Source organism: Corynebacterium sp. MSK012, from assembly GCF_030232435.1.
Lineage (GTDB): Bacteria > Actinomycetota > Actinomycetes > Mycobacteriales > Mycobacteriaceae > Corynebacterium > Corynebacterium jeikeium_D.
Genome location: NZ_JASPJU010000002.1, coordinates 173,015 through 230,391, shown reverse-complemented (window position 1 = coordinate 230,391; position 57,377 = coordinate 173,015). Strand labels below are relative to the sequence as shown.

The following is a 57,377-nucleotide window of genomic DNA, read 5'->3' as shown; positions in this document are numbered from 1 at the left end:
ACTTCATAGTTAATTCCTTCCCGAGTCGGGGTTATGACGCAGTTATGGGGATGCCGAAGTGCGCACTGTCGGCTGCTGTTGCTGTGGGCTAGACTGAGCCTTCTTTTTCAATGACAAGCATGCGCGCCTCGCCCTGCGGGTGCGCGACATGCTCGTCGCCGGCTTCTGCAAAACAGATAGTGCCAGGCGTTAATGTGCGTACGCATTCCTGTCCCGCATCGCGGTAGTGCATGTCGACGGCTCCGTCGACAACCACAAAGACCTCTTCGCCATCATTGATGTGCCACTTGTATGGCTGATCGCTCCAGTGGAGCCGGACGCTTGTGGCGCCAGTCATAGTGACAACATTCAGTGCACCCCACGGGCGATCAGCGGTGAAGTCTGCGGCTTCGATGAATTTCATGAGCCAATTCTAAGCGGTTTTCGTCCCGAGTGGAAAGGCCTGGATGAACGGCTGCCGTCCGGTGTCTAGCGCTACCTACCGCCACTCGGCACTTGCCGGGTCAATACCTTCCTTACGGGCCTGAGCTTCAATCAACTCCAGCAGGTAGCCAGCATTGCCGCGGTAATACCGGTCAAACCGGGAATCAGCGACGTACATGCGAGCCAGCAGAATCTGCTTTTCTCGACCGGCCTCGTAGAAGCGGGTAATAGAGGCCAAGTGACGGTCAACTAGCTCGGCCGCCTCAGCGGAACCGGGCTCGACGTGGCGCTCGGCGGCGTCGGCAAGCGCATCGGCAAAATCCTTAGCCTCTGCTTCAAGCTCGGCCCAGTCGCTGTCCTTCATCTTTTCCTGAGCCTGCTGAGACTGCTCCCACTCAGTGGTGTCGCCCCAGCGCTCCTCAGCTTCGGCTTCTAGATTCTGCCAGTCGCGGCCCAAGAGCTCCGCTTTCGTCTTTGCTTTCATGGTATTTCCTTCCTCAATCAGTTTGTCCAAGGACTGCACCATGTGGTGCAGGTCAGCGATCTTCTCGGTGAGAACAGTTCGCTGTGCGAGTAAACGATCTTTCCGACTTCTCGGGGAGGAATCGCCGTGGATGAACTCCTCGATAGTCTTCAACGGCACACCGGCGGCGCGGTAGACCAGAATCTCCAGCGCGGTGTCGATGTCCTCATCGGTGTAGAGGCGGTAATCGGACCACGTGCGATACTGCGGGCTGAGTAGTCCGATGGCATCCCAATGCCTCAGCGTGCGTGTGGTAACGCCCAGGAGCTCGGCTGCCTCGCCGATGGTGTACTCGTTGTCGTTGTTGCTCACGGGAATCATCTTTCTGTTTGACGCCGCGTCAAGGTCAAGACCTGACGCCGAAATCCGTCGAAGAAGTTAGTTGCGGCAGCCGTAGGTGTGCCGTTCCCGCGACTGTCAATCTGCGGGGCCCGACCGCAAGAGCCGAAGCCTGTTGATTGCCGCCACAACCTCCTGGAAACGAGGCTCCGCCAGATGACCAGAATTGGTAGACGCAGCTGCCGCGTCGAAGAGCGAATGACAAAAGTTGTAGTACTCACGCTGAATTAGCTCGGTGAGGTCAGTACGTCCATCGAGCTGCTTTACAACGGCGCCCAGAATCCGGGCAATGGCTTCTGTTTGGGAGGAATCCATCAATTGGCCGACAGCGCGCAGGTCAAGATTGTCCTTGCCCACCTGAATCAGTTCGAGGCAACGAGCACGCGGTGGCTTAGGCGGTTTCGCGCCGCTACCGCGCCCGCCGCGACTGCCACGACCACCGCGCCCACCGCGACTGCCATGCCCATGACCACCACGACCACCATGTCCACCACGGCTCTCACCGGCAGGGAAGTCAGCCTGCAGAAAACGCTCACCGATCTGCGCAAAAGCTGGCGAAGGTGCAGCCGGAGTGGCAGATTCTCGGAGCTCACGGGCGCGCTCGGTGACGTCGTAAGGCGTGTACGCATCCATAGCAATCACGGTGTCCGCGACATCGATGAACGCACCAGAACCACCAGCGACGATGACCGTGGAGATCCCGTGGTCCTCCCAGAGCTCGCGGACCCGTGCGACCAGTGGAGTAATCGGCTCCCGGTCATCGGGGATGAGTCGGCGCATGCGCTCATCACGAATCATGAAGTTAGTTGCGGAGGTGTCCTCATCGATGAGCAACACGCGCGCACCGGAACCCAGCGCCTCCATCAGACCCGCAGCTTGGGAGGTCGACCCCGACGCGTTCGCCGTGGAAAACCGGGTCGTGTCATCACCGGAGGGAAGACCGTTGATAAACGGCGAGATATCCACACCAGTGATGGCCCGGCCGTCCTCGGCACGCAGCGCAACCGCAGTCTCGTCAGCGACCACAAACTCGCGGCCGTCGCCAGCGACATGGTCATACACGCCAGTGACCAGGGAGGACAGTAGCGTGGACTTGCCGTGGTAGCCACCGCCGACAATCAACGTCACGCCCCGCGGAATGCCCATGCCGTGCACCATTTTACCCGACGGCAACTGAAAACTGTGCTGCAACGATTCCGGCGAGGTAAACGCAGTCGCGCCGGGCTTCGGCAGCTGGCTATTGCCCGCCTGACGGGGCAACACCGACCCGTCTGTCACAAACCCAATCAGGTCCGCGTCCGCTACCGCACGGCGCAAAAAGAGCTGGTCATACTCCAATTCCGCGGCTGCCTCGAGCGCATCGATGGGTGCGTTTACAATGGCGTCGTCAAGCGCGTCCAACAAATCCTCACAGATCAAGCGCGCCGCCTCACGCCCGAGAATGCGCCGGCCGCGGGCGGGCAGCTGGATTTCCAGGCAGATCTGGAGGGCATCATCATGCTTATCGACGTCGTGCGCATCCCCACGGAGCTCAGCGACAGCTGTTCGGCGCAAGACCTGCTGCCCCGGAGAATCGATAAACAGCCCGCGGCCATACTTCTTAAAAGCTCGCACGAGGCTGCGGTTCAACAAATCGAGCTCTGCCGTGCTGAACCTGCCGGGTTGTGAGCGGGAGGCTCCGCGATAGTCCAGCACTGACAGCGGAATGTGGACGCGTGCCCGTGATGCTGGAGCGTAAGGGTCGGATTGGACCTTGTCGACAAACAGCGTCGCGTCCAGATCCGGCAGGTCGTGGGAGCCACGAAGAGATTTGTATGCGCCGTAGCTCTTGCCATCGAGGTTGGAGAGACGTCGATAAAGGTCAGCGGGCATATTTCTACTTTCGTTGAGAAGTTGGGTGCTCTTCCCGCGAGTGTAGCGGCAGATGAGACAGCGCGATTCGCTCCTGGAACGGCCTGGGGCAAATGACCGTGTGCGGTAGCGCCGTTGCTGCAGGAAGGTAGCGTGAGAGGCATGACTGATAGCTCGGAAGCTGACAAACCCACGGACGCAGGGAACAACCCAGAGTCGGTGCAAAAACACGCCCGCGCGAATGCCAAGCGCTACGTCTGGGCGAACGGACTACAGAATATCGGCGACCAGATTGTTGCGGCCAAGACGCTGCTGCCATGGCTGCTGCATTCGGCTGGCGCGCCGGGCTTCTTCATCGCCATGCTTGTGCCGGTGCGCGAGTCCGGTTCGATGCTTCCGCAGGCCGCCCTCACACCTTGGGTGAAATCTCGCCCGCGCCGCACAACCGTCTGGATCGCTGGTGCTTTGGGGCAAGCCATCGCAGCAGCGCTGATTGGTCTGGCTGCGTTGTTCCTAGAAGGCACCGCGCTCGGCGTCGCTGTCATCGTCGCGCTTGCAGGCTTTGCGACGGCCCGAGCCCTGTGCTCGATGGCCTCAAAGGATGTCCAGGGCCGCACGATTCCGAAGGGGCAGCGCGGGCAGATTAGTGGCCGAGCTGCGATGTTGGGCGGTGTCGCCGCAATTATTGTTGGTGCAGTGTTGTGGATTATCCGCGACAACGTCACCAAACCAATCGTGGCGGGGCTCATCTTTGTTGCGGCACTGTCGTGGGTAGCAGCAGTTTTGATTTTCCGTGGGATTGTTGAGCCCACCAACGAGGGGGACAAGGAAGAACCGAATAAAACCTGGTGGCAGGACACCTGGCGGCTCTTTAAAGAGGATAAGAACTTCCGCGACTTTGTGATCGTCCGTAGTTTGTTGCTGGTCACAGCATTATCCACGTCGTTCATCGTAACCCTAAGTGCACAGGTGGGAGCTGATCTGGAAGCCTCTGACGGTAGCGGCGGGGGAGTAAGCGCCAATGTCGGTATCTTCATGCTCGCCGCAGGCTTCGCCTCTTTGGTTGGTGGAAAAGTCGCCGGAATCTGGTCGGATAAATCCTCGAAGAAGGTGTTGACCTACTCTTCGCTGGTCGGTTCTATTGTTCTCTTTTTGTTGGTCGCAAGTGCTCACTGGCTTTCCGCCGGTGCGAACGCTTGGATTTTCCCGCTCGGCTTCTTCGCGATGTCCGTCGTCCACGCCGGTGTTCGCGTGGCTCGTTCGACCTATGTTGTGGACATGGCAGAAGGCGACAAGCGCACCGAGTATGTCGGAGCAGCCAACACCATCATGGGCGTTGTCCTGCTCATCGTCGGTGCGCTTTCGGGTGTTATCGCCAGCTTCGGCCCTGCGGCAGCTTTAATCTTCCTGGCACTAATGGGACTGGTTGGTGTCGCTATGTCCAGCAGGCTGAAGGAAGTCTCGGCGCCGCACAAGGTGACGCCTTAGCAGGGCAGTTCTTTAACAAGGCGGAAGCACTAGCTCACACTAACCGCTACAGCCTCATCGTTCTTGCGCCTGACAATGTCAATAACCAGCGCAGTACCGATCACCGCAGCCCGCGTTTCCTCGTTCAAGTTCGGCTCCAAATGCAGAGCGTACGTGTCCTTGCCGGTAATAGCGCCTTTGAGACCACGGTACTTCCGGTCAATCTTCGCAATCGGGCGTCCCTTGCTGGTCAGTGCGTAATTTTTACCGCGGAAGCCGCCGTCAACATCGACGTCGGAAAGCCCTTTGACGGACAAAGTTAGCCGTGATTTTAGGCTGAATCGTTTGGTCTTGGCTGTGGCGATCTTAGCGCCGTTGGGTGTGAGAACCTTGTATGTGTCGCCGAAAACGTTCGCGGGGTCGGTGATGGTGAGGAGCTTGTCGCCCTCTTTGCCATCCTCGTCCACATCGAAGATGTCGTACTTGACACCGATGCCCAACATGCGGCGACCCAGTGATCCCGCTTGGGCAATTTGGGCAATCTGGGTGCCGTTGTCATCGAAAATGGAGTATTCACTGCGCATAACGTTGCGTGTTTCTTGAATCAGCAGTGTGTCGGTCGTAAGCAGTCGAGGTTTCTGTGTGTTCACGAATTAGCTCCAAACTCGATGACAGTTATTTAGAACTCTACGACCATCTTGCCGGTATTGCCTCCGCTAAACAGTTCGAGGAATGCAGCTGGCATGTTCTCGATACCGTGGCGAGTGGTGACATCGTAGGCGACCTTACCGCTGACGACCAGCGGAGCCATTCGCTCCTGGAATTCACCTGCCAGGTGCAGGTACTTGCCCAAGACGAAGCCGCGCAGCGTAATGCACTTGCCAATCGCCAGAGCCAAGTTACGTGGTCCGGTCGGCGCTCCAGTGTTGTTGTACTGGGAGATTGCGCCACACATAGCAACGCGGCCAAAGGTGCGCATCGCGCCGATGGCTGCCTCGAGATGGTCGCCACCGACGTTGTCGAAGTAGAAGTCGATGCCCTCCGGCGCTGCCTGTGCCAGCTGTTCTGCAACCGGGCCGTCGTTGTAGTTGAAGGCGGCATCAAAGCCGAGTTCGAGTAGGCGCTCAACCTTTTCGTCCGAGCCGGCGGAACCAATGACACGGGATGCGCCCATCTGCTTGGCAAACTGACCAGCAGCCGAGCCGACCGCACCAGCAGCGCCAGAGATAAAGACGACGTCGCCTTCCTTCATCTCTCCGACAGCAGTCAGGCCAACGTAAGCAGTAAGGCCAGTAAGACCAAGGATGCCCAGGTAGGCAGCAGCCGGTGCAACGTTCAGGTCAACCGGTGTTGCCTCGGAATCGGCAATAACAGCATTGGTCTGCCAGCCATAAGAGTGGCGGACAGCGTCGCCAACCTGGAACTTATCCGACTTGGACGCAAGGACAGTGCCCACAGCGCCGCCAGTCATTGGCTGGTCAAGCTGAAAAGGAGGAACGTACGACTTGGTGTCGTTCATACGGCCACGCATGTAGGGATCGACGGTAGCGACCGAGTTGGCTACCAAAATGTCGCCGTCGTTAAGCTCTGGCAAATCGACGGTCTCGAGGCGGAAATTCTCGTCAGTCGGCAGGCCGGTCGGTCGGGAAGCTAGAACCCACTGCTGAGTGGTGGTGGGCAGTTCGGTTGTGGACGATGCATCAGTGGAAGTCACTGTTTTTCTCCTGTTGCGTATTCCTGGATCTATTGTCAGATTGTTGTTGCGTGGCCTCTATATCGTGATAGATATCCGAGCCACGTAGGCTGCCACTGTACCGTTGCCGGAGTGGTTCAGGCTATGCCTAGACATGTTTTTATAACTTAAAGCGATTGGAAAAACGCAGGTTATGCCGCTTGTACCCAGGAATCGAGGCGCTCAATTAGAACGTCCAAATCGTCCAGCAGAGGCATGCCGGGCAGTCGTTCGGCGATCACGTTGCGGACGCTTGTGTACCACCACAGTTGCTGGCTCGGAGTTGAACGAAACCGTTCCCACAGGGCGTGGCCGTCGCGGTCTAAATCCTCCAGAGTCTGGCTGAGATTGTGGAACTTATCCGCGCCGGCCACGATGAGGGACTCCTCGCTGCCACGGGAAAGCTGCCCCAGATAGGCATCGGCGCGGTCCTGCCACGAGGGCAGGGAAGGGTCTTTGGTGACACCCGCGACGATTTCAACCACGCGAGACCCGAACTCATCTTCCATCTCGGCACGTGAGTAGTTTGCCGGCACGTCTTCCAAAATGTCGTGGAAGAGGGCTGCCAACAGCACGTCTTCGTCGTTAGTCACGCTCGCCGCAATCAGCATTACCGCCATTGGATGGCTGATATAGGGAACGCCAGAGCCCTTTCGGTAGTGCCCATCGTGCGCGCGGGAAGCAGTTGCGATGCCGCGCATGAGCCTGCCACTGGGACGTGTCGAAGCAAAGGTGTCAGCGTTTTCCATGGGTATCCCGACCTTTCGTTGATGCTTGAAAAATAGCAGCGTCTAAGCTTGAACATCATGAACGTCGCAGAAGTAGATCCGCTCATCGAGTCGATGTACCGGTGGTCCGATGTCAGTGGTGTCCTGCTCATGGGCATCATTGGTGGCACCATCGCCCGGCAACGAGGCTACGACATCATCGGGTTCTTCTTTATTGCGCTGTTCTCCGCACTGGGCGGCGGCATGATTCGCGATGTTCTGATTAACCAGGGCACCGTCGCCGCAATGAGCCAGCCGGAGTACCTAATCCTGGCGTTTACTGGTGCGCTCATTGCGCGATTTTTCTATTTCAAAGGAAAGACCTGGGAATACGTTCAGGTCCACGGTGACGCTGTGGTCTCGGGACTCTGGGCAGCTACGGGAACGGTCAAAGGCGTCACGTATGGTCTGCCCATTCTGCCGTGCATCATGATGGGCGTTTTCACCGCCACTGGTGGTTCCATGATCCGCGACATTGTGACCGGGCGAGTACCCGCTGTTTTCGGCGGCAACCAGCCCACGGTCATCCCGGCCGTGGCTTGCGCGGTCATTGTCATCGGAGGCCACCATTTGGGATTTATGGCCGTGTCCATGGTCATTGGTCCTATCGTCAGCATCCTGCTTTCGCTGCTGGGGTACTGGGGTAATTGGCGAGTGTCGGCACACTCGGAGTGGGCGCCACTGAACGACACCGCGGCGCAGATTGCGGTCCTCGCACGTCGAGCAGAGGGCAAGAGCCGCGAGGTTGGTCGACGTTTCGAGCCCGCACGCCTCCGCAGCTGGCGTCACCGACAGATGGAAAAAGCGCTGCAGCGTCGCATTCAGGCTGAGGTTGATAGGGGAGTGTCGCGTTCCGACGCCGAGGCCAACGCGGAGGAATTCCTGGAGGAGTTCAATGCGGACTTCCCAGCGGATCTGCACATGCCGACGGCGCAGCAGGAGACAGTGCAGGATGACAGCGACGAATCCGATTTCGGTGTGGACCTATCCGGTGATTCCTATGATGACTACGGAGAAGATACGGCACTGCGGCAGCGGGAATACCGGGAGATGTTGGATCAAATTCTTGCGGACGATGAGGCGACCGATTTACTCGTCGCAAAGCTGATGAAGAAATACGAGCAGCGGGATTAGAGGAGCGGCAGAGACATGGCATCGACGAGTACTGCAAGCAGGCATTTTGGGTACATTATTAAGGAACACACCGTTGAGGTGCCCTGGGATCCTTTTACCGAAGCTGCGAATGCCGCGACATTTGAGCTTTTCGCCAGGGAAATCTATGCGCCAGGAAATGAGGATGCGCCGGCAATTGTCTATTTGCAGGGCGGCCCGGGATTTCCGGCACCGCGTCCGGTAGGTGCCAGCGGAGTAATCGGTGAGGCGCTGAAGGAATTCCGCGTCATCCTGCTGGATCAGCGCGGCACTGGGCGCTCGCATCGAATTGATGCGGCCAATATTGCAGATGTTCCGGCCGAGCGGCTTGCCCAATTGCGTCAGGAATACATCGTCGAAGACGCGGAAGCATTGCGAAAGCATTTGGGCATTGCCAAATGGTCACTGTATGGCCAGTCCTTTGGCGGGTTTTGTATTACTTCGTATCTCAGCCGCTATCCGGAATCCGTGGAGCACGCTTATCTCACAGGCGGTTTACCTGTTCTGGACCGTGGTGCTGACGACCTTTATCGCACGACGTATGCGAAGCTGCGCACCCGTCACGAGCGTTTTTATCGCGAGTATCCGTGGGCCGAAAACCGAATTCGAGAAATCTGCGCGCACCTCGAGCAATCTGCAGAAACTCTCCCCACCGGTGAGCGACTGAGTTCTCGCCGATTCCGCACCATCGGAATTGAATTAGGCCGCGGAGATGGATTCCACAATCTGGCGTATTTGTTGGAAGAGCCATTCCACATTCGCAATGGCGAAAAGCAATTGCGCACCGATTTTCTGGCCGATGTAGGGACCCGCGTGAGTTTCGCCGACGGTCCGCTATACGCCGCGATTCATGAATCCATTTATGGTGGCGTCGGGAACCAGCCCACAACTAATTGGGCAGCTCACCGTATTCGCGAGGAAATCCCAGGTTTTGAAGAAAAAGCCAATCCTGCAGGAGACGAGCCGTTTTATCTCACCGGTGAGCACGTTTTCCCCTGGCAATTCGACGAGGACCCCGCGCTCGTTCCTTTCAAGGAAAAGGCGGAAGCATTTGCGCAGCACACCTGGGAAAGCTCGCCGTATGATTCCGCACGCTTGCTTGCCGACGCCCCGACCTCGGCAGCCGCGGTTTACCTCGACGATATTTTCGTGCCGTTCGAGTACTCCATGGAGACAGCCAACTGCTACCGGGACCTGCGGCCACATGTGACCAATGCATTCCAGCATGACGGCATTCGCCACGATGGTGCGGCAATCTTTGCCCGGCTCCGCGAGCTCGTCGAGGATCACTAGGATGCCAGTTTGCCGGTGGAGATTCTCTCCCCGTAGAACTTCAAACCTCCGCAGAACCTCATGTAGTCCAGCATTGCCTCTCGGTGCCGTCTATCCTGGTGAGCATGTCGACAGCAGAGTTCTGGGATGGGAAATTCACCGCAGATCGCGAGGCCGCAAGTGACGGTTCGCGCTCTTTCTTTGGCGGCGAACCGAATCCGACAATCGCGCAGCATGTTGAGGTAATCTGGAAAGGTTTCTCCGACCCCTCACGTGCGCTCGACCTAGGCTGTGGCCGTGGCCGTCACACGGTGTGGTTAGCCAGCCAGGGCTGGGATGTCACCGGCATGGATTTCTCCAGCGTCGGGCTCGAACATACTGGAGCCGCGTTGGCAGCTGAAGGGCTCTCTGCGAACCTGGTCCAGCAAGACTTAACAGACTGGCAGCCGGAAGCAGGAAGCTTTGAGCTGGTAGTCGCCGCATTTATTCACCTGCCGCGCAGGGACAGGGAGAACCTCTGGCGAGCCGTCGCTGAGGCTCTCACTCCGGGTGGCTACTTTGTCTCAGTCTCACACCATCCGGACAACGAAGTCCACGGCCCGGGAGACCCCGAGCTGCTCTACAGCGCGGATGAGGTCACTGATTTCTTTGCGCACGAGCCGCAGAGTCTCGAAGCGGTGGTGGCGCAGCGTGACGTCGTCAAGCAAATCGATGGCAAGAACGTTGTCGACACCGTGGTGGTGCTGCGGAAGACCTGCGCGGAGAGCTAGAAGGAGCCTAGACCTCGGCGCGCGCAAGTCGAGCAAATGCGCCGTCTGCGTTGAGGAGGTTGTCATACGTGCCGCGTTCGATGAGCTGGCCGTTTTCGATGACCAGGATGTCATCGGCCTCGGCCAGTGTCTGAAGTCGGTGCGCAATAAAGATGCAGGTCGCTCCACATGCGCGGGCATTGTCTACGATACGAGCCTGCGTCAGTGGATCCTGGTGGCTGGTGGCTTCGTCGAAAATAACAATCTTTCCGGCGAGGTGTGCAGCGAGGTCATTGGGCTTAGTGCCGTCGGCTAGTACCGCGCGTAAGTAGGTGCGGGCCAGCGCCAGACGTTGACGCTGACCACCGCTGAGCCGCTGCGCGCGGCGGCCAATGGGCCTGTCCAGCGGCATCTCAGCAGGGTTGATGGCGGCGAGTTCGAGCGCCCAGTGCATCAGTGATTCGGGAACCTCGCAGCCATCAGGCGCGCCGAGACATAGATTCTCAGCGATGGTGGCCTCCATGAGAAAGGGATTCTGATCTGCGACAACAACCGTTCGGCAGACATTGGTTGAGCCGAGGTCACGGGCATTGTGGCCATTGATGATGACCTCGCCGACATCCGGATCGACATGCCGCTGGATTAGCCGGGAGAGTGTGGACTTGCCCGAACCAGTTGGGCCGACCACACCGATGAACTGGCCTGAGGCAATGCGCAGATTGATCTTGGTCAGTGCAGGGTTATCGGCGCCAGGGTAGCGGTAGCTGACATCGCTCAGTTCGAGGGCAGGGACTGAGCTGGTGGATTCGGACAGGGACGTTTCCGCATCTGGTGTCTTCGGTTCTTCCACAGTCGGCGGCTGCGCGGCCAGCTCCCTGATCCGAGTGACTGCATTGAGTCCTGCTGGCAGAGAAGATGCTAGGCGCTCGATCGAATCCATTGATGAAGCAGTTCCCGCCACCAGGGACGTCGTCACCAAAACAGCAGGGAGCATACGGTAGTCGGCTGAAAGCGCCGGGATACCAGCACAAAAGACGGCAATGCTGCCACCCCAAATCCGAAGTCCCGTTGCACCAGAACGGAGGTCCGCCCGCTTGCCGCCTGTACGCATTTTCTGAGCAAGCTGTTCATCGAGCTCACGCAATCCCCGCAGCCGCTGCTCGGCTGCGCCGTAGATGAGGATTTCCTCCCGAAGGCGCAGCGTATCGGCAATGTACTGCGCAATGTCCGTGCGCGTGGAGTTCGTTGCGGAAGCCTCCGCAGTCGCCTTCTTAGAGCCTGCGAGTGCAATCACAAAACCAACCGCAAAGGTCAGCGTCAGAGCAATCGCAGGCAGGGCTCCGGCAGTCAATGCCGCTGTCACGACCGCCATCAGCGGAATCAGTACGGCCGTCACCGCGGGCGCAATTGTGTGCGCGAAGAAGACTTCCACTCGGTCAACATCACGAATCGCAATTGTGTGAATCCTGGCAGTACCCAGCCCATCGGTTACCGCGGGCGCCTGCGGGATAAGACGCTCGACGATCCACAGCCGCAGCTCGCCGAGCAGTCGAAATGCCGCCAAATGCCCGAGGTACTGCTCGACATACCGCAGAATCGCTTTCAACAGCGCCAGCCCTGCAACCACGCCAATGACCGCCCACGTCCACTGCATGCCCATGCTTTGCGACGAGTCGGTTGCGTCCCACTTCGACAGCGCAATTGTGGCAATTGCCCAGGCGGGCACAGCCAGCATCAATGCACCCAGAATGTGCCCAGCCACGCGTGCGAGGATAGATGCACTGAGCGCTCCGCGAGCCTGTGCGGAAAAGCGCAGCAACCAGATGATGTTGTTCATGTCAGCTCTCCTCGGTCAGCGCTCGTGCGTAATACTCATTGCTTGTGCTCAGTTGGTCGGGTTTGCCCGCAGCCACGATCCGGCCTTCGGCGACGACAATGACCAGATCAACGTCCGATAGCGCTTCCATGCGGTGAGCGACCATGATGCTCGTTCGTCCTTCAGCAAGGCGGGTCAAGGACTCCTTGATGAGACCTTCCGTCCGACGATCGATGTCCGCTGTCGGCTCGTCGAGAAGCACAATCGAAGCGGTGCCGAGCAGACCACGCGCCATGGCCAGGCGACGTCGTTGCCCGCCTGAGAGCCAATTGCCCTGATCCCCGACCTCCGAATCGAGACCGCCAGGGCGCTGCTCGATTTCGGTGAGTAAGTGCACGTCGCGAAGTGCTTCTCGCATATCGACGGCCGTTGCGTCCGGGCATGCGATGCGAAGATTATCCGCGACGGTGGTGCCGAAGATGGCTGGTTGCTGGGAGATGAGCAGCGAGTTGGCGAGCAACTCCGGGGTCGAAAGCGCGTCGCCGTCAAGGCAGACTTCCCCGGAATGCGGCTGCAGACCTGCGAGTACACGCAGGAGTGTGCTCTTTCCAGAACCGCTGGGGCCAACGATGCCGACTCTGCTGCCGGCTGGAATTGTCAGGTTGATATCGGAGAGAATGCGCTTTTCGCCGACGTCAACGCTCACATTGCGGAGAGCAACTTCCGGTGCCTGCGGTGCGGTGGCCTTGGTGGAATGCGCTGTTGCGGCTGTGGACGCTTCAGCTGCAGGCTCGCCGAATACCTCCACAATTCCATTTCGATGCGTGCGCCCACCGAGTCCGATGTAGAAAGTGCGGCCGACGCGATTGACGGGCTCGTAGAGCAGAACGGATAGGAAAACACCTGCGAGGGCTGTGCCAACGCTGATTGCATCTGCCTGCAAACGCAGCAGGACAAGGCCGATTGCTGTGGTCGACATTGCAATGCCAAAAACCGCGTCGTTGACAATGATCATCAGCTGATTGCGGGCGAGCAGGGCGGTGAGCTCAGACATCGCAGTGCGAGTTTGGCTGGCAAAACGTGCCATGACTCGATCAATTGCTCCAAGAACTTTGAATGTTCCCAGCCCTTCGAGCATCTCCAAGTAGGCATGCGTGGCCTTCGCTTGCTTTCGGCGATACGTCGCATTGGATTTCCGCAGAATCTTTCCCGCACCAATAATAATCAACGGCGTGGAAATGAAAAATAGTGCCAACCACAAGGCGGTTTTCGTATCCACCCACAAAGCCCACACCGCCAAAATGATCAGTGGAGCACTAAACGAGGCCAACGTGGGAGCGAGAAATGTCGCTCGATAATTCGCGGTCTGTTCGACGCTTGTGGTCGCGGCATCGAAGAGTAGGCCCTCGCCAGTGTTGGAGGCGCTTCGGTGTGCGTGACCAGCTTTCCCGGAGCCGTGCCCTCTTCCATGCGCCTGCTTTGGGGCCTGTTCAGGAGCAGAAAACTCCGGCTTCAGCACACTGCCAACCACATGTGAGCGCCACAGCTTTTCCTGCTCACCAGCAAGCCGTGGTGGCAATGCCTCCGTGACAAAAGCACAGAGGCTTCCCAGAATGACCGCCACAATTGCAGCGGACAGGGATTCATGAAGTCCCCACTGCCCAAACCAGTTGCCGCCACTGGTGTCTGCGACACCGCCGTACAAACTGCTTAGAGCATCGAGCGCGTGTCCAAGAGACACGGCACTGAGAGCGAAGAAAAAGCTGCGCCCCCAGCTGGATAACAAAACCCAGTGCATTCGGCGGGGTGGGGAAGTCAGTGCTTCATGAATCCACATAGCGACGTGAAAACCTATTTTCTATTTAGCCAGCGCGTCAGCGATCTCACGCAGTCCATCGGGCATGTGCATTCCGGCGGTGCCAGAGGTCGTCTTCGCATCAATCAGTTGCACTCGATCATTCTTGACCGCAGCGACGTCGGCAAGCGCCGGATTATCCAGCAATTCCTGGAATGGAGCCTTGCCCTGGCCGTGGAAATCCTGGATCAAAATGACATCCGGATTGAGCTGCACAATTGTTTCCGGATCAGCGGGAACGGCACCCGGGCGCTTGCCCTTTGGCGAAATCGGCTCGCCACCGGCCAGCTCAACGAGATTCGTCGTCGCCGACTGCATGCCCATAATCATCTTCTGACCACCGCGGGCAAACAGGACCAGCGTCTTTGGCTTAGTTGTGGAATCAATTTCCGAGAGAATCTCTTCGGTTTCCGATTCAATCTTGGCAACCATCTCGGCCGCCTTGTCTTCGGCTCCGAGCAACTTGCCGAGCTTGGTCACCGACTCCGCCAGCGCCTTCGGCGAGGCGAAATCACTGCTGGCAAACGCCGCGGTCGGGACATCGCTGGCACCCAGCAGCTCACTTGCCGACTGCTCCTGATCATGGCGGCTGGTCATCAACACCATGTCCGGCTCATAGGACAGAATCTGCTCCGGATCCGGCTTCGTGGAGTTGGCAATCGCGTTAGGCACCTGACGCGCCAGCTCAACCTGATTACCCGAGCTCTCATCGAGCGCATTCTTCGTCACGGCTACGACACGCTCTGGCCCAACCAGTTCCAACGCCAGATCCGCAACCTCGGTCGACAGTGCAACGATGCGCTTCGGCTGGCTCTGCACCGTAACGTCGTGGTCACCGACGGTCACAGTACGCGGCCACTGCGCCTGCTGGTTTGTCGAAGTTTCGCTTGACGACGGCTGCTGCGCCGTCTCCTCCGAAGTGGAACAAGCGACCACCGCTGCGAGGGGGAGTGCTGCAATCAACGGCAGAGTGACGGCCTTTTTAGAGTTTCGCTTCAAGGCAGAGATAGGAGAAGTTGGTGAAAACACGAAAGTACTTCCTTGAGTGTTGAGTTTTGATTGTTGGGGAGTTTTCGGTTGCGTTGGTGCTAGCTGGAATCAGACAGTGTGAGTCAGACAGTCTGAAACAGCCAACTGCAATCAGTCAGCCGGGCGAGCCCGAGCCAACGCCGTCACTCGCACCGAACCGGTATGTGGATCGGTATCGACAGCGCTGGAGATGCGATAAATCGCATCTATTCGGGGAGGCGTCAGCACTTCTTCGGCGGAACCAGTGACTTCCAATCCGCCGTTGTGAATCACACTGAGCCGGTGGCAGCTGCGGGCCGCGAGGTTGAGGTCATGAAGGACGACTCCGATACCGTGGCCCTCGTCGGCAAGCTCGCCGAGGAGCTCGAGGATTTCCAGCTGAAACCCGATGTCCAAGGCCGCAGTGGGTTCGTCGAAAAGCATGACCTTGGCCTGTTGTGCCAATAGCTTTGCGATGAACACCAATTGCCGCTGCCCGCCGGACAGAGCCGTGATGGGACGGTCGGCGAGTGCGGTGACACCAACGCGGTCGAGGGCATAGGCGACGATGTCGTGGTCCGTGGAGTTCAGTGAACTGCGGAAACGGTCACGCCGACGGTGGTGCGCGTACCTGCCGAGTGCCACGACAGTTCGAACGTCAATAGCGGCATCGGCCGGTGTGTGCTGCGGCAGGTACGCCAACCGGGTGGCGCGTTCGTGGGCACGAAGCTTCGTCAGCGGCGCACCGAGGAGCTCAACCTGCCCCGAACTCGGTGTCACAATGCCCGCCATAGCACGGAGCAAGGAGGATTTTCCGGTGCCATTGGAACCGATGATGCCGTGGACCTCGCCAGGTCGAATAGCGAGGTTCACGCCACTTACGACGGTCCGATTGCGGTAACCGACACTGAGGTCGGTAGCCCGCAGCAGCGCGGTGTTGTCGGCGTCTGGCTTAGTGACGTGGTCGCTGAGGTTTTGTGTCTGCTTGCTCATGACTGGCGGCCACCTTGCCGAAGAATCAACGCGAGTAGCGCAGGTGCACCAAGGAACGCGGTGACTGTGCCAGTTTGCAGTGCAACTGGGGAAAAGAGACTGCGGGCGACGAGGTCGGCGAGAATGAGAAACACTGCGCCGAGGCACATAGAAATGGGCAGCAGGCTGCGGTGATCGGGGCCGATGGCAAGGCGAATCAGGTGCGGGACGACCAATCCGACAAAGGAAATAACGCCAGTGACAGCGACGCCCGCTGCCGTGACTAACGCAGCCAGGGCGAGCAGCAGTTGCCGGATCCACACTGTGCGCATACCAGTGGCAGCGGCCTGTTCTTCGCCGAGGAGGAACAGGTTGAGTTCGGGAATGAGCATCATCAAGATAACCGTGCCGACGGTAATGGGGCCGACTGCCAGTGCAATGTCCTGCCAATTCGAAGCAGTTAAATCGCCGTTGAGCCAGAACATGGCCTGTTGAGCGTCATCGCTGTGTGGCGCGTTCGCGATGGTGGCGGAGATGACTGCGCCGAGGAACGCGTTGAGTGCAATACCGACGAGCAACAGGGTTGCTCCACTGCCGCCATTGAGACCGGCGACGATTTGGACAAATATGACAGCCAGCAACGCGCCTATGAATGCGCCAGCCGAAAGAACCCACGGTGCTTTCGCGGCCACGCCAGTGACGATGAGAATGACGGCTACCACTGCTGCACCGGAGGAGACACCGGTAACACCGGGTTCGGCCAGCGGATTGCGAAAAACTGCCTGCATGGTTGCACCTGCGACAGCGAGCGAGGCACCGACCAGTCCAGCAAGGAGGACACGGGGCAGCCGGATGCTCCAGACAAGTGATTGCGTGGCAGGGGATATCTCTGGCAGAAGGTGGTTGAGAGCCGGGAGGTCGTCGGAAAGCGTCTTGATGAGCGGGGTGAGCAGCGCGACGATGCCGTTGCTGAAACCTGTTCCCGCGGGGCCTATGGAGATCGCCAAGAGGATTGTGGCGGGGACGGCCAGGAAAAGTAGAAAGCCGAAGAGCCGGGCTCGAAGTTTTTGTTTTCGAGTGCGCGGAAGAGAAGCTCTATCGACAATAGTTTTCACTTGGTTAATGATGGACAATTTGAAAATAATTGTCAATAAAGGCGTGTCGGTGGGGCTGTGGGGTCCCCTAAGAACAGCAAAACCCCGCACCAGCTCCCTTGTGAAAACAGGGTGCTAATGCGGGGTGAAGAAGCTCTGTAGCTTACTTCTTGTCGCCCAGGCGCTCGTCTGCCATGTCGCGAACCTTCTTGATCTGGTCGGCCTTGTCCTCGCCGAGCTTGTCCTTGCCCAGCTGCTCAGCCTTGTCCAGAACCTTGTCGGTGTTCTCTTCGTTGCTCAGTGCTTCCTTGGCCTTGTCCATAAGTCCCATGGTGAAGACTCCTTCCATTTTTAATGTCTATTCGCGTTTTTTCGTTTGCGGCATAGAGTGTACCGATGAATTGGCGACGTTGCGACCGTTTTGGACTCACGGAGCGAATCCGGGATTCGACTGGCAACACCGTGACTGACGGCTATTGAGTGGCTATTGAGCTGTCTTGGTGCGGGCTTCATCTGCCTTGTGCATGACTTCGCGCTCGTACTTGCCGACGAAGATCATGAGGACAAACGCAATAGCGACAACTCCAATGAGGGTTGCGAATGTGACATTCCAGCCTGCGAAGTCGATCAAGAGACCGACACCAGTGGAGGCGAGTGTTGCGCCGAGAAGGTATCCGAACAATCCAGTGAAACCAGCTGCGGTTCCCGCAACATACTTAGGCGAGAGGTCGATGGCCTGCAGTCCGATGAGCATGATTGGGCCGTAAATGAGTGCGCCGATCAGGGAGATGAGCACATAGAACATCCACAATGGTGCCGTAGCGGGTAGCTGCCAGTATGCGAAAATGGTGATGCCGGTGCCGATCAGGAAGAGCATGCCGGCGCCTGAGCGCCAACCCTTGAAGACCTTGTCGGAGACCCATCCGCACAGCAGGGTGCCCACAATTGCTGCGCCCTCGTAGAGCATGAATCCGATGATTCCGCCCGTGACGTTGGTCTTGTGCAATTCGTTTGTCAGGTAAATCGGAATCCAGTTGAGAACGCCGTAACGAAGTGCGTAGACGAACACATTGGCCAGCGCCAACATGACGATAACCGGATTGGTAAGAACATGGTTCTTGACGATTGCGAACCAGGGTTCTTGTGCCTCGTCATTAGTTCCTTCGACCTTGTCTGGGTCGTTACGGTATTCCTCTACCGGAGGCAGTCCCATGGATTGCGGGTTGTCTCGAATCAGCAGGAATGCGATGGCAGCAATCACGAGCGCGACAATTGCCGGTAGCCAGAATGCGGGAGTCCAGTCGGCGTCGGAAGTGGCGAACGAATGCAAGCCCCAGGCTGCCAGAGCACCGCCGACGGCGGCGCCGACATTGTGGGCAGTGTTCCAGATCGACATCAAAGTGCCACGCTCGGATGTCGAGAACCAGTGGACGACAACTCGTCCAGAGGGCGGCCAGCCCATGCCTTGGAACCAACCATTGATGAACATGACTGTCGCGAATATTGCAACAGAGGCGCTGATGGCTGGGACGAACGCAACAAAGAGGTTTACGACCGCGGACAGTGCTAGGCCAAGCGGGAGGAAGTACCTGGCATTGGCTCTGTCGGAGAGCATGGCCATGAAGAATTTGGATAGGCCGTAGGAGAACAGAACTGCATTGGCTACGATGCCGATTCCGGCTGCGCCAAGTAGGTCGTGCTTTTCCAGTACGGCGGACACCAGGGGGATGTTATTTCTGATGAGGTAGAAGCCCGCGTAGCCGATGAAGATGCCCATGAACACGTTGAATCGCCAGGTTCGGTAGGTCGGGGCAATTTTTTCCTCGGGGAGGGGAGCTGCTGGGCCGGGTGCGCTGAGCCAGCCGAGCCTCTGACTGCTCATAATGACAGTCCTTTCGCTGAAGGCCGCCGTTGCCTCTAATGCGACCTGTGCGGGTGGTTAGGGCAGCAGGCGGGGAGCTTTATCGTTTCAGCGTTGAGTTTACAGAGACTTCAGTCTCTATTAACGGGGCATTAACCTCCCGGCCTTGGAGGTCTTTGAGAGGGGTTGGCGTAAAAGCAATTAATGCTTGCCACTGCCTAGAGAATGTCATTAATGGCCTCGGTGGGGCGAGCCATCCTTACCCCCTTATTGGTGACGACAAACGGGCGCTCAATCAGGCGTGGGTGTGTGACCATTGCGTCCAGCAGTTCCTCGTCGCTGGAGTCCTTGGAGAGTCCCAGTTCCTTGAACTCTGCTTCCTTGGTGCGCACGGCATCGATGACGCTCAGGCCGGCCGCCTCGATTAGCGAGCGCAGCTCGGTCTTGGTTGGAGGAGTGTCTAGGTACTTGATGATCTCTGGCTCGATTCCGGCCTCGCGTAGTACGGCGAGAGCTTGGCGGGACTTTGAGCAGCGGGGGTTGTGGTAAATCTTCGCTTCCATGTCTCCATCATGGCTGATGTTGTGGTGTGGCGGTAGATGGAGCGGTGTAACTGTATGGGGTGAGGCCTTGTTCATTATTTATCCTGAAAGGCTGTAAAGCCAACAACACTTAAGTTCAATAGGTTGAAAATAGTTGTCGTTAGGTTTACTCTCACACGTGATAGATGAACGGCGAAGTGCGCCCCAACCGCCCCTAAGGTGACCAGATTTACTGAAGCGGCCGGTCAGCGTAGCCGTCGTAAAGCAATAACAAACAATCAAGAGCGGACACCAACATGACAATTTCCGGAAAACTTTCGCGATCAGCTAAGTCCATGTGTGCGGGCCTTTCGATCTTGCTAGCGGGCGCTGGCCTTGCAGCGTGTGGCGATGGCAGTGAGGGAGCCAGCGGCGAGAACCCAATCAACGTCGTGGCTTCCACGACGCAGATTTGTGATTACGTGAAGCAGCTGGACATCGATGAAGTTGATTTGACCTGCCTGTTGGCGCCGAATGCAACAGCACATGAGCTGGAAATGACCCATGAGCAGCTGACCAAGACTGGTAACGCCGATCTCTTGTTCGTCAACGGAGTCGATTTGGAGCACTTCCTGGACCAGGCGATTGAGTCCTCGGGCTTTTCCGGAACGATGGCAGTAACCAGTGGCGTTCTCACTGCAGGTGACGTAGATGCCATGAAGGCAGCCAAGGACACGGACAAAACCAAGCCGCTGCCACCAGAGAAGGCGAAGAATGGTAACTACACCATCGACCGAGGGGTGGAAAAGATTGATGTCGCCCCATGGCCATTCCCGCCGGAAGAACCCGGTGAGGAGGCGGAATTCCGCTTCGATCCGCATGTATGGACCTCACCGAAGAACGCCAAGATCCAGGTTGCCAATATCGGCTATGCCCTGGAACAGGTCGCTGAGGAACGTGGCGACAATGAGCTGAAGTCCACCATCGCCGACCACGTTGCGGCCTACCAGGAGAAGCTGAATCAGCTGGATGAGTGGGCAAATAGGTCCATCGCCACCGTGTCGGACCCTGTGCTGTTTACCAGCCACGATGCCTTTGGATACTTCTCCCACGAGTTCAATATCAACTTCATCGGCGCAGCGCTGTCTGATTTCAACGAGCAGCAGGATGCCACGGCCGCGCATATCGCCGAGGCGGCAAAGACCGTGAAGGACGCGGGTGCAACCGCGCTGTTTGCGGAGAACTCGAACAACTCGAAATCAATTGAGGCGATCGCCAAGGCCGCAGGTGTCAAGGCCATCGTTGGTGAGGACGCACTCTACGGCGACTCCCTTGGTCCGGCTGGCAGTGATGGCGAGACCTACATCGGTTCCATCATCCACAACGTCACTCAGGTTGTGACGGCATGGGACGGAACTGTCGCGCCGCTGCCAGAGGGCATCAAGTGAGCGGTAACCACTTAGCCAACCCCATGTCTGCCGAGCCCATAGTCACGCTCCGCGATGCCTCATTCGGCTACACGGCGGTACCCATCGTCAATCACATCACCGCCAATGTCGCGCCGGGTACCGGGCTTGCACTCATCGGCGCCAATGGCTCTGGAAAAACGACCGTGCTGCGCGGAATCCTGGGTGGGACTCGTCTTCTCTCTGGTGAGATGCACAACAACGCGAAGATTGTGTCCTACGTCCCGCAGTCGGCAGACCTCGATCGCACTTTTCCTGTCACGGCGTTCGATGTCGTCGCCATGGGGGTGCTGCACGAACTGCGCCCCTTCCAACCGCTTGGACACCGCAAAGAACGCATCCACGCAGCGCTAGCCAAAGTCGGGCTTGCCGACCGCACCAGTGAACGTTTCGGCAACCTCTCCGGTGGTCAGCAGCAACGCGTCCTGTTGGCGCGCGCCATCGTCGCACGTCCGCAACTCGTGCTTCTCGACGAGCCGTTCAACGGCCTCGACACTGAAAATCGGGCGATGCTGCTGAATCTCCTCAACGAACTGAAGGAAAATGGCACGGCAATTATCGCGGCCACCCATGATCTCGTGCTTGCTGAGGACACCTGCGAAAACACATTAATCGTGGCAGAGCAGCCAGCTTTTGGTGCGACCTCGAAGTTGGTGCCAGCCTATGTGGACTGAGCTTGCGAATGAGCTTGGGGTAGCGCCTTTCATGTTCAGGCCACTAGTGCTGCTGATTGCCCTCGGGGCGGTCTCTGGCCTGGTCGGTGTCATCGTGAACCTGCGTGGCCTCGAGTTCAATGCCGAGGCCATGGTGCATTCGATTTTTCCCGGAATTGTGGCCGGTGCCGTATTCGGTGGCATCGACATGATTATCCCGGTGGCTGCAGCATGTGCGGTGGTAGTGGCAGTAGCACTGACCTTAGTATCGCGCTCGCACATGTCGGAAGCTGGAGTTGCAGTTGTACTGACCAGCTTCTTTTCCATCGGTGTGATTCTCTCGCTGAAGAAAGGTGACCAGTCAGGACAGCTGGAAGCGCTCATGTTCGGGCGACTGCTGGAAGTCACTGACTCCCGTCTCACCAGCGCCCTGATTGTCTGTGCCATCGCCTTGGTTCTTATCGCAGTGACCTGGCGCCGGCAGGTGTTTGTTGCCTTTGATCGCATCGGTGCCAAAGCCGCAGGCGTCAATGTGTGGGGCATCGACCTCACCATTAACGCGGCGATTGCTGCGGTCGTGGTGTCGTCGGCAAGCGCTGTGGGCGTGCTGCTGGTAGTCGGATATCTGGTCGTGCCGGGAGCGGCGGCGAGACTGCTGACTCGCCGAGTTCATGTGATGGTGCCGATTGCGATTGCAGTGGGCTGCCTCAGCGGAATCGTTGGTTTGGCACTGGTGCCTTTGGGGCCGGTGTCGCCTCAGGCAGTCGTCGCGCTGACCTCGGTGGGACTGTATTTCATGGCACTGGGGCTGCGCGTCGTGCTGGGAGGAGACCGTGTCTAGCATCCTGATTTTGCCAATTATCGAACTGATACTGGTAGGAGCCCTGGCTGGAGTAGTTGGGGTGCTCGCGGTGCTGGGAAAACAAGTGTTCTTCGCAGAAGCGATTACACATGCGACTTTTCCCGGCGCGGTTGTGGGCGTTGTTATTGCGGCAGCGCTCGGCCTGAGCCACTCGTGGATTTCGGTGTTCCTCTTTATCGGAGCATTTCTGATGTGTATTCCGATTGGGGCACTGTTTGGTCTGTCAAAGGTGGGAACAACGTCCTCGGCGGCGGGAATTGTGCTGACATTTGGGTTCGCACTGGGCTACTTCCTGAACAAGTGGTTCGCCCCGTTGCCGGTGAAGGTTGAGAGTTTCCTGGTCGGCAGCGTACTCAACGTGAACAAGATTGATATTGCGCTGTCGGGTGGCCTCTTGCTGCTGGTGGCGTTGGTGCTGCTTGCTCGGTGGCGTCAGCTGATTTACTTCACCTTCGACCCGGAGTCTTTCGGAGTCGCGCATTCGAGGAGAAAAGCACAGCTGGTCATCAGCGGGCTAATCGTTCTGACTCTGGTGGCGCTGATTCCGGCTGTCGGCACGATTCTATCCATCGCGCTGCTAGCTGCCCCGGCAGCTGCGCTCGTTGGGGTAGTGAACGATACCCGTTTGCTATTCGTGTTGGCGCCATTGATGGGTATCGCGATTGGCCTGGTGGGGCTATTCATTGCGGTGGCGGCGAATCTGTCAGTTGGCGGCTGCATTGGCGTGTGCGCCGGCTGTTTCTATGTCCCCCTCAAGATTGCGGCAACACGCAATAACGCTAAAGTCTAAAGAATGCACGTGGAGGATTTACCAGCAAAGACCCAGGACTACCTCAAGGTCATTTGGGATTTGCACGAGCGCACCGGTGAAAAAGTGGCACTTGGCGATGTCGCTGAGCGGATGGGTGAAAAGAAGCCCACCGCCAGCGAGGCTGTAAAGAAGCTAGCTGCACGTGGCCTTGTCAACCACGAGCCGTATCGGGGCATTAGCCTGTCGGACCGTGGGCGGGATATTGCGCTAATCATGGTGCGGCGCCACCGGCTGATTGAAAGCTTCTTGGTCTCGACTCTCGGATACACCTGGGATGAGGTTCACGAGGAAGCCGAAAAGCTTGAACATGCGGTCTCGGATGATTTCATTAGTCGCATTGATGCAATGCTGGGATTCCCTGAGCGCGATCCGCATGGTGATCCAATTCCCAGCGCAAGCGGTACCATCGCCAGCGCAGTGCGCACCGACCTGACGGATATCGAAGCCGGCGCGATGGTGGTAGTCGATCGCATTAACGACTCCGACCCTGAACTACTGCGCTATTTGGCGACATCAGGGGTAGGCCCGGGAACCGTGCTCCGAGCCGAAGCCGCACCATATGCAGGCATGCATGTCTTTGCTATCCTCGATGAGGTGGACGATACCGAGCCAAAGAAAATTCATGTGGCAGACTCGGCACTATGGGCAATCAAGGCGACTCCAACAACGAACTGACGAGGGCCGCAGCGCGCTCTTACTATAAGGTGTCGCGGAATCTCACTGGGCCAACTAAAGTGCCACCCGCACCGTCAGTTTCGTTCGACAGCGTGAAGAGTGCTCGTCGGCAGGCATATGCCAGTGTCGAGACCGTTGATGTGCCACTCAATGCCATCGCTATCTCGCCTGCTGAGCAGCAGGAACACATGGCTAATCTCGAACGCCGCTTGAATGCCTCGACCAAAGATATGCGGGCACTGCTGGACTACGAAGAGCAGCGCATTGCGGTCACTAGCACCGTCAAAGAGGCAATCGTCTATACGTTGCTGGCAATACTCCTTTTGGCAGCAGCCATCGGACTTGGCTACGCCAGCCACCTGGGGGCCGATGCGATTTTGAATGCTGCGGCGGAGGTGACGCCGCGATGAGTAAACGCTCAGGCTCCGACAACGGGTGCGCGACGGTCATTGTCGTATTTTTCTTCTTCGGCCTGATTGTTCAGCTCTTCGGTGTCACGCTGTGGATTCTGCAATATGCATTGCCAGTTGCGGGCTTGGTGCTTGCGATTCTCATTGCATACCAGGCGTGGGTCGGTGTGCGCCGCAGCGCTGAGGCGCACGAGCTCGCCGAGCGTAATCACGCTGAGCTGCAACAGATTGCCATGGACACCGAGTACCAGCTCACCGCAATCCTCTCTGCCTGGGACAACGTGAACACCACAATGGGTGTCGGCACCATCTACAAAGATGTATTTGCCTCCGGAGAGGCTACGCCGGAGCTCATCGAACTACGCGGTGAGCTCTCTCGTGCTCGAAAGCTAAACAACCGACTGCGCGAGCAGCGCGAAACTATGACTAACCGGGAGCTAGTGGAAGCCATCTCTGATGCCGACGAGCTCTGGTGCTCGCTGACGAGGACATATCAGAACGCTCGTCGCGAGCTGTAGTAACGCACTTGAATTAGTCGACGGTCATCACAATCTTGCCGTCAGCGTGTCCGTCTTCCAATACTCGGTGGACCTCCGCGACCTCGGTGAGATTCTTAGTCAGGCCGATAGGAAGTGAAATCTCACCGGCAACCACGCGGTCGGCCAGGTCAGCATAAATAGTCGTGTCATTCGAAATAGCCGGAATGTGTGCTTCAATGCCACGTTCCCTCGCCGGTGTCAGGTCGGCCAGTGAAGGCAGCGCCACAATCCGACCATCCGATGCCAACACATCCAGCGAGGGGAGGAATGTGTCGAAGTACACGCCATCGAGCACAACATCTACGCCCTTGGGGAACTGTTGTCGCACAGCCTCGAATACATCTTCCGCTGTGTAATCAATGTGCTGTGCACCAAAGCCCACTAGTTTTTCATGATGGCGTGACGACGCACTGGCCAACACAGTTGCGCCACGGGCGACCGCCAGCTGCGTCATCAGCTGGCCAACACCGCCACCGGCACCATGGATGAGTACGGTGTCCCCGCTTTTTACCTTTGCAAGCTGCTCGACAGCCACGGTCGCCGTGATTCCCACTAGGGCAAGGCCCGCAGCGGTAACGTCGTCAAGCGAATCGGGCGTTCGGACCACACCGTCGGCGGGGAAGACGTTGTGCGTTGCGTAGGTGCCGCGGAAGTCGTCGAAGCTGCGCATACCGAAGACACGGTCGCCGTCGGCGAAGCTGTCCACACCTTCGCCGACGGCAACGACTTCGCCAGCAGCTTCGCGTCCGAGCACTGCGGGAGGGGCGAACTTTGCGCACAGACCGGAAGAGCCATCGCGCATCTTGTAGTCCAGCGGATTCGCGCCGATGGCTGTGGTCTTGACCAGGATTTCGCCGGGACCGGGCTCCGCAGGCTCGATAGGTGTCCTGGTGAAAATGTCAGCGGGGCCGAACTCCGTAATGGTCATTGCGTATGCGTTGCCTGAATTTGCTGCCATGTCCATCACTGTAGTCCTAGTAGCTAATTATCAACGGTCGGCAAGCGGGAGGGCAGCGGTGACGGCACCGAACGACTCGTTGAGGTAGGCGCTGAGGAGGTCGGCGGCGTGGTGTGGGGTGTCCTCGATGAGAACCTTGGCGATACTGATGTGGCGATCGGCGTATCGGGCATGGAGCTCGATGCTTTGGGGGTAGGAGAGAAAGCAAAGACGGAGTTGGGCCTGAATGGATTCGGCGGTTGCTAACAGGTCGGGAGACCCGGAAGCTCTGACGATGGCGAGGTGAAAGGCATTATTCCGTTCGGGAAGGTTCAATGATGACTGCGAACCACAAATAGAAAGAATCTCCTCGCCGAGGAGCTTTGCTTGGCTCTTGCTTAGCGACCGCAGTGTTCCGCATTCGGCGACATGGCGAAAAGCATACAGCTCGCGGATGCGTTCTTTGTCGAAGGAGGCGATAAAAACGCCGTGATGAGGGATATGAGTAAGAAGCCCCTCAGATTCCAGCTTCCGGTACGCCTGTCGGATGGTGTTGCGACTGACCTGCAGTCGAGCAGCAAGTTGGGTTTCACGGAGCTGCTCGCCGCTGTAGTGCTTTCCGGCGAGAATCTCTCGGCGCAGGACAGTTGCGGTGACATCCGCTACTGAAACGTCATGTTGTTTTTCCCCAGAGGACGTGTGGGTCTGATCGTCGAGGATGTTTCCGGGGGTAGTCATGTAATACAGACTACTAAATCACTTTTGTGTGGCGGCCATCACCAATTAACATACGAGACATTGTTCAACAACCTCGGTGCAGGCGATCTTCAACGTAGGAATCCTTCAACGTAGGAATCGTCTGACTTATAGGGAAAGGCCTTACGCTATGGACGCTGCAACATCTGCCCACAAGGCGCGTCGAACGGCACTCCTCGGCGCTATATTCCTGATGGCGACCAGCGCTATCGGGCCGGGCTTCCTCACCCAGACCGCAACCTTTACGGCCAAGCTTGGCGCGGCTTTCGCCTTTGCCATTTTGATCTCGGTGCTACTTGATATTGCGATTCAGCTCAACGTGTGGCGAGTGATCGCTGTCTCTGGACGCCGCGCGCAGGAGCTCGGCAACGCCGTGATTCCGGGGTTGGGCTGGCTTATGTCAATTCTCATTGTCATCGGTGGTGTGGTCTTCAATATTGGCAACGTCGGCGGAGCTGGACTTGGTGCGAACGCGATGTTGGGGGTGGACGCAAAGATCGGTGGCATTGTTACTGCAATCCTCGCCATTGGCTTCTTTCTCTCCCGGCGGGCGGGTATGGCGCTGGACAAGGCGCTCGTTGTGCTCGGTGTAGTGATGATTCTGGTCACTGGAATTGTGGCGTTCAGCTCTAATCCGCCAGTAGGGGAAGCGCTGAAAAACACGGTCATGCCCGACACGATTGACTTGCTGGCAATCATCACGCTGGTCGGAGGCACTGTTGGCGGTTATATTACATACGCTGGCGCTCACCGCATGCTTGACGCTGGTGCCGGCGGTGTAGAGAATCTCGCGCAGACCACTCGCTCATCTGTGACGAGCATCATCGTCACGGCCATCATGCGCTTTCTGCTTTTCCTAGCTGTTTTGGGAGTGGTCGCTGGTGGCGTGGTCCTCAATACGGATGGAAACCCCGCTGCGGAGGCATTCCAAGCTGCGGCAGGAGATTGGGGTATGCGCTTCTTTGGCGTTGTTCTGTGGGCTGCGGGAATCTCGTCGATTGTGGGCGCCAGCTACACCTCGGCAACGTTTTTGACTCGTTCCTCGGGTGCAGGAGCCAAAACTCAAAACACGATCACCATTGTCCTAATTGCAATCTCCACGCTGCTTTTCGGTGTCATCGGTACGGCTCCAGCGACGCTGTTGGTTTTTGCCGGAGCCTTCAACGGTTTGGTTCTACCAATTGGCGTCACTGTGTTGATTTACATCGCGCTGTTCCGTGCGGACCTCATGAATGGCTACAAGTACCCGAAGTGGTTGGCGGCTATCGGAATCTTGGGTGTTGCAGTCGCCTGGTTCTTGGCGTGGCGCTCGTTCGGCGGTGTGTTTGAAATGCTCGGCTAATCACCCGGTTGCTCGCACAGTGCAGATGAGAACCAACATAACAACGGTACAAAGACCAGCATTACTACCTGGAAGGAGCGGTGACGTTTATGGGAGCCACTATCGATCTCAACTCTGATCTTGGGGAAGCTTTCGGCTCGTGGAAGATGGGTGATGATATCGCTCTGCTGGACATTGTGACCAGTGCGAATATTGCCTGCGGGTATCACGCGGGTGACGCTCGCGTCATGATGGAGACCTGTGAGGCAGCTGGCGCACGCGGAATTCGCATCGGCGCGCACGTCGCCTACCGTGATCTCGCCGGGTTCGGACGACGTCGCATGGATTACTCACATCGAGAATTGCGAGCCGAAACCGTCTACCAGATTGGTGCCCTTTCGGCATGTGCACGGGCGGTGGGTACCGAAGTTTCCTACGTCAAGCCCCACGGTGCCCTCTACAACCGCATCGCAGTGGATGAAAAACAGGCCGCTGCAGTGGTGGAGGCGCTCCTGCTCGCTCGCTCCACCTGCGGAGATGGGCTTGCCATTATGGCGCAGCCGGGATCAGTCGTCGAACGGCTCAGCCTCGACGCGGACCTCCCTGTGATTCGGGAAGCTTTTGCAGACCGCACATACAACTCCGATGGAACTCTGGTGTCCCGAGCACTCGAGGGCTCGGTCATTGTAGACCCCGATGCCGTCGTCAAACGCGTCATTGCAATGGCTAGTGGGGAACCAATCGCCGCTTACGACGGTTCACCGTTGACCGTGCAGGCTGACTCTATTTGTTTGCACGGAGACACCCCTGGCGCGGTCGAACTCTCCCGTATGATTCGCCAAGGGCTCGTCGACGCCGGAGTCACCGTCGCTGCCCACGTATAGCACGGACTCGCACACCGGTCTTATTGACCGCAGTTTTTCAACCCCGCAAGAAAGAAAGGATCAGCACCGCCATGGCCGAGATTCGCCCGATGGGAACAAATGCGCTGCTTATCGACTATTCATCATCGGCCAATCCGTTGGCGAAGGTACTTCGTGCACACTCTGCTGCAGCCGAGATCGAGGGACTCGTTGACAGGGTACCTGCAGCCCAAACGCTCCTACTTCGCTTTCGCGGACCGGCTCGTCGTTACCTTGGCGCAGTCGAAACCGCGCTGCGGGGCAACAATACGCAGAAGCAGACCGTCGACAAGCGAAAGACAGTGACGATTCCCGTTCACTATGACGGCGCGGACCTTGAGTCCTTGGCACAAAGCCTTGGGATGAGCCCCCAAGCGTTAATTGATTGGCACTGCGAGCGCCCTTGGACGGCCGCGTTCGGTGGATTCGCGCCGGGCTTTTATTACATGGTGCGTGGGAGCGGTCAGGGGTGGCCAGAGCCGCTTGATATTCCCCGCCTTACGACGCCGCGCACCCGAGTTCCCAAGGGCTCTGTCGGACTTGCAGGCCAATTCGCAGGTGTGTATCCCATCGATTCGCCCGGTGGCTGGCAGCTGTTGGGGCATACAGATGTGGAGATGTGGGACTTAAATCGGCCTAATCCGGCGCTGCTTGAGCCCGGGGCTGAGGTGCAATTTGAGGCGACTTCTACGGTGAGTGCGGCGTAGAAAAAAGGTGCGGAAGAGATGAAGAATTCTATCGAGATTATTCGACCCGGGATTTTGACGACGATTCAGGATTTGGGCCGTGCAGGGCAAGGCAGCCTGGGCGTGAGTACTTCCGGTGCGTTCGACCGCGATTCCGCGGCAGCCGCTAACCGGATGGTTGTCAACGAAGAAAGCCTGGCGGTCCTTGAGTGCGTCGTCGGCGGGTTGGAGTTCCAAGTAGCGGAGGGAGCAATCATCTCCTTTGCAGGAGCCCACGGTGAGGTGACTGTCGAGCAGGATGGCAAGGTCATCAAGACCTCGATGAATAGCCGAATTGTGGTCGGGGCGAAGGCAATTGTGCGGCTTGGTACCTTCGATGCAGGTCTTCGCGGGTATGTCGCGATTCGAGGGGGCATCGATGTCGCGGAAGTGCTGGGGTCGCGGTCATACGATACGCTCGGCAAGCTCGGCCCAGCGCCTTTGCAGGCTGGTCAGGTTTTGCAGGTCGGCGACCCGGAGTATTCGACGGGGTCGTCAATCGCAATTTATCCCGCGCCTCATTGGTCGAGCGAGGCTGCGCGCCTAGATGTTGTTCCTGGCCCTCGGGCGGACTGGTTTACGTCGGAAAGCGTCAATGATTTCTTTCACGAGACATGGACCGTGACGCAAGAGGCCAACCGCGTCGGACTTCGGCTGAGTGGGACTACTCTTGAGCGCCAGGTCACCCATGAGTTGCCAAGCGAGGGAATGGTTCCCGGTGCGATACAAGTGCCCGCATCGGGGCAGCCGATTATTTTCGGTCCTGATCATCCGGCGACGGGGGGATATCCGGTCATTGGTGTGCTGACGGAGCCGTCATTGTCGAGAGCCGGGCAATTGGTGCCCGGCGGGAAGGTAAAATTCCGCCGGGTGCGGGCGGCATAGGTCTGCGGCGTCATCCTGCGCTATGGTGCGCCAAAACGTCTGCCAGCTGTCAGAGTCGCACAGCACTCCGCAGTAAAATCAGGCACCATGATTGAGCGAGCTTCTTTTTCCGACCTCAGCGCGACCGATGCGTATGCCATCTCGGCGCTGCGTACCGACGTGTTCTATCTTGAGCAGTCCTGTGAGGAGCCGGAAATGGATTGGCGCGACCTGGAAGATACCGCAGAGCACTATTTCATCCGCGACGACAATGACTCCCGCAAGATTATTGCGTACTTGCGTGTAATTGACACGCTCGATGAGTACTCTTCGAGCTACCCGCGCACCATCGGCCGAGTTGTCGTCGATGCTGCGAGCCGGGGTAGGGGGTTGTCCTCGAAACTGCTGCAGCAGGTCATCGCTGACCACCCGGATACGGGGCTAATTCTGCATGCCCAGACGCAGGCGAAAGGTGTGTACGAAAAAGCCGGCTTCCATGAGGTCGGGGAGACCTTCATGGAAGCCGGCATTGAGCACATCACCATGGTTCGTGATGCAGCCCGTGGCGAAGCCTAGGAATTAATCGCCTAGACTCCGGTTTGTACGGCGTTGCTTACTTTCGGGTTTAAGCGTTGACCTTCGAATCCGCCAGGATGCGATTCAGGGAGTCGATGCTGGCCTTCGCATCGCCGATAAGCATGTCGGTGTTTTCGTTGAAGAACAGCGGGTTCTGCACGCCCGAGTAGCCCGAACCCATCGACCGCTTGAGAACAATCACGCGCTCAGATTCCCACACCTTCAGCACCGGCATACCCGCAATCGGGGAGCCCGGCTGCTCTGCCATCGGGTTGACGGTGTCATTTGCACCGATGACCAGGGTGACATCCACATCAGCGAAATCATCGTTGACCTCGTCCAGCTCCAGCACGATGTCGTAGGGAACCTTGGCCTCAGCCAGCAGCACATTCATGTGACCCGGCAGGCGGCCAGCGACTGGGTGGATACCGAAGACCACTTCCTTACCGTCGGCACGCAAATTGCGTACCAGATCGGCGACGGCGTACTGAGCCTGTGCCACAGCCATACCGTAGCCCGGAGCGATGAGGATCTTGTCCGCGTTGCGCAGGATTTCTGCAGTGTCCTCGTGGTTGACCTCAGTGTGGGAGCCTTCCACAGCGCTTGCCGACGTAGCTTCGGAGCCAAAGCCACCCAGAATAACGTTGGCAAAGGAGCGGTTCATGGCCTCACACATGATGTATGACAGGTAGGCGCCGGAGGAACCAACCAGCGCACCGGTGATGATGAGCAGCGGGTTGCCAAGCATGAGACCGGTGAAAGCAGCGGCCCAACCGGAGTACGAGTTCATGATGGACACGACAACCGGCATGTCGCCGCCACCGATGGCGATGACCAGGTGCCAGCCCAAGAACAGGCCCAAAGCAGTGACTGCAACCATGCATGCCCATGCGATGGCGCCGCCCTCGGTGCCGGTTGCGATGAAGACAGCCAGGAGAACCAGAGTGACCACCAGAATGGCAATGTTCAGAGCGTTGCGGCCCGGCAGCAGTAGCGGCGAGCCCTTGATCTTCTCAGACAGCTTCAGGCCTGCGACGATGGAGCCAGTGAAAGTCACAGCGCCGATGAAGACGCCAATGTAAACCTCGCCGAAGTGGAACTTCAGGGCATCGGGGGCGACATCTTCGGCGAAGATGTAGGAGTTGAAGCCGATGAAGATAGCGCCGAGTCCAACCAGACCGTTGAACAGTGCAATCAGCTGCGGCATACCAGTCATGGCAACGCTGCGTGCGCGACTGATACCGATGACACCACCGATGCCGATAGCGACAGCGATGAGAATCAGGGTAATCAGCGGGGAGAAGTGAGAATCCGGCTTGGTGTCAGCGGTGACGAGTGCCTGGAAGATGGCGATGACAACGGCGACGGCCATGCCGGCAATACCGAAGGCGTTTCCGCGGCGAGCGGTCTCCGGCTTGGACAGGCCCGAGAGTGCAGCGAGGAACAGGACGGCGGCGACAATGTAGCCGACGTTGGACAGGCGGTAGGTCCAGTCCAGAAGCGAAGCAGTATCAATGCTAGCCATTAGACTTTATGCCTCCTCTTTCACAAACATGCCAAGCATGCGGTCGGTGACGGCGAAACCGCCGAAGATATTGATGGAGCTGACTACGATGGCCGCGAACGCGAGACCGGAAACTAACAGGTTGGAGCTTCCCACCTGGAGAATCGCACCCACCAGAACAATGCCGGAGATCGCGTTGGTCTCAGACATCAGTGGTGTGTGCAGGCGCGGCGTGACCGCGGAGATCACGTAGAAGCCGAGCACGATAGCCAAGGTGAGAACCATGAAGTTGGCGCTCACGCTGTGCGGTGCGCTGAGCATAACCACAATTGCCAGCAGTGCCGTCAGGCCCAGAGCAATCTTCGAGCCCATGCCCGATCCCATGAAGGAAACCTTCTCCGGCGCATTCTCTTCTAATGCAGCCTGGTGAGCCTGCTGCTCCTGCAGTGGGGCAGCAGGGGTGACAGCGACCTTGATGGGCGGTGGTGGCCAGAGAATCTCAGCTCCGGTAGCGCCGCCGCCATTTTGTGAGCGAGCCTTTGTCACCGTGATGCCACGGATAATCTCGTCCTCGAGATTGAGAACTGGAGAGCCATCCTTTTCCGGCGTGATCAGCTTGAACAGGTTGAAAATGTTCTGTCCGTACAGCGACGATGCCTGTGCGGGCAGACGTCCTGCAAGGTCGGTGTAACCGATGATGGTCACACCGTTGTCAGTGACAATGGTCTTGCCTGGAACTGTCATCTCGCAGTTACCGCCACCGGCGGCAGCCATGTCGACGATGACGCTGCCTGGTTTCATAGCTGCAACATCGGCAGCAGTCAGCAGCAGTGGAGAGCGGCGGCCCGGGATATTCGCGGTGGTGATGACAATGTCAGCTTGCGCGGACTGCTCGGAGTAGAGCTTCGCGGCAGCGGCAGCCTGATCATTGGTCATTTCCTTGGCGTAGCCATCTTCGGACTTCTCAGTGGCGGCCGGAATCGGGATGAACTCTGCACCCATCGATTCGACCTGTTCACCGGCTTCAGGGCGCAGGTCTGTTGCCTTGACAATCGCGCCCATAGAGTTGGCGGTACCGATTGCGGCAAGTCCGCCGACACCAGCGCCGATGACGTAAACGGTAGCTGGCGGCATCTTGCCTGCGGCAGTCACCTGACCAGTGAAAAGGCGACCATACGCAGCAGCCGCTTCGACTACTGCGCGGTAACCACCGATGTTGGCCATCGACGACAGCACGTCCATCGACTGTGCCCTGGAAATACGGGGAACCGCATCCATAGCAAGGGCAGTGATGTTGCGGTGCGCGAGCTCTTCGACCAGCTCTTCGTTACGCCCTGGCGCAAGTCGGCTAATCAGCATGGCACCGTCGTTAAGCAGTGCACGGAACTGTTCCGGCGGAGTGTCGAGCGTTACGACGATATCGCTGTGCCAGACAGACTCGTCGACAATGGTGGCGCCGGCGGATTCGTAGTCCGCGTCGGTGAACTTAGCAGCCAGGCCGGCGTCAGCCTGCACGGCGACCTCGTAGCCAAGCTTGACGAGTTTGCCGACGGTCTCCGGGGTCGCAGCCACAATTGTTTGCTGGGGATCGGGTTCTAAAGGGATGCCGATTCTCATTGTGGGAGTTCTTTTCTGTTCGGGGGTTTTATTAAGGGCCATGCACACTCGGTTGTCGGTTAACAGTGAGCGTGGGCGTGACCGCTTTCTCCTTGGTGTCAATAAGGTATGCGCTGGCGGGGAGGCAGCGGAGGCGTTTGTGGAAAAAGGTAATAAAAATATGTGGGTAACGGTGGTGAGGTGGGTTTTTCTGAGTTTGCGCACTCTTAGAAAGGGGGTAGGAAATGGGGGTAATAGTGCTAATTGTGGGCGAGAGTGAACATTTGTAGCGCCCTGAATGATTGTTTGAGGGGTGAAGTATGGGGGAGGATGATTCTGTCTTTACGTACGTCTTTACGCATTAGGTAGATTCGTATTCCAAGGCTTTTGGCAAGAGTTAAGGAAAAACGATGATTGGTTCACTAAGTGTCGCCGGAAAGACCGTGTCGGCATCCCGCCGAGGGCAGGGGCGTACGTTCTCGAAGGTGGTTGCTCTCTCGCTCGCAGCTGGTGTAGTTCTCGGCGGACAGGTGCCAGCGCAGGCGGCACCGCGCATTGGTCAGCTGCCGGATATCACTGCACGCGAAAGCACTATTGACTACCAGAACTCGGAAACCGTGGACAAAATTGGCGGTGGTCTGGTGGATGTCATGGGTGGCGTGAACCGTGTCATTTCCGGTGGCGAAAGTGGCCATATCACCGAGCCGTTCGCCCCAGAGGCGGGGCAGCTGCGCAAGGAGTTCGGAGCGATGGGCTCCCATCCAGTTGCCGCAACCCGCGAAGCAATGCCATGTGATGGTGTCGTCTACACCATCTATAACCGCGTACTGCGGGACCTCCACGGTCTCCATGGCACCACCGGCTGCTATGACGTATTGCCTGAATCGGCCAACGCCTCCCCAGTTGGCGCACAGCTTATCTACCCGGCGGATATTGACTCCATGGAGTCTGCGCCACTGATGGTTCTCAGCCCTGGCATTGGTACTGAGCCGGGTATGTACGACGCGCAAGCGCGACTCTATGCAAGCCACGGATATGTCGTGGCTCTTGGCTACAACTTCACCAACTGGTTCGCGCCACAGATGGTGCTGGCAGCTTCAGTTGCCGCAGCGGCCAATGAGGACGAGTCCACACCACTTGCAGGCAAGATCGATTTCTCCCGGACGATGCTGGTCGGGCACTCTGCAGGTGGCGGCTCCGCAATCTTCCTGAACAATAGGATGGATAAGGCCTTCCAGGCTGCGGGCATCGATATGGTCACCCGTGGTCTGGTTGCTATCAACCCAGGGCCTTCCGACGCTGGACTGATCTCCACCCCTCCGGAGATTCCGAGCCTGGTGGCCATTGCTGAGCACGAGGACATCGTTCCTTTTGATGCCGATCGACGTGGTTACCGCGATGCTGCAGGGCCCGCCTGGGAAGCGGTAGTCACCGGTTCCTACCACGGCACCTACCTGGATGATCCGTCCAAGAATGTGCTCGGCTCGATGGTGCTGTCCTTTAGCGAGTATGTGCTCGACGGAACGAGTCGAGCAAAGGCTGTCTATGAGGGTGCCAACTATGGCCTGGCCACTGACTCCGAGCTCAAGGACGTTCAGCGCAAGGGCGTCTAGAGCTGGCTACTCCATCGACTCTGGAATCAGCTTTGCCGCAGCCTCGGCGATTGCCTTGCGCTGCGCTTTCGTGAGCTGATTGCCATTGAGGTAGTCGTTAGCCCAGAGTCCATCGGAAATCATTTGGACAACGTAGGCCATGCAGGCATCCTGGTCGGTGGCAATCCGTTCTACCGGCGGATTCCACCGGCGCAAAAGGCGCGTCCAAATCTCGCGTAGCTCCGGGTCGGCGGCAGAGTCGATGGACATGAGTAGCTCGGCCCTCGTTGCCGTATCCAGCGAGACCTGGAGGTTTGCGCGTAGGCGGTTGGCGGGGGATACCTCCTCTGCGGGCCCACCTGCGGCTTCGATAAGCTCCTCCTCCCATAACTGCGCCATGTGCTCGTGGACGCTGCGGATCATGTCTTCGCGGGAGGGGAAGTGGTAAATCAATCCTGATTTACTCATTCCGCATTGAGTTGCGACATTTTCGTAGGTGACCTCGGAAAAACCGCTTGTCTCGATAATCTCAACGATTGTGTCGAGGATGGCAGTGCGCTTACTCGTGCGCATATTCAGTCTCCTTCGGGTTGCCGCGGAATGTCACCGCAGTCGCAATCGCTGCAATGACAGCAACGACAGCCAGGATAATCAAAATGGCCAGGTAGGAACTGTCGAGGCCGGCGCGGGCGCCGTCGTTAAGCGCTGGCGTGTGAAGTGCATCGGTGAGCGAGATGCTGGCGTCGACAGGCGTGAACAGGGCGTAGAACATAGGCAGGAGGCTGCCTGTGATTGCGACGGTGATCAGTGTGCCGAACTCGTAGGACACGGATTCCATTGCCGCCGCCATACCTGCCTTTGACCTCGGGGCTGAGCCGATAATCGCGGTCGACGACACCGACATCACAGAACCTGCGCCCGCGCCGAGCAGTATCAATCCCGCGATCATGAGCGAGAAATTGCCCAAGGAAACGCCGTAGTACATGCCTGCCAGTCCGACGGCGTTGAGGAGGAAGCCGCCGGTGATAAGCGTGCGGAAACCCACTCGATGGAGCACCATGCCGCCGATGACACCAACTGGCAAGGATGCCAGTGCTGCGGTGGCAACTAGCAAGCCCGCATCGAGTGGTGTGTAGCCTACGGAAATCTGGAAGCGCTGCGTCGTCATCAATTCCGCGCCTGCCAGGACAAACATGGCAAGCGCTGCTGCCAGCACGCCACCGGAAAACATCGGCGAACGGAAGACCGAAAAGTCGATGAGGGGTTCGGTAAGACGTGCCTGACGACGCTGAAACAGTACCGCGCCCACTAGCCCACAGGCGATCGCTGCGACGATGACGGTGGAGGAGCGATGGCCGGCGAGTTCCTTGATGAGCGAAACCAGGCCCAGCATGGCCAGCATCGCGTAGAGGCTGGTGAGAAAATCCCAGCGCTTGGCTGGGTTGGGCTGATTTGGGGGAGCGAAAATCAGCGTGCCAATGATTGCGAAAACTACGACAGGGATGTTGATAAGGAAGATTGAGCCCCACCAAAAGTGCTCCAACAGGAAACCGCCAACGACGGGGCCGGCGGCAGCACCCAGTGTTGCTGTGGCTGACCAAATGCCAATAGCCGTGGCAAGTTCACGAGGGTGGTGGAAGGTCTCACGTAGCAAAGCGAGGGTTGCCGGCATCATGGTCGCGGCGCCCAGTCCTAGACAGCCGCGAGCGATGACCAGCGCCCAGGCGTGCGGCGCAAAGGCTGCGGCCAGGGAAGAGAAGCCAAAAATTGTCAGGCCCACAAGGAACATCTTGCGGTGACCGATGCGGTCGCCCAGAGTGCCTGTGCCGAGGAGGAGTGCGGAGATCACCAGTGGGTAGGCATTGATGATCCACAGGCCCTCCAGCTCGGTTGTGTGGAGCTGCTCGCGCAGAACTGGCAGGGCAGTGTAGAGCACCGAGTTATCTATGCCGATGAGTAGTAGGCCGGCGCTGATGATAGCGAGGAAGACCCACCTGTGGGTGACTGGAGTGGGCGGATTAGCCCCCGTGGAAGCGGCGTGGTCGGTACTTGTCATTCCAGTAACTGTAACGAACGTTCGGTTTAGTTACAACTTTTGGAGGGGCAGCGATTTGGGTCTATAAATTCAAGAAAAGTACGCCAATCCCGACCAAGGAGCCGGTGAAAAAGTGTCTAAGTTGAAGGCGTTGTTGAGGTATGAATTCACGGACGCCGTTCGATCCCCCGTGGCGCCCGAGCGGGTAAAGATCAGCTTGGACGCGCTGACTTTAAGCTCGGACGTTGTGGCCTATCACCGCCGGGATAGTGATTGGCGCATCCCCGAAAAGCTCCTTCTGGTATTCGTTCTGCTCGAAAGCGCCGGCATCGTTATCCCTGATGGTGGCCACATTTGTCAGTTTGCGTGCCGACGGTGCGGAGTCCTTTTGGAGCAGTCCGCCACGGTTGCCCGCAGTGGTGGCCGCGAAAGTCCCTGCACCACGGTTTCCAGCAGCGGTACCCGCGATTCCGCCAGCAGCACCCGTAGCTCCGGTAGTAGCACTGTTGCGCGCACTGATTAGGGAATTCATCAATCCACTTCCGCGCTGTGCAGGGCTGTTCGAGGCGTTTGGCAAGGCAGACCCAGCGACCCCGGCACCCAAGCCGGTTCCCATCCCGCGACCCGCGGTTGGCGCTGGCATACGTCCAAGACTTGAAGTCGGAAGTCCCGAGGCCGGTGGACGGGGGCTTGCGTTTCCAGAAGACGGAAGTGCCGGGATATTGCCCGCTGGTGTGAGCCCCGCAGTGCGTCCTGCACCGAGGGAGCCAGCCGGTCGGTTACCGTGAACTCCGTAAGGTGAAGATGCTTGCGGTGAAGTGCGTTGAAGTGGTGCGCTCGCTCCCGAAGGAGCGACCATGGCTGGATTCGCCGCGTTTGGTTGAGCCATGGATGATGTACCGGTCGGGGAAGTTGGCGAGATTGTGGAGCTCGTTGGGCTGCTAGGTGATGCGGGGTGCACAGGGGTAGCAGACGGATTAGTAGGGTTCGACAAAGTCGAAGTGCTCGGTTGAACCTGCGAAGGAGCGGGAGCAGTCGCGGCTGTGGATTGTGGTGTTGGAGAATCCGGAACAGTTGAGGTGGCGCCAACTGGTGCGCTGGCAGCCTGCATGTTTCCAGTCATCCCCGCAGGCGAAAGACCGAACTGACTAGTTCCAGAACGCCCGGCGACTGTGGCCCCAACGGAAACCTCGGCAGTCACACCACTTCCGGCATCGGCAGAAACCAGGTTAGGAATTCGGGGAATAGCGGTCTGTAGCTGTGCGGTATACGGACCAGAGAGAAAGGCAGCTACCTCGGCCTGTTCAAAAGCTTTTTGCGCGCCAGGGTTGGGGAGTGCCTTGGACTCGGCCTCAATCGCAGATAGTGCATTGACGGCCATTGCCTTAACGGACGGCAAAACGGCAAGGTGTCCGGCCATGACCTCAGATGCGGTGGCGATGCTGGTTGCGCGTGCGGCCAGACCTTTCATTGTTGAGTCAGCAGCAGAGAAGACAGCACCGCTGTTGCTCGACACCAAGCCGGATGAGATGGAGGTTAGATTGCTGGCCAACGTGGTCATAGTTTCGGCGAAGTTGTTCCAGTAGGCGATTGCCTCGGCTACGGCACCGTCGTTTGTCGAGGAAAACATGGATAGTAGAGACTTCGCATCGAGACCGAGTTCCGCAGAAAGTGTGACTGGCGCGAAAGTGAGACTTCCAGCTTCAAACATTGGCCGACGCTGGAATACACCGCTTGTTCGCGCTACTTCAGCAATGGAAGCGCCGTCACCATTGAACGGGTTAATGCTTCGAAGGATCCGATTCATGGTGGATTCGTGCTCAGTGATCACGCGACGGAAGTCAGCGAGATTCGTTTGCGCCCACGTGAGCTGTTTGCCCAGAGATAATCCGACGGCGGCAGAGCTTCCCGTACTGCCGGAAATTGCGAGACTGTGTTCTGTCGCCACCAGCTGGAGTGACGGAACCTGTGAGTAGCCGGCCAAGTTGGGCTGGATATGGATGGCATTATTTGCCAGCAAATTCGTGGAATGGAACTTCTGAATTGCAGAGTCGATTGTTGGAATTACGGCATGCATCATGATTCTTCCCCCAAGTAATCAATTAACAGCTCATTTACGGGAGCGCACAGCCGATGCTGTGGGTCAGGGCTATCTTGTCCGGTTGTGTCGATAACGAATCCGAGAGCCCCTTGTTCTGTTTCGACAGAAGCAATACAGGCAGAGCTTCCGAGTGGATTGATTTGAGTGAATGTCACCCAATTGAAAATCCCTTCGTGATGAGCCAAAGGCTCGGCACTGTAGCGTTCGAGTTGTGAATGAGCGACCGCAGCATGCCAGATGCTCAGCAGGCCGGAAGCGTCGGATTCGATAACGCAGCCGATCTGTTTATTACCTTCGATTCGGCCCTCCATGTACGTCTGCTCCCGGAACCCCAGCCTGTCTAAGCGCCCCATAATCTCGGGGTCGTCACACGGATTGGTCAGGACGAATTCGGGTGCGTCGTAGTTGTAGTGCCCATCGGGACCAAGTGGAGCATCACCGGGCTCCGGCGGATTGTTGGGTGGAAGCACACCCGCAGGTAACGTCACGCCCGAGTCAGTAGTGATGGTTGTCGCATTGTCGCCGACAGGTTGAACGTCCTCGCCGGAAGCCTTGGTCGATGCGCAACTAGTCCCCGTTACTCCCCATAGAAGTGCTGACACTAGGGCGGCAGTAGTCGCCTTTTTCAATTTTCCCTCCCCAAAGAATTTGTGTGAGAAAGATATAACACCGCGTTCACAATTGCGCTTGCTGAGAAGCCGAAAAAATAGACCGACTGTGGATAACTTTTTAGGGGTGTGGACAACGCGGTCGCCGCGAAAAACAGCGCCGCTGCACAGCCGCAACCTGCAGCTTTAGGGTGTGTTCTCCGTGCCGTCGTTAAGCGTTGGCGGCAAACGTGGGTGTAATGACCGAAGTAATCCGAACGATTGGTTAGACTATGAGGCGCATTACAAAACCACGGGAGTGCCAACCGAAATTCCGGCACTGAGAGGACGCTAGGAATCGAGCGTCGACCGGACGAACCTGAATCTGGGTAATACCAGCGTAGGAAAGGGATGTGTTGCTTCATGGCCGCACGTGTATCTGTATCCGCTCCGCCGAAAGAGGGCGAGGTTACAACTGGCCCGATTTACCGCAGTAACAAGCATTACGACGAGGTTGCGTTTAGCAACGATTTCGGTGAGGCGAACCTGCGGATTCCAGTTCGTCGAATCAATCTGACGGACGGTACTCACTTCGATGCTTACGACACCTCGGGTATCTACACCGAGGAAAACCCGAAGCTGAACCTGAAGGAGGGTTTGGCTAAGACTCGTGACTCGTGGCCGAAGGCTCCGGCAGTGCCGGCGGTTGCGGGCTCTGAGGATGCACCGAAGGTCAAGACGCAGCTGGCATGGGCGCGTGCGGGAATTGTCACCCCGGAGATGGCTTTCATCGCCGCTCGTGAAGGTGTGGATCCGGAAGTTGTGCGCGAAGAGGTCGCTGCGGGTCGTGCCGTGATTCCGGCCAACCACAAGCACCCGGAGACTGAGCCGATGATTATCGGCAAGCGTTTTGCCACCAAGATCAACGCAAATATCGGCAACTCGGCCGTGACTTCGTCCATCTCTGAAGAGGTGGAGAAGATGGTGTGGGCAACCCGTTGGGGCGCGGACACCATCATGGACCTGTCCACTGGCAAGGACATTCACGAAACCCGCGAGTGGATTCTGCGTAACTCCCCGGTGCCGGTTGGTACGGTGCCGATTTACCAGGCGCTGGAGAAGGTCAAGGGTGACCCGGCCAAGCTGACCTGGGAAATCTACCGCGAAACCATCATTGAGCAGTGTGAACAGGGCGTGGACTACATGACCGTTCACGCGGGTGTGCTGCTGCGCTATGTGCCTCTGGCCGCCAACCGCGTGACAGGCATTGTTTCCCGCGGTGGCTCGATTATGGCCGCATGGTGCCTCGCGCATCACCAGGAGAGCTTCCTCTACACCCGCTTCGCTGAGCTGTGCGACATTCTGGCGCAGTACGATGTCACGTTCTCCCTCGGTGATGGCCTGCGTCCGGGCTCCATTGCCGACGCTAACGATGAAGCCCAGCTGGCTGAGCTGCGCACCCTCGGCGAGCTGACCAAGATCGCTAAGTCCCGCGGCTGTCAGGTCATGATTGAAGGTCCAGGCCACGTTCCGATGCACAAGATCGCCGACAACGTGAAGTGGGAAGAGGAGTGGTGTGAGGAAGCTCCGTTCTACACCCTCGGCCCGCTGGCAACCGATATCGCGCCGGGCTATGACCACATCACCTCGGCTATCGGTGCGGCAATCATTGCGCAGGCTGGCACCGCCATGCTTTGCTACGTCACGCCGAAGGAGCACCTGGGGCTGCCGAACCGCGACGACGTCAAGGTCGGCGTGATTACTTACAAGATTTCCGCGCACGCCGCCGACTTGGCGAAGGGGCTGCCGCGCGCTCAGGAGCGTGACGACGCGCTGTCGAAGGCCCGCTTCGAGTTCCGTTGGCATGACCAGTTTGCACTGGCTCTGGATCCGGACACTGCGCTGGATTACCACGATGAGACTCTGCCTGCAGAGCCGGCAAAGACTGCGCATTTCTGTTCCATGTGTGGTCCGAAGTTCTGCTCCATGCGTATTTCCAAGGATGTACAGGACTACGCGAAGGAACACGGCCTGGACTCCGTTGAAGCGATCGAGGCCGGCATGGCTGAGAAGTCCCAGGAGTTCGCTGATCAGGGGAGCCGCGTCTACCTGCCGATTACCGCGGAGTAGCTGGTTGTCTTAGAAGCTGCTGAAGTAAGCCGTGGTCGAGCTCTATTGGGCTTGGCCGCGGTTTTCTTTTGTTTTCAGCTATTTCTGCCGGCCTCAGTGTTGAGCCTCAAACGGGGGAGGGTAAGGCGCACCTTCATAAAGGCGTTAGGTAAACCTAACTAGTGGGGTGTACATTGCTTATATGCACAGCCTGAGATTCCTGACTTTCGATAATTCCCACCGCCATCTCGCAGGTGCTCGCAACACTCGCAACACTCGCCGTTCATTCAGCTCTGAATCATCCACGGTTGGAGAAGACGTGCGTCGACCGGTGGGGCGGGGTGCGCGCAGAGCTGCGACTGCGGTTTCGCTGTCCGGCGCCATGGTTCTTTCGGCGTTTGTGTCCCCGGCAATGGCTGAAACTGCGAAACCAATCGTGCCGGACAATTTTCCCAATGTGATTAATCCAGCGGAGAACTTCCAGCCGCAGGATTCACAGTATGTCGAATCCCCGGAAGTTACTGTCACTTTTGAAGACGGCACACCAGCTGAAGGTGCCACGGTTCATCGCGGCGATGTTCTTATTGTTCGCGGCAGTGGTTTCAATCCGTCGGCCAACCGTGGTGGTTACCCGCTTCCAATTCCTCCGGGTGTGCCCAATGGTGTTTACGTTCTCTACAGTGCGTTCCCAGACTCGTGGAAGCCAAGTGAAGGTGCTCCGTCTTCGGCGCGGAAGCATCCGCACGACAACATTGCCTGGGTCACGCCGGCTGGAACTCTCGAGGCGATACCGAACCAGGGCGTCGATATGCGGCGTTCTATCGCTCGTCAGGCTACTCCGATGACAGATGACGGCAGTTTTGAAGCCCGCATTGTTGTTGACCCGCCAGAGGCTCCAGCTGGTGATAACTGGGGCATTTACGTCTACCCGGCAGCCGGCTCGATTAATGCGGCCGAGGAAATCTATATTCCGTTGAATTATTCGGATGCTCCGGGCAAGAATGCTCCGGCTCCCTCGAGTGAGGATTTAGTAATTTCTGTATCTGCGCTGGAGAAGGTATTCGGCGCACTGGGTGGTGGCGTCACTGCCAAGAACGGTGCCCTAGAGCCTGAGGCCGGAGTCGTTTCATTCACCCGCGACAATGACAGCAGCGATGCCAAAGGGGAGAGCTACCGCGGAGAAGTTCACTTCACCGCGAAGTTCAGTCTGGTTCATGTGGTCGTCCGTAATCCGCGCATTGAGGACGGCCCGACCGGAAAGATTATTACGGCAGAGGTCTCGCAGGGCTACGATGTCGGCCCGGACGAGATGGAGCGTATGCCCATTGCCGCCGTGGTCGACAGCGATGGAGATCAGCTGATCACGACCATCGGCACTATTTCGCAGTTCCGGTAGTCCCTCCGACCATCACAGCCGCCAACTGTCGTCTACCTGGCACTTCGTTCAAAGTAAGCCGTCATACCTTGCGGGTTCCTGCGGGTTGTAACCACTGCTGTAGTGGAATCACTACATTAGATAGAGGCGCTTACCAGCGATGAGGAGGAACGTGGGACGGCATAGTCGGGCAGAAGGACCGGTGTCACAGGATGGGGCATCGTCACAGGTTGCGGAGCCGCAACGTGCTGTTGCGGAGTCTCCGTCGCGGGCCTCGCGAAAAATATGGGTTCGCAAACCCAATCAGGCCCCTGCGCTGACGCAATCGCCTGTGATGAGCTGGCCTCTTATGCTGGTCTCGCTGCTCGGTGGTCTTGCCTCGCTGCTGGCCTGGAATGGCCGCACCCAGCCGGACGATTGGGCGTCGCTCTGGGTGGGCGGGCTACTGATGGACAGGGGACTTGAGTCCCATCTCTATGATGCCGATCCAATCGATTTCACCGCCATGAGCGGAGAGGTCTGGCCACGCCTGGCGCAGGAAGTGTCTGCGCCATTTACGCATCCCTTTGTGCAAAACCCTTTGTTTGCAAAGGCTCTGGGAGCGATATCCCACGTCATGAGCTTTGAAACCTCGGTTGCTTGGTTGCTGTTTCTTTCCGGAATGGCCGTCGTGGTCCTGGTCGCAGCTTCCTACCACCTGTGGTTTCGGTCGACCATGCCCTGGGGCATCGCAGCGCTGGTTACCGCATGCGTATTCGCCCTGCCGACCACTCTCAATTCGTTCTGGATTGGTCAGACGACACCGCTGATTGTCGCGGGCGTCGCCTATGGTCTTGCTGCCTCGCGCACTCGTCCTTGGCTCGCGGGCATCGTCCTCGGCATTGTCGCATCCATTAAATTGACTCCGTATGCGCTCATCGCCGTGATGCTCTTTTTCGCTTATCGACGGCGCGCAGCCCTCTGGTCGCTGGCCACCACGGCGGTACTGGCGGTCTGGATGTTTATCCGCATTGACATACCGGTTATTTCGGACTGGATTGATCGAATCGACGACATTGGTGCGTCGGTCTTGGTCGGTGGTGCGAATCAGTCGTTGGCGTCGACTTTAGCCACAGATCTGGGCAATCCTGATTTATTAGTAACAGTGGTTCGTGATTATCCGAGTCACGTGAAAACGATTCCACTGTGTATTGCGCTTGGCGTGGTGTTGATGGTCACGGCAGTTGCGTGGTTGAACCCGGTCTACCGGTTTGAGGTTCTAATCACCGGCGCGTGGCTTATTGCAGCCACATTCTCATCGATTCTTTGGACCCACTACATGTTGATGCTGGTCACGCCTGTGTTCGGTTTGGCCGCCATGGCGCGGACCCGATTGACCAGACAGTGGCCGTATATCGGTATTGCGTTGCTAGTGGTCCTGCTGACGTTCCCTGTGACAAACCCGATTGCTGCTACGCCGTATACCGGCGGATTTGTGTACTCGGGGATTACTGCGATGCTCTTGACGCTGGCATTGATGCTCATTATTGGTGGCTGCCACGCGTTTGCGGTACATCGGTACGGCGATGGTGATGCAGGCGAGGTTGGAGCTGGATTGGGCAGTGAATTAGCTGCCGCGGAGACATTGAAATTTCCTCAGCCAGAGCCAATGGTCTTATTCGACTTGAGGAAGCGCTAGATTTAGCGGCTCAGCATAGAGACGATGTCACGGGCAGACATGTCGCTGTAAATCTCGTTTCGGGCGCTCTTAACCTGGTGTCCGAAGTGGACTGCGTTAGCGTCACTGCTGGTGTCGCGGGTAAGAGCCTCGCGCAGCGGCTGAGAGAAAAAGGCGCGCTTGGTAGTGAAAGAGCGGGGGAACAGGTTTTCAAGGCTCACGGTATAAACCCTTTCTGTGGTCGGAATCCGGTCGGGACTCCGGTTTGAGAGGTTCTGTATTCAAATGGTTTTCTTTGATGCGGTTGCCACTATATGTCTGAATATGCCCGATATCGAGTTAAAACGGGCAAAAGTGACTAAGTGGATACCGTTCCCAACATGAAAGCTGCATCACACTGTGGATCGGCTCAATGCTCGGTCACGGTCAGTTGTGGGCTCCAATACAATGAAATCCGGAATCAAATGTGAAGTAGGAGTTTGGTTATGGCTATTTCTTCGGCACCCACCCCTGAGTCCCCGGATTCAGCGGATACCTCGGAAGCGGCATCGCGCAGAGTTCCGGCGGCAGCGCTCAGTCACGTTGAGGATTTAATAGATTTTGTGGCTGCGTCGCCAAGCTCATTTCATGCGGCACAACAGGTCGTTGACCGTCTGAGTGCAGCCGGTGCCACGGTCATCGATGAGCACGAACAGTGGCCAAGTAAACCCGGTGCCTACGTCCTGCGTCGCGATGGCGCTGCCGTTGCTTGGATCGTCCCGGAGACGCCGGCTGCCGATTTCACCGGTTTCCGTATTGTGGGTTCCCACACGGATTCGCCCGGTTTTCGTGTGAAGCCCAACGCGCGCACCTCCGCCGCAGGCTATACGCAGGTCGCCGTTGAAGTCTACGGCGGCGCGTTGTTGGGAAGCTGGACCGACCGCGAAATTGAGTTCGCCGGTCGGGTAATTGATAAAAGCGGCAATGAGCACCTTGCTCGCACTGGCCCGGTTGCGCGTATTCCGCAGTTGGCTATCCACCTCAATCGTGCGGTTAACGAAGAGGGGTTGAAGCTCCACAAGCAGAATCACACTGCACCAATCATCGGACTGGATACTTTCGGCACCGATGTGTACCAGGTCATCGCCAATGCTGCGGGCCTGTCTATCGACGACATCGTCGCCTGGGACCTCATTTCCTTCGACACCCAGCAGCCGCGCACCTTCGGTGCTCACGATGAGTTCCTGGCTTCAGGTCGACTCGACAACCTGCTCAGCGTCCACTCCTCCCTGGTTGCCTTCGAGACCTTGCTCCGCCAAAACTGGAGCACGTCAACCACCATCCCCGTCATGGTCGCTTTCGACCACGAGGAAGTCGGGTCCGCCTCCACTACGGGCGCTGCAGGGCCACTGCTTGCCGACGTTCTGTCCCGCATCGCAGCGGCTACAGGCGCTGACCTGGAACGCACCCAGCAGCTCTACCGCGGTTCCATCTGTCTCTCGGCCGACGGCGCACACGGTGTGCACCCGAACTATGCAGGCGAACACGAGCCGGGGCACCAGCCGGAGCTCAATGCTGGCCCAGTGGTAAAGATCAATGCCAACCAGCGCTACGCCACCACGGCGGTTGGTCAGGCCGAGGTTGTCCGAATCGCAGCGGAAACCTCCAAGCGCATTGGCCAGGAAGTGCCGGTGCAGTATTTTGTATCTGCGAACCACAAGCCATGCGGCTCCACTATCGGCCCGATCACTGCAACGCGACTGGGTATCGACACCATCGATATCGGAGCTGCGATGGTCTCCATGCACTCGGCGCGTGAGATGTGCGGCACGATTGATCCATGGTGGTTGGCCGAACTCACCGTGGATTTCTGGGGTGCCGGACACTAGCAGCTCGCTGGCAGCGCTGAAGTCGTCTCTAGCAGTGGAGATGTTGGGGCGCTGTGGCCGTCGTGAAGCGAAAATGGGTGAGGGAATTTCCGTAGCTGCTCGTCGTGGAGCCTATTTTCTGTCATGCTATGAACCATGACTGATGCTAACGACACCCTGCCGTCGCACCGCCTTGAAGTACCTATCGAAGAGGCGGTGGCATGGCGTCGCCAACTGCACCAGAATCCGGAGCTGAGCTTCCGGGAGTACAGGACCTCGGACATGATTGAGGATTTGCTCAATCAGTGGGACATCCCGACGTACCGGTTGACCCCGACGTCCGTAATTGGCGTCATCGAGGGAACAGCGGGCGACCCCAGCACTGGCCGTGTGATTGGCTACCGCGCGGATATTGACGCCCTGCCGATTCAGGAGGAAACGGGACTGCCGTACGCCTCGCGCACGCCAGGTGTGATGCACGCCTGTGGGCATGATGTTCACACGGCGATGCTGCTGGGCACGGCGAAGGTGCTCTCTGGAATGCGCGATCAACTGCACGGCAAGGTGCTGTGCATCTTCCAGCACGCCGAAGAAATGCTGCCGGGCGGTGCTCGTGAGCTGGTCGACAAGGGTGCCGCCGATGACTTGGATGAGGTCTACGCCTTCCACGTCGCGCCGCATCCGGTAGGGCATGTGGGAATTTGCGCTGGGCGAGTGACAACCATGTCGGGCATCGTCTCCATCGCGATTCGTGGCCGTGGCGGACACTCTTCGAACCCGCAGCTGTCGATTGACCCGGTGCTCATCGCCAGCGAGGTGACTCTCATGCTGAACACGATTGTCTCCCGCGATGTGGATCCGAAGCACATGAATATCGTCAACGTCGGCTCACTGCATTCAGGTGAGGCCGGCAACGTGATTCCGGATACGGCCAACCTGGAAGTGTCCATCCGCTCGGTGGATGAGGCCGACTGGGAGATTGTCTGCCAGCGTATCGAGGCCGTCGTCAACGGCGTCTGCCAAGCTCACGGCGCACAGGCGACTTTCGACTGGCAGATTCCGTACCCGATGGTGGTCAACGCCGACATTGCAGTCAATCGTGCCTGGCATGCGGCGACGAAGGCAGTTGGCAACTCCAAGGTGTTCGCCGCCGATCCGTGGGCTCCTTCGGATGACTTCTCCTATTTTTCTCGTGAAGCGCCGGGCTGTTACATGTTCCTCGGCACCGGTGGCCCGGAAGCGGGTAATCCCTTCTTTCTCCACAATTCCAAGTTTAAAATTGTGGAGAGAGCCATGGTCAATGGTATGCGCACGGAAATCCAAATCGCGCTCGACGCACTGAACCCGTCGAAGAATCATCCGCCGGAGCGCCCTGCCACATCTCCGACCATGCCCGCAGCAGGTTCCGTGCCTCCACGGCCGCGGAAGGCAGGCCTTGGCACGCCACAGTCGCATGCGGGCCAGGCGCGGGCGTCGTCAAGCGAATCGGCGGGGGAGACCTCACCGAGTCCTGAGGCGGCGGCATCAGATAATTCCAATCAGCCTCAGGCACCTAGAGAGGATGCATAGGACAATGTCCACAACCCCCAACGCCCCTGATAAGATGCTCGCTGCCGCACCTGAGTGGTCGAAGTGGGCGATTGGATGGCACGTCTATCCACTGGGGTTTGTGGGAGCGCCCATCCGTGAGAAGGATCGAGGCGCCGCGCCGGTCAATCGAATTCGCAAACTGATTGACTGGCTTCCGTACGTCCAGGAGCTCGGGCTCAACGTGCTGCAGCTGGCGCCAGTATTCGAGTCGACTAGCCACGGCTACGATACCGAGGACTACTACCGCATTGACTCGCGCCTGGGTACCGAAGAGGACATGAAGGCTGTCATCGAAGCTGCCCATGAGCGTGGCATCAAAGTGCTTTTCGACGGCGTTTTCAACCACATCGGGGCAGAGGCACCCGCGTTGAAGACCGCGAAGGAAAACCCTGACTCTGAAGAAGCACAGCTCTTTGCGTTTACTCACTCAGATGGCGACATGACCGCGCCGGTGTTTGAGGGCCATGAGAGTTTGGTCGAATTCGATCACACCAGTGACGCGACTGTTGATTTTGTCGTCAACGTGATGAATTACTGGCTGGCGCGGGGGATTGATGGCTGGCGACTGGATGCGGCCTACGCAGTGGACCCACAGTTCTGGCACAAGGTTTTGCCGCGAGTGCGTGCTGAGCACCCGCACGCCTTTATCTACGGCGAGGTCATCCACGGTGACTATGCGGAGATTGTGTCGGTGTCCGGCATGGACTCGGTGACGGAGTACGAGCTGTGGAAAGCGACCTGGTCTGCGCTGAAGGAGGAAAACTTCTTCGAGTTGGACTGGACTCTGAAGCGCCATAACACCTTCGCGGAGTCTTTTGTGCCGGTGACGTTTGTGGGAAACCACGATGTTTCACGCATTGCGACGCAGGTAGGGGCCGACAAGGCCGTGCTGGCGGCGACGGTGCTGTTTACCGTGGCCGGTGTGCCGCTGGTCTACTACGGCGACGAACAGGGCTACACCGGTCTCAAAGAGGAACGCATCGGCGGTGACGACCAGATTCGTCCAGTGTTCCCGGATAGTCCGGAGGAACTCTCTACGCTTGGCGCGGATCTCTACCGCGCTTACCAGCAGCTCGTTGCGGTGCGACGCCGGTTCCCATGGTTGCACTCCGCTCGCGTGGAGACTGATGAATTGCGCAATGGTTTTCTTCGCTACCGCGTGACCGCAACCGACGCGGCGCTCGTGGACGATGCTGCCGAGGCCTTGGGCGAGACTGGAGCTTCCGGCGAGATGCCCTCGCTCGTTGTCGAGCTGAACCTGGAAAACGGCGCAACCAGCGCCGTGATCCGTGATGGTGACCACGTGGAATTTGAGTTTTCCTAGGCTCTCTTGGCGGCTCTAGGCTGCCCTCGGAGAACCAAAACCGCCCGGACACAATGTCCAGGCGGTAATTCTTTCGTGCCCCATCGATGAGTGGGCACAAGGGGTAGTGACTGCGTTTATGTTTGCTGGCTACCCCTGTTTTCGCAGATGCAGTGATTACATCTCTGCGGTCTCAGCAGGGGTCATCTCGTCGGAGGATGCCGGAGTGGTGGCCTTCTGCTCGAAGGTCTCCGACGGGTTGGCCTGGTCGCCGACCTTCACGTCCGAGTCAACCTGATTCGGGGGAGAGCAAGCGACCAGGGCTGCTGCGGCAATGGCGGATGCGGCGATAGCGCCGGCGATGCGGTTACGCATGGATGTGGCTCCTCTGTCGGAAAAACAATAGCTACAAGGGGCTAATAAACTTTTCTCACATTATCTTAAAGCAATATCTTAGAGGATTCTTAACGGCTTGCGGGAACCAAGGGGCCAATCGCCCCCGCGCCGATGCATAGGGTTGCCCCCGGAGTCGCCTTCTCCACATCGACATGGAGAGTATTTCCGCCACCGTTGAGGTACACATAGCGCGGTCGCAGATCGTTGTTCATCTTCACGACTGTGGAACCACCGCGGGTTTGCTCTTCAGTCTCGAAAGGATTGGGGAGCGACAGGCGCACGTCCATGTCCTCGGAGGCGGTGGCCGGGAACTCAAGCACCCAGTCACCGAGCTTGATGATGTTCTCCAACTTGATGTCCTCCGACGCAGTGCCGTCCTCGCCAACTGTGATGCGATGGCCACACTGCTCGACAGGGCCGTCAGTGACACGGGTGACCTCGGAGACCTTGGCGTCGATAAGCGAACCGTCTGTATTGAACATGCGCGGGTGACCGGTGACGCGCTCAAACGGCGGGCGATCGGAGACCGCATCAAACACCCGCGAGTACATGTTCATCGGAGCGGCGACGGGCACGAGAACTTCGAAGGGGACGGGCTGGTCGATGAGATTGTAGTCGATCGCCTTGTCGGGGCCAGCGGCATCGGCTTCCTCGCGCAGCGCGGACAGCGACGCCTTGGTGTTGCCGATCCACTCCATTGCGATGTCATCAGACCAGGCATTGCGGTAAGTGACCACGGAAATCGTGGAGGTGACAGCCAGCGCGATGCCCAGCGACCAAATCAGAATGTGCGTACGAGCCGGTAGCAGCGCTGGCGCCTCGTCCTTCGGTGGGAGTCCAGCCAGGGAGATCGCGACGCAGATTACGATCACGAGCGCGACATCAGAGTAGTAGTGCAAAGTGTGCGCCAGCACGCCAGAGGTGTTCTCTCCCGAGCGGAACAGGGTGATGGCGAACAAGGTGGTGAACATGTACGCCACCGATAGCGTCCACGGAGCCCAGCCACGGTAATCGCGGCCGATGAGGGTGGCGGACAGAATCAACAGGATAATGCCACCGAGAGTAATCAGCTGAGACGAAGCGGAGGCAAACGGCTGTCCCGGAGCCCAGCGTTCCCAGCTTGTTGGTCCGCCGATGATGCCGGCAAAAATCTGGCCGAGGCCGTTGAAGAACAGTTCGGGCTGCAGCTTGTCAGAAATGAAGCCGGTGGTTTCGGCGGGACCGAAGTAGTACCACAGTGCCCAGGCGCCGGTCAGCAGCATCGATGGGATCCAGATGACGAGGCCGCCGCGGAGAACCTGCAGGATATTTCTGCGCTCCATGTAAGCCAACGTGACGACAACCAGCATGGAGATCGGTGCGATAGCCAGGGACTTCTCAAAGAATCCCAGCGCCACTGCCAGCAGCACGAACAGGCCTACGGCTTCCCACGGGCGGGGGCCGAAGGAACGACGCATAGTGGTGCGAATGGCGACAATCATGAAGATCACGAATGCCAGGTGGAACGGCTGGGAATTGGCCGCGGCCGACCACCAGGTGTCGCCCGGAAGCATCAGCGGAGTCCAGGCGACGACCGTGATGAGGAAGAGCGATACCAGCGTACGGCCGGTGAGAAGCTCAAAGAGTTTAGCTGTGGCGTATGTCAGCACTACCGACATCACGGCCATGGTGATAGCCGGTAGCCACCAGTTCCACGGTGCGATGAGGTGATAGAGGCCTTGCACCAAGAAGGCCAGTGGTGCAAGGTGCCCGTCGTGATCCTGAAGCAGGTAGTCCTTGCTCAGCAGTGGGGTGTCGTAAAGATGGCCAACAATGATGAAGTCATCCCAGTAAAAACCATGGCTAGTCAGTACCAGAATGCGAGCGACAAGCTGTATCGCAATAACAACTCCGATGAGTGGCCACCATTGCTTCGCAGACAGGTCAAGTCGCTCGCCCCACGTCAATGTGGGCATGTAGTATGGGCGAGAACTCTCCTGCTCAGCGGTGTTGTCAGCACCAGGGTCCTCGGCAGTTTTCACTGCGGAATTCGCGGCTGTCCCCTCATCGCCGACTGGCGGCGTATGAGGGGTTTGGGCAGTTGGGGTATCTCCTGTAGATGACCGCTCGGCTTTAGTCATGGTTCCTTATGTTATCTAGGCCATCTGCTGGGCGCGGTAGGGTAGGCAAAAGTTAGTGCTTAGGGCGTGTCGACACAGGCTTCATACGCCGCTAATGAATACATCAATAATGTTTGAGCAATACCGCTCGAGTTAAAGAAAAATAGGAGCAAGTGGGATGACGCAATCGGCGAGTGCAGCGCGCGCTAACTTCTCGTGGCGCAATATTGACATCATCATTGCAGCTGTTATCGGCGTGGCCGTTGGCCTGATTTTTGTTATCTGGAACATCATCGGCGGTGCGGGCTATGAAGCAGTCAACGCGCTTACTCCTGGTCTTGGCGGTTTGGTCGCTGGTATGTGGTTCCTCGGTGGTCCGCTCGGCGCGTACATCATTCGCAAGCCGGGTGCAGCTATCTTCGTCGAGGTAATCGCGGCGACGGTTTCAGCACTGATCGGTAACCAGTGGGGTATCTCCACCCTGTACTCAGGTTTGGCGCAGGGGCTCGGTGCGGAGCTGGTGTTCCTCATTCTGGCGTATAAGAGCTACAACCTGGCCACCGTGGTTATCTCCGGTCTCATGGCAGGTGTCGGCGCATGGACTTTCGAGCTTTTCACTGGCAACCTGGCCAAGACTTTCGAATTCAACGTCATCTATCTGATCTCCACGGCGCTGTCGGGTGCCGTCCTCGCCGGTCTGCTGGCTTACTTCCTGGCTAAGGCACTGGCGGCAACTGGAGCGCTGGATCGTTTTGCCATCGGGCGAGAGCGGCACGACGACGTCTAGGAAAATCGATGACAGATGAGGCGTTGACGCGGGGGCCGTCGTCAAGCGGAAATGTCCCTGCGGTGAGCGCGCGGGGGTTCGGATATCGGCACGCGGGGCGCAAAGCTGCGGTACTGAACGACATCACGCTGGACATCGAGCGCGGTGAAAAGGTGCTGTTGCTCGGCGCGTCGGGGATGGGGAAGTCGACGCTGCTCGCCGCTATTGCTGGCGTGCTTGGCGACGACTCCGATGGCGAAGCCACCGGAAAGCTCCTGATTGAAGGTCGTACTCCTGCTTCCGCACGGGGCGCGGTGGGCTTGGTGCTGCAAGACCCTGACTCGCAGACGATTAGTGCTCGCGTTGGCGACGATGTCGCCTTTGGTGCGGAAAACCTGGGCGTTGCCCCGGCTGAGATTGGCAACCGAGTGCGCGCCAGCCTGGATTTGGTGGGGCTGGATTTGCCGCTGGATCATCCCACGCACAGGCTTTCGGGTGGGCAGAAGCAGCGCCTCGCATTGGCAGGTGTGCTGGCAATGGGCGCACGGGTCATTTGTTTGGACGAGCCGACGGCCAACATCGACCCGGCCGGTGTGCCGGTACTACGCGATGCTGCGATTACCGCGGCGGAGAGGACCGGTGCGGCACTGATTGTGGTCGAGCATCGAGTGGATGCGTGGGTCGATGTGGTCGACCGCATCATCGTGCTGGGCCGCGGAGGTGTGATTGCCGATGGTGCACCGCATCGGGTCTTGGAAGACTACGGGCAGGCTCTGACGGATGCTGGGGTGTGGATTCCGGGTGCTCCGCCCGCGCTGCCGGACGCGCGTTCAGTTGCCTGCGACCAGGACGGGCACCCTAGCGGTGACATCGCGATCGAAACCCGCGAGCTGGACATCGGCTATGGCGCGAAGAAGTCGTGGTTCAGGGGTAGCGAAACTGTTGAGCCGATTGCTCGCGATGTGTCAGTTTCTATCCCGTCAGAAGCTTCCACCTGCATCGTTGGTCACAACGGCAGCGGGAAGTCCACGTTAGCGCTGACGCTCGGCGGCCTGCTTGAGCCGATGGCGGGCACGGTCCAAGTGGCCGGCAGCGGTAGTGCGCCGTGGAAATGGCCGTCGAAGAAGTTGGCTACTCGGATTGGCACGGTCTTCCAAGACCCCGAGCACCAATTCGTCACCGGCACAGTGCTGGAAGAGTTGCAGCTTGGACCGAAGCTTGTCGGTGTCAACGCTGATAAGCGCATCGAGGAATTACTTGAGCGGCTGCGGCTAACGGCCCTGACCAAGGCGAATCCGTTCTCGCTCTCCGGCGGTGAGAAGCGACGCCTGTCGGTGGCGACCATGCTGGCGACAGCGCCGGATATTGTGCTTCTCGACGAACCGACCTTCGGCCAAGACCGTCGGACATTCACCGAGCTGCTCACTTTGCTTCGCCAGCTTGCAGACGACGGCCGAACTGTTATTTCGATTACCCACGATCCGTTGGTGGTCCAAGCGATGGGGGACTACGTCGTTGACATGGATATGTTTCATCCGGAGTGGCCAGGCCCTGCGGCGCCGGGACAGCGTGGTTCAGGGGAGCAGGCCGGTCCGAGCAGCAATAGCGGTTCGCGCGGCCAGGGCGAAGCAGGAGGGAAACCGTGACTGAAGTCGGTTCCGCCGGTACGGCTGAAGGTACGCAGAGCGCCATTTCGAGTAAGCAGCCTTTCCTCGCGACGGTCAACCCGGTGGCGAGAGTACTGGGCCTATTCTTGCTCACCACACCGCTGCTGATTTCCATCGACTGGGTCTCCGCAGTGGTTGCGCTTGTCTGCACGCTTTTCTTGGTGCCGCTGTCGGGTTTGGGTTTTCGTCGTTTTCTAGGACGCAGCCTGCCACTTCTTATTGCCGCGCCCATCTCAGGAATCTCGATGGCGCTCTACGGTAACCCGGAGGGCAAAGAGTATTTCTCCTTTCTGCTTGCGCATGTGACGGATAATTCCATTTCCCTGGCCATCGCGATCATGTTGCGTGTGCTGGCTATCGGTACTCCAGTTATCGTGCTGACAGCCAATATCGACCCCACCGATCTGGGCAATGGGCTGGCGCAGATTCTCAAGCTGCCCAGCCGGTTTGTGCTGGCAACGGTGGCGAGTCTGCGACTCGTCGGCCTATTCATCAGCGATTGGCAGGCGCTGACCCGAGCCCGTCGCGCACGCGGTTTGGGTGACCACGGCGCAATCCGCCGCACTATTTCTCAGGTGTTCGCTCTGCTGGTGTTTGCGCTGCGCCGCGGCACCAAACTGGCTACAGCCATGGAAGCCCGCGGCTTTGGCACACCGATTAAGCGTACGTGGTGGCACACCTCGACATTGGCCACGCGTGACTATGCCACCATGGCCGCCTGCCTTGCCATCGCCGTCGCAGCAATCGGTATTTCCGTGTGGGCCGGGGAGTTCCGCTTCCTGGGCGTAGCGTAGCAAAGGCGTTTCAATCACGATGATTCTGCTTATCGACGGCCGTTCCGGCAGTGGCAAAACCACCTTTTCGGCAAAGTTGCACAGTATCCTCGGTTGGCCAGTTATCCACTTGGAGGATGTATATCCGGGCTGGTCCGGTCTGCAGAAAGCATCGGCCGCAGTTGCGGAGACCATTTTGAACCCCGCTCTACCGGCCGATGAGCGCGGGTATCGCCGTTGGGACTGGTACGCCAGTGAATTCGCCGAGTGGGTCCCCACGCCACCGGACTCCTCGCTCATCGTTGAAGGCTGTGGCGCTGTCACTGAAGCTAACCTTGCCGCTGCCCGCGCCATCGGCGACGGCAACGCCTGGGGAGTCTGGGTAGAGCTGGACACGCAGACTCGATTTGCCCGTGCCATGGCTCGCGACGACCACTTCGAGGAACACTGGGACATGTGGGCCGAGCAGGAATCCCAGCATATGGCGAAGCACAATCCGCAACAGCTCGTCGACTGGACCATCAACGTCCCAGAACAGTTAACGTGGAAGCTCTGATGAGAAAAACACTCGCGTGCCTCGGTGCAGGCTTCGGTTCCATGCTCCTCGTCGGCGGACTACGCGTCGCCGCTAATTCGGAGCTACGCCCACCACGCCTGCCCAATCGCAGACCTCCGCGGTGGGTTCTTCCCACAGTAGGTGCCGCGTGGACACTGGCCAGCTACCGCGCCTACTACGCTCGCGCATCGCATCGCTTGACGACGCCCCTGCTCGCCGGCCTCGCAGTACCAGGAGCCGCAGCGATCGTTTTCGAGGCCGTTCGTCTTCGATGTGCAGCCAAAAAACCAACTCTGCCGCCACACACCGTGGTTGTGCTGGGATGCGGATTGAAGAACAATCGGCCCTCGGCCCTGCTGGCCAGAAGATTACAGCGAGCAGTCTCAGCGTGTGATGAGCGAACCGAGCGAATCATCTGCTCCGGTGGGGTCGGCAGTGAAGCGGTGACAGATGCCACCTGCTCCGAAGCGGACGCCATGGTGGAGTGGTTGGAGGCGAACGCTGGGGACGTCGTAAAGCGTGGCGACATCGAGTTGATCCCCGAGGACCAATCGACGAATACGTCGGAAAACATTGACTATGCGTGCGAATTGATGCGCGGCATGGACGGTGCGTTGAGCGCTGGAACGGTTGTTGTGACCAGTGATTTTCATGCGCCACGGGTAGCGAAGCTCATGCGCGAACGGGGGCTGGAATCCTGGTGTGTCGTCGGGGCCTATACGCCGTTGAGGTACTGGGCGACATCGCTGCTGCGGGAATTCCTCGCGCAGTTTATTCTGTGGGCGCCGAGCGGCAACGCGAGAATTTTACGAATTTCGCGGGTAGCGCGAAGCGTTAGCCACTAGTATCGAACGAAGATAAATACGTCGTGCGGTGATAGTGCTGCGTAGAAATGCGTAGAGCGCGATATCGAACACGACATCGG

The 57,377-nt window shown here is 58.3% G+C and carries 54 protein-coding genes and 1 riboswitch (1 of these 55 cut by a window edge); of the genes, 28 read left to right on the top strand and 26 right to left on the bottom strand.

The window, feature by feature from the left end:
- The 4 genes from QP977_RS02250 to QP977_RS02235 all read right to left on the bottom strand — a co-directional run.
- Positions 1-7: the 5' portion of a hypothetical protein gene (locus tag QP977_RS02250; RefSeq protein WP_016422332.1), read on the bottom strand. The gene continues 305 nt to the left of window position 1, outside the view; only the first 7 of its 312 coding nucleotides appear in the window; its start codon is at positions 5-7; the stop codon falls past the left edge of the window.
- An 81-nt stretch (positions 8-88) separates the two neighbouring features.
- Positions 89-403: a cupin domain-containing protein gene (locus QP977_RS02245; protein ID WP_070429484.1), complete on the bottom strand. Its 315-nt coding sequence runs from the start codon at positions 401-403 to the stop codon at positions 89-91.
- Between the two features lie 75 nt (positions 404-478).
- Positions 479-1,267 carry a MerR family transcriptional regulator gene (locus tag QP977_RS02240; RefSeq protein ID WP_150960917.1) on the bottom strand — a complete coding sequence of 263 codons (789 nt, stop codon included), beginning with the start codon at positions 1,265-1,267 and terminating at the stop codon, positions 479-481.
- A 96-nt stretch (positions 1,268-1,363) separates the two neighbouring features.
- Positions 1,364-3,157, bottom strand: coding sequence for an ABC-ATPase domain-containing protein (locus QP977_RS02235; protein ID WP_016422335.1), 1,794 nt, complete (start codon positions 3,155-3,157; stop codon positions 1,364-1,366).
- Between the two features lie 141 nt (positions 3,158-3,298).
- Here QP977_RS02235 and QP977_RS02230 point away from each other — a divergent pair, with 141 nt between their 5' ends.
- Positions 3,299-4,624, top strand: coding sequence for an MFS transporter (locus QP977_RS02230; protein ID WP_222865698.1), 1,326 nt, complete (start codon positions 3,299-3,301; stop codon positions 4,622-4,624).
- 29 nt (positions 4,625-4,653) lie between these two features.
- Here QP977_RS02230 and QP977_RS02225 read toward each other — a convergent pair whose 3' ends face one another.
- The 3 genes from QP977_RS02225 to QP977_RS02215 form a co-directional block, all read right to left on the bottom strand.
- Complete coding sequence (locus QP977_RS02225; RefSeq protein ID WP_016422337.1) at positions 4,654-5,253, bottom strand: LURP-one-related/scramblase family protein; 600 nt, start codon at positions 5,251-5,253, stop codon at positions 4,654-4,656.
- 29 nt (positions 5,254-5,282) lie between these two features.
- A complete protein-coding gene (locus QP977_RS02220; protein ID WP_016422338.1) occupies positions 5,283-6,317 on the bottom strand; it encodes an NADP-dependent oxidoreductase in 1,035 nt (344 codons plus the stop codon).
- A 170-nt stretch (positions 6,318-6,487) separates the two neighbouring features.
- Positions 6,488-7,084: an HD domain-containing protein gene (locus QP977_RS02215; RefSeq protein ID WP_147765796.1), complete on the bottom strand. Its 597-nt coding sequence runs from the start codon at positions 7,082-7,084 to the stop codon at positions 6,488-6,490.
- Between the two features lie 57 nt (positions 7,085-7,141).
- On the opposite strand from QP977_RS02215, the gene QP977_RS02210 reads away from it, so the two are divergent.
- The 3 genes from QP977_RS02210 to QP977_RS02200 all read left to right on the top strand — a co-directional run bounded on the left by QP977_RS02210 (position 7,142) and on the right by QP977_RS02200 (position 10,296).
- A complete protein-coding gene (locus tag QP977_RS02210; RefSeq protein WP_016422340.1) occupies positions 7,142-8,236 on the top strand; it encodes a trimeric intracellular cation channel family protein in 1,095 nt (364 codons plus the stop codon).
- Positions 8,237-8,251: 15 nt separating this feature from the next.
- Positions 8,252-9,547, top strand: coding sequence for an alpha/beta fold hydrolase (locus tag QP977_RS02205; protein WP_049193610.1), 1,296 nt, complete (start codon positions 8,252-8,254; stop codon positions 9,545-9,547).
- Between the two features lie 104 nt (positions 9,548-9,651).
- Positions 9,652-10,296, top strand: a complete 645-nt coding sequence (locus tag QP977_RS02200; protein ID WP_070605505.1) for a class I SAM-dependent methyltransferase — start codon at positions 9,652-9,654, stop codon at positions 10,294-10,296.
- Positions 10,297-10,303: 7 nt separating this feature from the next.
- On the opposite strand, the gene QP977_RS02195 is transcribed toward QP977_RS02200, so the two are convergent.
- The 8 genes from QP977_RS02195 to arsC form a co-directional block, all read right to left on the bottom strand.
- The gene (locus QP977_RS02195; protein ID WP_284847101.1) at positions 10,304-12,112 is read right to left on the bottom strand and encodes an amino acid ABC transporter ATP-binding/permease protein; all 1,809 of its coding nucleotides are present in this window, start codon (positions 12,110-12,112) and stop codon (positions 10,304-10,306) included.
- 1 nt (position 12,113) lies between these two features.
- Positions 12,114-13,832 carry an ATP-binding cassette domain-containing protein gene (locus QP977_RS02190; RefSeq protein WP_231367181.1) on the bottom strand — a complete coding sequence of 573 codons (1,719 nt, stop codon included), beginning with the start codon at positions 13,830-13,832 and terminating at the stop codon, positions 12,114-12,116.
- A gap of 117 nt (positions 13,833-13,949) precedes the next feature.
- Positions 13,950-14,975, bottom strand: a complete 1,026-nt coding sequence (locus QP977_RS02185) for an ABC transporter substrate-binding protein (protein ID WP_284847100.1) — start codon at positions 14,973-14,975, stop codon at positions 13,950-13,952.
- A 111-nt stretch (positions 14,976-15,086) separates the two neighbouring features.
- The gene (locus QP977_RS02180) at positions 15,087-15,947 is read right to left on the bottom strand and encodes an ABC transporter ATP-binding protein (RefSeq protein WP_147719126.1); all 861 of its coding nucleotides are present in this window, start codon (positions 15,945-15,947) and stop codon (positions 15,087-15,089) included.
- Positions 15,944-16,933 (bottom strand): FecCD family ABC transporter permease, encoded by a 990-nt coding sequence (locus QP977_RS02175; protein ID WP_231367182.1) that lies wholly within the window; start codon positions 16,931-16,933, stop codon positions 15,944-15,946. Before QP977_RS02175 ends, QP977_RS02180 begins: the two co-directional genes overlap by 4 nt.
- A gap of 250 nt (positions 16,934-17,183) precedes the next feature.
- Positions 17,184-17,351: an antitoxin gene (locus tag QP977_RS02170; RefSeq protein WP_016422348.1), complete on the bottom strand. Its 168-nt coding sequence runs from the start codon at positions 17,349-17,351 to the stop codon at positions 17,184-17,186.
- Positions 17,352-17,504: 153 nt separating this feature from the next.
- The gene (locus tag QP977_RS02165) at positions 17,505-18,902 is read right to left on the bottom strand and encodes an MFS transporter (protein WP_049172657.1); all 1,398 of its coding nucleotides are present in this window, start codon (positions 18,900-18,902) and stop codon (positions 17,505-17,507) included.
- 197 nt (positions 18,903-19,099) lie between these two features.
- The gene (gene arsC / locus QP977_RS02160) at positions 19,100-19,444 is read right to left on the bottom strand and encodes an arsenate reductase (glutaredoxin) (RefSeq protein ID WP_049189324.1); all 345 of its coding nucleotides are present in this window, start codon (positions 19,442-19,444) and stop codon (positions 19,100-19,102) included.
- A gap of 275 nt (positions 19,445-19,719) precedes the next feature.
- On the opposite strand from arsC, the gene QP977_RS02155 reads away from it, so the two are divergent.
- The 7 genes from QP977_RS02155 (at position 19,720) to QP977_RS02125 (ending at position 24,797) form a co-directional block, all read left to right on the top strand.
- Positions 19,720-20,850: a metal ABC transporter substrate-binding protein gene (locus QP977_RS02155; protein WP_284847099.1), complete on the top strand. Its 1,131-nt coding sequence runs from the start codon at positions 19,720-19,722 to the stop codon at positions 20,848-20,850.
- A 23-nt stretch (positions 20,851-20,873) separates the two neighbouring features.
- Positions 20,874-21,542: a metal ABC transporter ATP-binding protein gene (locus QP977_RS02150; protein WP_222865490.1), complete on the top strand. Its 669-nt coding sequence runs from the start codon at positions 20,874-20,876 to the stop codon at positions 21,540-21,542.
- A complete protein-coding gene (locus QP977_RS02145) occupies positions 21,532-22,362 on the top strand; it encodes a metal ABC transporter permease (protein WP_284847098.1) in 831 nt (276 codons plus the stop codon). Before QP977_RS02150 ends, QP977_RS02145 begins: the two co-directional genes overlap by 11 nt.
- Positions 22,355-23,173, top strand: a complete 819-nt coding sequence (locus QP977_RS02140) for a metal ABC transporter permease (protein WP_049189328.1) — start codon at positions 22,355-22,357, stop codon at positions 23,171-23,173. Before QP977_RS02145 ends, QP977_RS02140 begins: the two co-directional genes overlap by 8 nt.
- 3 nt (positions 23,174-23,176) lie before the next feature.
- A complete protein-coding gene (locus QP977_RS02135) occupies positions 23,177-23,869 on the top strand; it encodes a metal-dependent transcriptional regulator (RefSeq protein WP_038628213.1) in 693 nt (230 codons plus the stop codon).
- A 92-nt stretch (positions 23,870-23,961) separates the two neighbouring features.
- On the top strand, positions 23,962-24,279 hold the full coding sequence (locus QP977_RS02130; protein ID WP_049189329.1) for a hypothetical protein: 318 nt from the start codon (positions 23,962-23,964) through the stop codon (positions 24,277-24,279).
- On the top strand, positions 24,276-24,797 hold the full coding sequence (locus tag QP977_RS02125; RefSeq protein WP_049189330.1) for a hypothetical protein: 522 nt from the start codon (positions 24,276-24,278) through the stop codon (positions 24,795-24,797). Before QP977_RS02130 ends, QP977_RS02125 begins: the two co-directional genes overlap by 4 nt.
- A gap of 13 nt (positions 24,798-24,810) precedes the next feature.
- Here the strand turns inward: QP977_RS02125 and QP977_RS02120 are convergent, their stop codons facing one another.
- Positions 24,811-25,776, bottom strand: coding sequence for a quinone oxidoreductase family protein (locus tag QP977_RS02120; protein WP_284847097.1), 966 nt, complete (start codon positions 25,774-25,776; stop codon positions 24,811-24,813).
- A 30-nt stretch (positions 25,777-25,806) separates the two neighbouring features.
- Positions 25,807-26,493, bottom strand: coding sequence for a GntR family transcriptional regulator (locus QP977_RS02115; protein WP_070833926.1), 687 nt, complete (start codon positions 26,491-26,493; stop codon positions 25,807-25,809).
- A 148-nt stretch (positions 26,494-26,641) separates the two neighbouring features.
- On the opposite strand from QP977_RS02115, the gene QP977_RS02110 reads away from it, so the two are divergent.
- The 5 genes from QP977_RS02110 (at position 26,642) to QP977_RS02090 (ending at position 30,899) form a co-directional block, all read left to right on the top strand.
- Positions 26,642-27,853, top strand: a complete 1,212-nt coding sequence (locus tag QP977_RS02110; protein WP_284847096.1) for an NRAMP family divalent metal transporter — start codon at positions 26,642-26,644, stop codon at positions 27,851-27,853.
- 89 nt (positions 27,854-27,942) lie between these two features.
- Positions 27,943-28,716 carry a LamB/YcsF family protein gene (locus tag QP977_RS02105; protein WP_284847095.1) on the top strand — a complete coding sequence of 258 codons (774 nt, stop codon included), beginning with the start codon at positions 27,943-27,945 and terminating at the stop codon, positions 28,714-28,716.
- A 71-nt stretch (positions 28,717-28,787) separates the two neighbouring features.
- The gene (locus tag QP977_RS02100; protein WP_284847094.1) at positions 28,788-29,441 is read left to right on the top strand and encodes a 5-oxoprolinase subunit B family protein; all 654 of its coding nucleotides are present in this window, start codon (positions 28,788-28,790) and stop codon (positions 29,439-29,441) included.
- An 18-nt stretch (positions 29,442-29,459) separates the two neighbouring features.
- Positions 29,460-30,344, top strand: a complete 885-nt coding sequence (locus QP977_RS02095) for a 5-oxoprolinase subunit C family protein (RefSeq protein ID WP_284847093.1) — start codon at positions 29,460-29,462, stop codon at positions 30,342-30,344.
- 87 nt (positions 30,345-30,431) lie between these two features.
- Entirely contained in the window at positions 30,432-30,899 is a 468-nt protein-coding gene (locus QP977_RS02090; protein ID WP_070607808.1) for a GNAT family N-acetyltransferase, read from the top strand.
- 49 nt (positions 30,900-30,948) lie between these two features.
- Here QP977_RS02090 and QP977_RS02085 read toward each other — a convergent pair whose 3' ends face one another.
- Both QP977_RS02085 and QP977_RS02080 read right to left on the bottom strand, forming a co-directional pair.
- A complete protein-coding gene (locus tag QP977_RS02085) occupies positions 30,949-32,424 on the bottom strand; it encodes an NAD(P)(+) transhydrogenase (Re/Si-specific) subunit beta (protein WP_070859079.1) in 1,476 nt (491 codons plus the stop codon).
- Positions 32,425-32,430: 6 nt separating this feature from the next.
- The gene (locus tag QP977_RS02080; RefSeq protein WP_070827864.1) at positions 32,431-34,020 is read right to left on the bottom strand and encodes a Re/Si-specific NAD(P)(+) transhydrogenase subunit alpha; all 1,590 of its coding nucleotides are present in this window, start codon (positions 34,018-34,020) and stop codon (positions 32,431-32,433) included.
- 389 nt (positions 34,021-34,409) lie between these two features.
- Here QP977_RS02080 and QP977_RS02075 point away from each other — a divergent pair, with 389 nt between their 5' ends.
- Entirely contained in the window at positions 34,410-35,612 is a 1,203-nt protein-coding gene (locus tag QP977_RS02075; RefSeq protein WP_070827862.1) for an alpha/beta hydrolase, read from the top strand.
- 6 nt (positions 35,613-35,618) lie between these two features.
- Here QP977_RS02075 and QP977_RS02070 read toward each other — a convergent pair whose 3' ends face one another.
- From QP977_RS02070 to QP977_RS02055, 4 genes are all read right to left on the bottom strand, one after another.
- On the bottom strand, positions 35,619-36,164 hold the full coding sequence (locus tag QP977_RS02070; protein ID WP_049189337.1) for a TetR/AcrR family transcriptional regulator: 546 nt from the start codon (positions 36,162-36,164) through the stop codon (positions 35,619-35,621).
- The gene (locus tag QP977_RS02065) at positions 36,151-37,647 is read right to left on the bottom strand and encodes an MFS transporter (protein WP_284847092.1); all 1,497 of its coding nucleotides are present in this window, start codon (positions 37,645-37,647) and stop codon (positions 36,151-36,153) included. The genes QP977_RS02070 and QP977_RS02065 overlap by 14 nt, the downstream gene beginning before the upstream one ends.
- Before the next feature lie 211 nt (positions 37,648-37,858).
- Positions 37,859-39,706 (bottom strand): hypothetical protein, encoded by a 1,848-nt coding sequence (locus QP977_RS02060; RefSeq protein ID WP_284847091.1) that lies wholly within the window; start codon positions 39,704-39,706, stop codon positions 37,859-37,861.
- Positions 39,703-40,356, bottom strand: a complete 654-nt coding sequence (locus QP977_RS02055) for a hypothetical protein (RefSeq protein ID WP_284847090.1) — start codon at positions 40,354-40,356, stop codon at positions 39,703-39,705. The genes QP977_RS02060 and QP977_RS02055 overlap by 4 nt, the downstream gene beginning before the upstream one ends.
- A gap of 261 nt (positions 40,357-40,617) precedes the next feature.
- Positions 40,618-40,739: riboswitch (TPP riboswitch) on the top strand.
- Between QP977_RS02055 and thiC the strand changes: the two genes are divergently transcribed.
- From thiC to QP977_RS02040, 3 genes are all read left to right on the top strand, one after another.
- On the top strand, positions 40,738-42,444 hold the full coding sequence (gene thiC / locus QP977_RS02050; RefSeq protein ID WP_049193640.1) for a phosphomethylpyrimidine synthase ThiC: 1,707 nt from the start codon (positions 40,738-40,740) through the stop codon (positions 42,442-42,444). It overlaps the preceding riboswitch by 2 nt.
- A 181-nt stretch (positions 42,445-42,625) precedes the next feature.
- Complete coding sequence (locus QP977_RS02045; protein WP_284847089.1) at positions 42,626-43,819, top strand: HtaA protein; 1,194 nt, start codon at positions 42,626-42,628, stop codon at positions 43,817-43,819.
- 313 nt (positions 43,820-44,132) lie between these two features.
- Positions 44,133-45,476 (top strand): glycosyltransferase family 87 protein, encoded by a 1,344-nt coding sequence (locus tag QP977_RS02040; RefSeq protein WP_246819315.1) that lies wholly within the window; start codon positions 44,133-44,135, stop codon positions 45,474-45,476.
- A 2-nt stretch (positions 45,477-45,478) separates the two neighbouring features.
- On the opposite strand, the gene QP977_RS02035 is transcribed toward QP977_RS02040, so the two are convergent.
- Positions 45,479-45,676 (bottom strand): hypothetical protein, encoded by a 198-nt coding sequence (locus QP977_RS02035; protein ID WP_048732933.1) that lies wholly within the window; start codon positions 45,674-45,676, stop codon positions 45,479-45,481.
- Positions 45,677-45,940: 264 nt separating this feature from the next.
- Between QP977_RS02035 and QP977_RS02030 the strand changes: the two genes are divergently transcribed.
- From QP977_RS02030 to QP977_RS02020, 3 genes are all read left to right on the top strand, one after another.
- On the top strand, positions 45,941-47,323 hold the full coding sequence (locus QP977_RS02030; RefSeq protein ID WP_048732931.1) for a M18 family aminopeptidase: 1,383 nt from the start codon (positions 45,941-45,943) through the stop codon (positions 47,321-47,323).
- Between the two features lie 135 nt (positions 47,324-47,458).
- Positions 47,459-48,871, top strand: a complete 1,413-nt coding sequence (locus QP977_RS02025) for a M20 metallopeptidase family protein (RefSeq protein WP_048732929.1) — start codon at positions 47,459-47,461, stop codon at positions 48,869-48,871.
- A 4-nt stretch (positions 48,872-48,875) separates the two neighbouring features.
- Complete coding sequence (locus QP977_RS02020) at positions 48,876-50,216, top strand: alpha-amylase family protein (RefSeq protein ID WP_070652987.1); 1,341 nt, start codon at positions 48,876-48,878, stop codon at positions 50,214-50,216.
- Positions 50,217-50,372: 156 nt separating this feature from the next.
- On the opposite strand, the gene QP977_RS02015 is transcribed toward QP977_RS02020, so the two are convergent.
- Both QP977_RS02015 and QP977_RS02010 read right to left on the bottom strand, forming a co-directional pair.
- Positions 50,373-50,570 carry a hypothetical protein gene (locus tag QP977_RS02015; protein ID WP_049172707.1) on the bottom strand — a complete coding sequence of 66 codons (198 nt, stop codon included), beginning with the start codon at positions 50,568-50,570 and terminating at the stop codon, positions 50,373-50,375.
- A gap of 89 nt (positions 50,571-50,659) precedes the next feature.
- On the bottom strand, positions 50,660-52,711 hold the full coding sequence (locus QP977_RS02010; RefSeq protein ID WP_070549486.1) for a DUF2339 domain-containing protein: 2,052 nt from the start codon (positions 52,709-52,711) through the stop codon (positions 50,660-50,662).
- 157 nt (positions 52,712-52,868) lie between these two features.
- Here QP977_RS02010 and QP977_RS02005 point away from each other — a divergent pair, with 157 nt between their 5' ends.
- From QP977_RS02005 to QP977_RS01985, 5 genes are read left to right on the top strand one after another with little or no spacing between them, the layout of a single operon-like run.
- A complete protein-coding gene (locus tag QP977_RS02005) occupies positions 52,869-53,477 on the top strand; it encodes an ECF transporter S component (RefSeq protein ID WP_049189346.1) in 609 nt (202 codons plus the stop codon).
- Positions 53,478-53,485: 8 nt separating this feature from the next.
- A complete protein-coding gene (locus QP977_RS02000; protein ID WP_284847088.1) occupies positions 53,486-55,102 on the top strand; it encodes an ABC transporter ATP-binding protein in 1,617 nt (538 codons plus the stop codon).
- Between the two features lie 44 nt (positions 55,103-55,146).
- Positions 55,147-55,917: an energy-coupling factor transporter transmembrane component T family protein gene (locus tag QP977_RS01995; protein WP_284847107.1), complete on the top strand. Its 771-nt coding sequence runs from the start codon at positions 55,147-55,149 to the stop codon at positions 55,915-55,917.
- Positions 55,918-55,936: 19 nt separating this feature from the next.
- On the top strand, positions 55,937-56,452 hold the full coding sequence (locus QP977_RS01990) for a nucleoside/nucleotide kinase family protein (RefSeq protein ID WP_049193649.1): 516 nt from the start codon (positions 55,937-55,939) through the stop codon (positions 56,450-56,452).
- Positions 56,452-57,297 (top strand): YdcF family protein, encoded by an 846-nt coding sequence (locus tag QP977_RS01985; RefSeq protein ID WP_070429526.1) that lies wholly within the window; start codon positions 56,452-56,454, stop codon positions 57,295-57,297. The genes QP977_RS01990 and QP977_RS01985 overlap by 1 nt, the downstream gene beginning before the upstream one ends.
- Positions 57,298-57,377 lie beyond the last annotated feature (80 nt).

Bases quoted from the DNA above. Each gene is read 5' to 3' on its own strand.
- QP977_RS02245 (WP_070429484.1), bottom strand. From the start codon at position 403: ATGAAATTCATCGAAGCCGCAGACTTCACCGCTGATCGCCCGTGGGGT.
- QP977_RS02240 (WP_150960917.1), bottom strand. From the start codon at position 1,267: ATGATTCCCGTGAGCAACAACGACAACGAGTACACCATCGGCGAGGCA.
- QP977_RS02235 (WP_016422335.1), bottom strand. From the start codon at position 3,157: ATGCCCGCTGACCTTTATCGACGTCTCTCCAACCTCGATGGCAAGAGC.
- QP977_RS02230 (WP_222865698.1), top strand. From the start codon at position 3,299: ATGACTGATAGCTCGGAAGCTGACAAACCCACGGACGCAGGGAACAAC.
- QP977_RS02215 (WP_147765796.1), bottom strand. From the start codon at position 7,084: ATGGAAAACGCTGACACCTTTGCTTCGACACGTCCCAGTGGCAGGCTC.
- QP977_RS02210 (WP_016422340.1), top strand. From the start codon at position 7,142: ATGAACGTCGCAGAAGTAGATCCGCTCATCGAGTCGATGTACCGGTGG.
- QP977_RS02205 (WP_049193610.1), top strand. From the start codon at position 8,252: ATGGCATCGACGAGTACTGCAAGCAGGCATTTTGGGTACATTATTAAG.
- QP977_RS02200 (WP_070605505.1), top strand. From the start codon at position 9,652: ATGTCGACAGCAGAGTTCTGGGATGGGAAATTCACCGCAGATCGCGAG.
- QP977_RS02195 (WP_284847101.1), bottom strand. From the start codon at position 12,112: ATGAACAACATCATCTGGTTGCTGCGCTTTTCCGCACAGGCTCGCGGA.
- QP977_RS02180 (WP_147719126.1), bottom strand. From the start codon at position 15,947: ATGAGCAAGCAGACACAAAACCTCAGCGACCACGTCACTAAGCCAGAC.
- QP977_RS02170 (WP_016422348.1), bottom strand. From the start codon at position 17,351: ATGGGACTTATGGACAAGGCCAAGGAAGCACTGAGCAACGAAGAGAAC.
- QP977_RS02165 (WP_049172657.1), bottom strand. From the start codon at position 18,902: ATGAGCAGTCAGAGGCTCGGCTGGCTCAGCGCACCCGGCCCAGCAGCT.
- arsC (WP_049189324.1), bottom strand. From the start codon at position 19,444: ATGGAAGCGAAGATTTACCACAACCCCCGCTGCTCAAAGTCCCGCCAA.
- QP977_RS02155 (WP_284847099.1), top strand. From the start codon at position 19,720: ATGACAATTTCCGGAAAACTTTCGCGATCAGCTAAGTCCATGTGTGCG.
- QP977_RS02150 (WP_222865490.1), top strand. From the start codon at position 20,874: ATGTCTGCCGAGCCCATAGTCACGCTCCGCGATGCCTCATTCGGCTAC.
- QP977_RS02145 (WP_284847098.1), top strand. From the start codon at position 21,532: ATGTGGACTGAGCTTGCGAATGAGCTTGGGGTAGCGCCTTTCATGTTC.
- QP977_RS02135 (WP_038628213.1), top strand. From the start codon at position 23,177: ATGCACGTGGAGGATTTACCAGCAAAGACCCAGGACTACCTCAAGGTC.
- QP977_RS02125 (WP_049189330.1), top strand. From the start codon at position 24,276: ATGAGTAAACGCTCAGGCTCCGACAACGGGTGCGCGACGGTCATTGTC.
- QP977_RS02120 (WP_284847097.1), bottom strand. From the start codon at position 25,776: ATGGCAGCAAATTCAGGCAACGCATACGCAATGACCATTACGGAGTTC.
- QP977_RS02115 (WP_070833926.1), bottom strand. From the start codon at position 26,493: ATGACTACCCCCGGAAACATCCTCGACGATCAGACCCACACGTCCTCT.
- QP977_RS02110 (WP_284847096.1), top strand. From the start codon at position 26,642: ATGGACGCTGCAACATCTGCCCACAAGGCGCGTCGAACGGCACTCCTC.
- QP977_RS02105 (WP_284847095.1), top strand. From the start codon at position 27,943: ATGGGAGCCACTATCGATCTCAACTCTGATCTTGGGGAAGCTTTCGGC.
- QP977_RS02100 (WP_284847094.1), top strand. From the start codon at position 28,788: ATGGCCGAGATTCGCCCGATGGGAACAAATGCGCTGCTTATCGACTAT.
- QP977_RS02095 (WP_284847093.1), top strand. From the start codon at position 29,460: ATGAAGAATTCTATCGAGATTATTCGACCCGGGATTTTGACGACGATT.
- QP977_RS02090 (WP_070607808.1), top strand. From the start codon at position 30,432: ATGATTGAGCGAGCTTCTTTTTCCGACCTCAGCGCGACCGATGCGTAT.
- QP977_RS02085 (WP_070859079.1), bottom strand. From the start codon at position 32,424: ATGGCTAGCATTGATACTGCTTCGCTTCTGGACTGGACCTACCGCCTG.
- QP977_RS02080 (WP_070827864.1), bottom strand. From the start codon at position 34,020: ATGAGAATCGGCATCCCTTTAGAACCCGATCCCCAGCAAACAATTGTG.
- QP977_RS02075 (WP_070827862.1), top strand. From the start codon at position 34,410: ATGATTGGTTCACTAAGTGTCGCCGGAAAGACCGTGTCGGCATCCCGC.
- QP977_RS02070 (WP_049189337.1), bottom strand. From the start codon at position 36,164: ATGCGCACGAGTAAGCGCACTGCCATCCTCGACACAATCGTTGAGATT.
- QP977_RS02065 (WP_284847092.1), bottom strand. From the start codon at position 37,647: ATGACAAGTACCGACCACGCCGCTTCCACGGGGGCTAATCCGCCCACT.
- QP977_RS02060 (WP_284847091.1), bottom strand. From the start codon at position 39,706: ATGATGCATGCCGTAATTCCAACAATCGACTCTGCAATTCAGAAGTTC.
- thiC (WP_049193640.1), top strand. From the start codon at position 40,738: ATGGCCGCACGTGTATCTGTATCCGCTCCGCCGAAAGAGGGCGAGGTT.
- QP977_RS02045 (WP_284847089.1), top strand. From the start codon at position 42,626: ATGCACAGCCTGAGATTCCTGACTTTCGATAATTCCCACCGCCATCTC.
- QP977_RS02040 (WP_246819315.1), top strand. From the start codon at position 44,133: ATGAGCTGGCCTCTTATGCTGGTCTCGCTGCTCGGTGGTCTTGCCTCG.
- QP977_RS02030 (WP_048732931.1), top strand. From the start codon at position 45,941: ATGGCTATTTCTTCGGCACCCACCCCTGAGTCCCCGGATTCAGCGGAT.
- QP977_RS02025 (WP_048732929.1), top strand. From the start codon at position 47,459: ATGACTGATGCTAACGACACCCTGCCGTCGCACCGCCTTGAAGTACCT.
- QP977_RS02020 (WP_070652987.1), top strand. From the start codon at position 48,876: ATGTCCACAACCCCCAACGCCCCTGATAAGATGCTCGCTGCCGCACCT.
- QP977_RS02015 (WP_049172707.1), bottom strand. From the start codon at position 50,570: ATGCGTAACCGCATCGCCGGCGCTATCGCCGCATCCGCCATTGCCGCA.
- QP977_RS02010 (WP_070549486.1), bottom strand. From the start codon at position 52,711: ATGACTAAAGCCGAGCGGTCATCTACAGGAGATACCCCAACTGCCCAA.
- QP977_RS02005 (WP_049189346.1), top strand. From the start codon at position 52,869: ATGACGCAATCGGCGAGTGCAGCGCGCGCTAACTTCTCGTGGCGCAAT.
- QP977_RS02000 (WP_284847088.1), top strand. From the start codon at position 53,486: ATGACAGATGAGGCGTTGACGCGGGGGCCGTCGTCAAGCGGAAATGTC.
- QP977_RS01990 (WP_049193649.1), top strand. From the start codon at position 55,937: ATGATTCTGCTTATCGACGGCCGTTCCGGCAGTGGCAAAACCACCTTT.
- QP977_RS01985 (WP_070429526.1), top strand. From the start codon at position 56,452: ATGAGAAAAACACTCGCGTGCCTCGGTGCAGGCTTCGGTTCCATGCTC.